Raw genomic sequence first — 44958 nt, forward strand, 5'->3', positions numbered from 1 at the left:
GGAGCGGCCACCCCCTTGACCGTACGCGCCGTCAGTGCACGAGAGCCTTCAGAACGACGAAGACGAGCCCGAAGGATGCGGTTCCGAGGGCGCCGAGGACGCGGACGAAGAAGGGACTCCCCCGGCGGAGGAAGGCGACATAGCCGAGGAAGGCGAGGATCACGACTCCCGACCAGAGCGCGAGGTCGTTCGCGAGCCCGTCGGGGATCACCCGCGTCGTTCCCGCGAGCAGGATGACGGCCGGCACGGTCGCGGAACTGAGCATGCCGAGGGAGTGCTTCACGGACGCGGCGAACGCTGCTCGCACGCCGACCGCTTCCCCCTGCTCACGTTCCGCACGGTCGCTGACCCTCGCCACCGTTCCGGCGTAGACGTGGGCTCCCCAGAACACGAGGACGGTGACCGCGACGGTGAGGAGCACCGCGAACGACGTCTCGCCGTGCGCGGACGACACCGCGACGAGGCCGCTGACCAGAATCGTGCCGTACACGGCCGCTTCGGTCCCGAACCCCGACCTCAACGCTCGGTGGACCCGGAGGATCCCGTCGTCGGCAGCCGATCGCCGCGTCTTCCTCTCGTCTGTCACACCGAACACCCTCTCAACGTTCGGCACGCAGCGGTACCTTCACGTCTCCTCCGGCTTCCTCCGTGATCCGCGCCCCCATCTGCACGAATGTCGGCGCCGAGATGAACCCGCCCGCGAAGAGGGCCTGCCCCTGCACGAACTCCGCGGAGCGCCGGATGGCGTCCTCCGAGGCGAACCCGAACACGTCGGCCAGTTCCGCGAGGTCACGGGGCGCGTTGACACGCATGAGCGCCAGGTTGTCACACTGCGAGAGCACGTTGGGATGGATCTTCGTCGGCCGTTGCGTGGAGAGCAGCAGCCACAGCCCGAACTTCCGCCCCTCGGCGGCGATCTGCACGAGCTGTTCGGTGAGGGCCCGCTCGACCGCGGTCTCAGGGTTGGGTGAGCAGAGGTTGTGCGCCTCGTCGATCACGATCAGCACGGGGCGCCGCTCTTCACGTCGCGCCCAGAGATGTTCGAGCACCGCGAGGGCGGCGACCTTGGGTTCCGCCGGGTGCTCGAAGCCGCCGAGGTCGAGGACCGTGACACGCGGCCTGTCATCGACGACGTCGACGACGGAATTCGCACCGCGAGACCACAGGTTCCATTCGAGTACCTGCAGATTCTCGATACGTTTCGCGAGCCTCACTTTGGCAGGGTCGGCCGACGCGAGCAGGTCCGGCACCATGCCGCGCCCGTCCAAGCTCTCGGCGTCCTGCTCCAGATGGATCAGGGCGTTGTACTCGTCCGCGTCCGCGATCGGGTCCATCTGCAGCACCGCCGCCTTCGAGGCTGCCGAGAGATCGACGAACCGCGCGTGCAGTCGTTCCCCCTCCCCTGCCCCGGAACGGAACACACGGATGTCCGATGCCGCGACTCTGGCCGCATCCGCCTCGTTCGCCGTGAGGCGCGTCTCCTGCAACCGGGTGAAGTCCCCGTTCGGGTCGAAGACGATCATCGGCAGCTCGGTCTCCAGAAGGAGCTGCTCGAGCACCACGCCGAGCGCGTAGGTCTTGCCGCTTCCGCTCTGACCGACCCAGAACGTGTGGCGGTTGAAACGCCTCGCGTCCAGCGCGACTTTGGCGTCGGGATCGCCGAGAGCAGTTCCGATCGTGAGGGTGGTCATCGTTCCGGTAGGCCTTTCGTTCGAGATGCTGTGGCGATCCGATCGGATGCGATCGCTTCACCGAGGCGGTGATCGACATCTTCCTTGATCGAGCGCCCGTTCACCAGTGCAGAGGTGCTCTCACGCCATCGCGAAACCCGGCGCCCAGGCCACCACCGCGTATGACACGAACGGCGCGGACGCGAGGAGGACCACTCCGACGACGAGCACACCGCGCGCGCGACGGAGCAGCGCCGGGAGGAGGGCGAGGAGGTAGACGGCGATGACGATCACGGTCATCACCAGCGCGCTCCCTTGACGGTGAGACAGGAAGCAGTTGCTCGTCGGCGGATCCACCGCAGCGCAGACGAGGGGCCCCACGGGCACGGCCACGAGCCAGATGAACGCGACGGTTCCGAGGGCGAGCACCGTCGCGAGAAGCATCAGCACCCACGGAAGCCGCCGGCGCACCGGGCGCTGCACAACGGAGGCGGACGTCGTCATGAGCCCAGCGTACGGAAATCGCCGCGGTGCCGTGCACCTCGCCGGGAGCTACAGGGATCGGAGGCCGCGGCGGATGATCCTCGCGGTGCTCGTCTCCACGCTCTCGGCCGTCCAGCGCTCTCCGAGGGCGGTCGCCCAGTCCGGTCGGGTCTTGGCGGCGTCGTTGATCCAGTTCGCGACCGAGTCCTGCACGTAGCGCGAGGGATCGGCTCGCAACGGTTCGAGAATCGCCTCTCCGAGTTGCGGATCGGCTTTCAACGCGGGGATGTGCTTCGCCCACACGCCTCGGGGCCGCAACGTCTCACAGGCGAACCTCCGAACCCGCTCCGACGCATGGTCGGTGAGCGCCGCGAGTGCCGGGATACTCGCGGCGAGATCTGCCGCGAGCGGGACGCGTACCGTCATCCAGGCCCACTCGCGCACACCGAAATGCGGGTCGTGGGCAGCCGGCAGCACGAGTCCGATCAGGTCCGCCGGTGCCTGCGCGCTCGGTGCGGCGGTGAGCGCGAACCAGCCCCAACCGCGCACGGTGTCAGAGACGTGCTCGGTCAGTGCGGTGCACGCCTCTGCGCCGAGCTGCGCATGAAGGGCCACGCCGATGGCCTGCATCCGGGCGAGGATGCCGAGCGGTTGCGCCTCTCGCACCGCCGCGCGCAACGCCTCGGGCGCAGCGGGCAGCACATGATCGAGCAGCTCGCCGTGATCGATGGCGAGGATCTCGGCGAGCGTGCGCGACTCCGCACGGCCGGACTGCACGGCGTGGGCGTTCGCGGCCCCGCGGCTGGCGACGGTCACGGGGTTTCGTCCAGGCGCCGCTGGATCGCGGCGAGAGCAGCCGACGTCGCACGCTCCTGATCCGCAGAGACATCCACCGCGATGACCGTCAGCCAGTCACGGTAGATGGGGCTGAGTTCGGCCACGAGCGCTTCGCCGGCCGAGGTGGTCCGGAGGCTGAGTGAGCGGCGGTCCCCGCTCACGGCCGACCGTTCCAGCAGGGCGGATTTCTCCAGGGCATCGGTGAGGCCGGTGACGGTGGCCCTGGTCACCCCCAGTTGTTCCGCCACCTGCCCGGGCGCGATGCCGGGAGTATCGCTCACTGCCAGGAGCACCGCGAGGCGACCCTCCGACAGCCCGTACCGGGCAAGGATCTCCGCACAGGCGGCGTCGATCTTGCGTGCCGTGGTCAACAGCCCCAAGATGAGCTCCGCGCCAGGCCCGCTGTCCGCCCGTGATCGCAGAAGCTCGTGTTTCAGATCGAGAATCTCATTCATTAGCCGCCATATTATCAGGCGCCTACATTGCAGCGGCCGGCCCCCCACCGAGCGAGGGCCGGCCGCGGCCCGATCAGGCGCCGTGTGCGGGCTGCACGTCGATCACCCAGGTCACGCCGAAACGGTCGGTGAGCATTCCGAAGCCCGGGCTCCACGGCGACACGGCGAGGGGCTCGACGACGTCCGCGCCGGCTGCCAGCGCGTTCCAGATCGCGGTGACCTCGTCGAGCGTCTCGCCGCGCACAGACTGGAAGAACGTGCGATCGGTCACCGTGACGCCGTTCTCACGACGTGTGCTCCCGGCGGTGCGCGACGTGTCAGTGGTGTCCTGTCCAGGGATGTCGTAGGCCATGACGCGGAACCCGTGGTCGTTCTCGACCTGGCCGAAGACGATCTTGTCCGCACCGGGGGCATCGGCCGGCATGCCGAGGTCACCGTAGGTCGCCGCGACGACGGTGCCCCCGAACACGGACTGATAGAAGTCGAGCGCCTGCCGCGCCGTACCGGGGAAGTTGAGGTGAGTGGTGGTGATGATGCTCATCTGCGTGTCCTTCTTCTGCGTTGGTCACGGCGGGATGCCGTGACCCCACACTGCAAGACGTAGAGGACAGGATGAGTCCTCTACTTCGCGGATACTGGAATCATGTCGGGAACGTCTTCACGCATGCTCGCGCTGCTCTCGTTGCTGCAGTCGCGCCGGGACTGGCCGGGACACGTGCTCGCGGAGCGGCTGGAGGTGACGACGCGCACCGTCCGCCGAGACGTCGACCGGCTACGGGAACTCGGATATTCGATCGCCGCGATCAAGGGGCCTGACGGTGGCTACCGGCTCGCGGCAGGAGCAGAACTTCCACCGCTGCTGTTCGACGATGAGCAAGCGGTGGCGATCGCGGTGGCTCTGCAGAGTTCCCCGTCCACCGGAGTCGATCTCGACGAGGCCGCGGCGCGGGCCCTGGCTACCGTGCGACAGGTGATGCCGTCGAGGTTGCGTCACCGGATCGACGGCATCCGCTTCACCGACACCGCAGCCGAGTCGCGGGTCGACCCGCAGGTGCTCGAAGCGGTCAGCGCTGCCGTCCAGGAGCAGAGGACTCTCCGCTTCGACTACGGTGAGTCGACCGATCGCCCGCCTCGTCGCGTGGAGCCTCACTCGGTGCTGGCGCGGAACGGTCGCTGGTACCTCATCGCCTGGGACCTCGACGTGTCCGACTGGCGCATCTTCCGGCTCGACAGGATGGTCCCGAAGTCCGCCGGCGGAACACGCTTCACACCACGCGCTCTGCCGACCGGAGACGCTCGCACCTTCCTGGCAGCGCGCTCCAAAGGCTCGGTCAGCGAAGACGTCTGGCCCTGCCACGGCGAGCTCCTCCTGCACCTCCCCGCCGCCGACGTAGCGCCCTGGCTCGGCGACGCCGAGATGGAACAGGTCTCCTCCTCCGAGTGCCGCATCCGGGTCGGCTCCTGGTCCTGGGCAGGACTGCTCTCGTGGATCCTACGATTCGACGCCCCTTTCACCATCCTCGGACCCGAAGAGTTCCTCGATGCCGCCGACGGACTCGCCGCCCGCATCACCGGCTCGATACCGTCAGTGCGGCGCTGACCCTCAGTCGATGCCGAGGATCCCCTTCGCCACGCCGACGGCCGCGGGCCCGTCGAGGGCAGGGCGGTCTCCCCACTGTCCACCGGTGATGTCGATGTTGATGCCGGGCACGCGGACGGATGTGACGGTGACCGCGGCCACAGCCGTTTCACCGTCGAGACCGTGGGCGATGCCTCCCGCCGCGTCGAGCGCACCGTCGGGGATGAGCGTCAAACCGGCCTGCTCGATGATGTCGGGATCTTCCACCTCACTGGTCTCGCTGGGAACGACCATGACCTCGACGGACGCGAGATCTCCGAGGTCGGCGAGGTCTTCGGGGGCTTCCCACTGACAGTACGCACCGTATTCGTCCACCGCGTTGGAATCCAACGGCACAAGACCTTCGATGTACGGGGCGACATGGGTCGCGACCGTGTCGCAGCTGCCGATCCGGTCGAAGACGTCGGCGACATCGGGGCCACCGTCGACGCTGATCGTCTCGTCCCCCATAGTCGTATCTTCTCCGGGCGGTTCCGGATCCTGCGCAGAGCAGGCGCTCAGGAGAAGAGCGGAGGTGAGCACGAACGGGATCAAGACCGAAGAGCGATTCACCCGAAACACCGTAGCAACGCCGACCACCCGGAGCGCAAGCGCTACGAAGCCACGGCCTTCAGACTCATCGACACGTAGGCGGAGAACCCGGCACGTCCGGCGAACCGCACTCGACGGCTGCTCGACTCCGTGAAGCCGAACTTTCGATAGAGCCCGAGCGCGGGCGCATTCGTGTCTTTGATGTCGCGGAGCACGAACTCGTCGTAGGGCAACTGCAACAGGTGACCCATCAGGGCCGTGGCGACTCCCTTGCCCTGGTGCTGCGGCGCGGTGGTCACGAAGCCGATCTCCGCCAGGCCGGGGCGTGCACCCTCGTACGCGCCGAGGAACTGGCTCCGGACGATGAAGGAGCACACGAGGCCGCGCAGTCCACCGAGCGTGCGCTGGATCTCTCGACGGTCAGGGTCGAAGCACTCCTGCTGCCCCTCGGTGACCGAGGCGATCGCGGCGGGCTCTCCGTCGACCAGCGCCACGAAGAAGCGGTCGAGGAGGATCATGTGCGCGAACGCATCCGCGAGGACCCGTGGATCCTTCGAGAAGAACTCGAAGTCCTCGGCGAACCCCTGGACGAGGACCTCGGTGATGCGCCGGCGATACGCCTCCCCCAGCGTGTCACCGCGTTCGACTGTGATCGTCATGAAGCGTCCTTTCTCATCAACAGACGGAGCACCAGGTCGATGCCCGCCTCGGTCATCGCAGTCGGGATGACCGTTCGCATGCCGGCGATGCCCGAGAGCATCGCGAAGTAGTAGGCGGTCAGCTGCGCCGGATCGCCGTCATCGAACTGTCCAGCCGCCTGCCCCCGACGTACGACGGCTTCGAAGGCATCCCAGAGCGGCCGCTGGGTGCGTGCCAGTCGTTCCGCAGTACCGGCCGGGGTGTCGGAGATGAATCCCTGGTTGATGACCAGGAAGAACTCGGCCTCGCCGTTCCCGTTCATCAGATCGGTCACGAACACGCGGGTGAACTCACGTACCAGGACGACGGGGTCGGCATCGGCGGAGAGCATCGCGGACGCTGCGACCAGACCGGATGACGCCTGCTCGAGCAAGGCGTCGAACAGCGCCTCTTTGCTGGCGTAGTGGCGATAGATCGAGCCGGCGCTGAGGCCGGCCTCGTCGGCGATGTCTTTGATGCTCGATGCGGCGAACCCGCGCCTCGCGAAGACGCGCACGGCTGCGGTCTCGATCCGCTCGCGTGTGGCCACGCGCAGCGCGGCGTTCTGCTCCGGCGATCTCACCATGGTCACCCCTTTGAAATGAATTTATCTTCATTATATGGGGTGCGGTGAGAAGATCGCGCTCGATCCGGTATCGCGCGTGCCGCGACTGGCTCGGCGACGGAGATCTATCCCGGCCAGCGCCAGTCGGCGATCGCCGGCTCGTCCTCGCCGTGTTCGCGGGTGTAGGCGCGCGCCTCGACCCGTCGGTTGTGCAGCTCCTGGCGGAGAGTCGCGTGGCGCTCGGCCGCGCCCGGCACCCGGTCGAGTACGTCGATCACCAGCTGGAAGCGATCGAGATCGTTGAGCAGCACCATGTCGAAGGGTGTCGTCGTGGTGCCTTTCTCCTTGTAGCCACGCACGTGAAGGTTCGCATGGTTGTTCCGCTTGTAGGTCAGCCTGTGGATGAGCCACGGATAGCCGTGGAAGGCGAAGATGATCGGCCGGTCAGTCGTGAACAGCCCGTCGAAGTCGGCATCCGAGAGCCCGTGCGGGTGAGCGTCCTCGGACTGCAGCCGCATCAGATCGACGACGTTGATGACGCGGGTCGCGATCTCGGGCGCCCGCTCGCGCAGGATCGCCGTGGCGGCGAGCATCTCCTCGGTCGGCACGTCCCCCGCCGCCGCGAGGACGACGTCGGGCTCCTCACCGTCCGATTCGGTGCCTGCCCACGGGAGGGTGCCGAGTCCGCGGGAACAGTGCAGGATCGCTTCGTCCATCGTCATCCACTGCGGGCTGTCCTGCTTGCCTGCCACGACGACATTGACGTAGTCGACGCTGCGCAGGCAGTGGTCGTAAGTGCTCAACAGCGTGTTCGCGTCGAAGGGAAGGTATACCCGGACGATGTCGGAGCTCTTGTTGACGACGAGGTCCAGGAATCCGGGGTCCTGGTGCGTGAAGCCATTGTGGTCCTGTCGCCACACGTGGCTCGACAGCAGATAGTTGAGCGAGGCGATCGACGCGCGCCACGGCACCTGCGCCGACGCCTCGAGCCACTTCGCGTGTTGATTGAACATCGAGTCGACGATGTGGATGAACGCCTCATAGCTGTTGAACAGGCCGTGCCTTCCCGTGAGCAGGTAGCCCTCCAGCCAGCCCTGGCACTGATGCTCGCTGAGCACCTCCATCACCCGGCCCGCACGCGCAAGGTGCTCGTCGAGGTCGAGGATCTGCGCGTTCCACTGCTTGTCGGTCGCTTCGTAGACCGCGGGTGCCAGCCGATTGGACGCGGTCTCGTCCGGACCGAACAGCCGGAACGTGCGTGGGTTGCGCCGGATCACCTCGGCCAGGTAGCGGCCGAGAACCGCGGTGGCCTGCGCGTCCGCTGCGCCGGGCGACTCGACCTCGACCGCGAACCCGCGGAAGTCCGGGAGGTCGAGGTCCTGCCGGAGCAGACCACCGTTCGCATGAGGCGTCGCTGACATGCGGTGATCACCGTCCGGGGCGAGAGCGACGGTGTCGGGCAGCGGTGCACCCAAGTCGTCGAACAGCTCGTCGGGCCGATACGACCGCAGCCAATCCTCGAGTTGCCGCAGGTGCTCCTCGCTGTCCCGCGCGGAGGGTACCGGAACCTGGTGTGCGCGCCACGTGCCCTCGACGGGCAGCCCGTCGACCTCCACCGGACCGGTCCACCCCTTGGGGGATCGCAGGACGAGCATCGGCCAGACGGGGCGGTCGGCCGTAGCCCCGTCGCGAGCTGTCCGTTGAATCGCGGCGATGCGATCCAACGCGGTCTCGAGTGCGTCGCCGAACCGACGGTGCACATCCTCTGCCGCATCCGTCGCCTCGAAGGACACGATGATCGGGTCATGGCCGTATCCGCGCATCAGATTGACGAGTTCCTCTTCGGGGATGCGCGCCAGCAGCGTGGGATTGGCGATCTTCCAGCCGTTCAGGTGCAGGATCGGTAGCACTGCACCGTCCGAAACCGGGTTGAGGAATTTGTTCCCGTGCCACCCGGTGGCGAGCGGACCCGTCTCGGCTTCACCGTCGCCGACGACGCAGAAGACCGTCAGGTCGGGGTTGTCGAAGGCGGCGCCGTACGCGTGGCTGAGCGAGTAGCCGAGTTCGCCGCCCTCATGGATCGACCCGGGCGTCTCGGGTGCCGCGTGGCTCGGGATGCCTCCGGGCGCGGAGAACTGGCGGAAGAGTCGGGTCATCCCGGTCACGTCACGGGTCACGGAGGGATAGCGCTCGGTGTATGTCCCGTCGAGCCAGGCGTTGGCGACCATCCCCGGGCCTCCGTGGCCCGGTCCTGCGATGTACAGGGCGGAGAGATCGCGCTCGCGGATCAGCCGATTCGCGTGGGCATAGATCAGATTGAGCCCGGGAACGGTCCCGAAATGGCCGAGCAGGCGTGGCTTGACATCGTCGACCGCGAGCTCGCGGCGGAGCAGCGGGTTGTCACGAAGATAGATCTGTCCCACGCTGAGATAGTTGGCAGCACGCCACCACGCGTCGAGCTGCCGTATCTGTTGTTCTCGCATACGGGGTTGCCTCCCTTTCTCGGGCTCGCGCCCGGGCGAGTGCGGATGGAGACCTGCCTCGGTCAGTCCTTCTCGTCGATGAGCGCGAGAAGGGACTTCAGCGCATCTCTGATCTCAGTGTGGTCATACTGGCCCGCTCGGCTCTCCGCCGAGATCACGCCCGAGCGGTGGACTCGTCGGAAGTCGCCGAACGGGAAGCTGTAGGCCTGCTTCGTCTCGGAGTTCTCGGTCTTGTCGACGCCGAGGTGCCAGTGCGAGAACTCCGTCCAGCCGTTCTCCTCGATGAAGGCGTTCTCCTCATCCGCCGAGGGCGCCGCTTCCGACCAGTCGTCTCGCTCGTCTCGGACGACCTTTCCGGCCCGAACGAGTTGGCGGGCGTGGCGCAGTGCGGGGTTGTTCAGTTCGATCGCCATGACGCCACGGTACGAAGCGCGCCCTCGCACCGCGAAGGGGGTTGACAGCGGTCGGGCGGCGCCTGCGGCTGCGGCGCGCACTGTCATCAGCGATGCCGCGTCACCGACTGAGCGGCTTTCCGGCTTCCAACCACTGATCGCTCGTCACCTCGGGGTGGTCGAGCCAGTAGTCGGCGTAGTAGTCCACGAGCGGAGCGTACTCGTCGAAGATGCGGCGCAGCTCGTGGATCGAGTCCGCACCATCGGGCGCGATGTCGACCCGCAGGTCCAGTCGAGCGCGCCGCGCACCGCGCGTGGTCGTGATGATCGCCGACGAGAGATGTCGCCTGCCCTCGCCACCCGCCGCGAGCCCCGCCTCCAACGACCGCATCAGCCGCTCCTCGAAAGGCAGACCGGGCGACGACTCGAACTGCGCGGCCATGGCGTCGAGCACGCCAGCGCCCACCACGCCGTTGCCGAGTGCGGCGTAGCCGTCGCCGACGACATGGCCGGCGTACAGATCGCCCTCGACGAAATCTCCGGTGTGGGCCGCGACGCGGCCGTCGTCGATCACGATGCCGACCTGCCGGTAGCGGAAGTGCGGGTCCGCGGTCTCCAGCGCCGCGATGATCGATCGCGGTTCCATCCCTGTCTGCCCGAGATCCCACGCGCGCTGACCGAGACGCCAGTCGGAGTGCCATTGGCTGGTGACCGCGACGCTGCCCGCCACCTGCGGGCAGCGCGACGCGATCGCGATCGACCCGGTGCCCTGGCACACGCCCACCATGCCGGTGGCCGGGTCGGTGGCGATGATACTGAAAGTCATGTCGTCCCTCTCGTCGAATGGGGCGGACCCTCCTGCCGCCCCCGCAGGTGGCGCTCAGCGCGCCGTGATCTCCCAGCGGACGACGATCTTCCGCAGCACCCGCACCGCCAGATTGAGCAGGATTCCGAGCACGGACAGGATGATCAGCAGTGCGAAAACGGCTGCCGTCTCCATCCGTCCCTGCGCCTGCAGGATCAGCACGCCGAGCCCTTTCTGCGCCCCGACGAACTCCGCCACGATCGCGCCGATCATCGAGTTGGCCACGGCCAGCTCGAGCCCGGAGAAGATCTGCGGGAGCGCGGCGGGCAGCATGAGCCTGGTCTGGATCTGCAGCGGCTTCGCGCCGTTGACCCGGAACAGATCCAGCTGGTCACGGTCGACGCCACGGAATCCGTGCAGCGAGTTCACGAGCATCGGGAAGAACGCCAGCAGCACCACGACGACGACCTTCGACGGCATCCCGAACCCGAACCAGATGATGAACAGCGGGGCGACCGCCACCTTCGGAATCGACTCGATCGCGACGATGTATGGGAACACCACGGCGTAGGCGGTGGGCGACTGCGCCAGCGCGATGGCCAGCACCAGCCCCGCCACGACTCCGATGACGAGGCCGAGCAGCACGATCGACATGGTCGAGCCGGCGTTCTCCATGTACCGCGGGAAGGCTGCCGGATCCAGCAGGGCCGCCAGGACATCGCTCAACGGCGGAACGACGTACTCAGGCGTGTGCGTCCATCCGGGAACGAACTGCCACACGAGCAGCAGCGCCGCCAACACGCCCAAGGAGGCGAGAGTGCGCTTCATGGGGGTATTCACGAGCGGCCGTCTGGCCGCCACAGTCTGCATAGGTGCGGTCTGCGCGGGCGCGGTCATGCTGCCACCTCGAAGTGTCGACGGATGTGTGCGGTGAGTGCGGCGAATTCGGGGTCGCCGAGCAACTCCGGGGTGCGGGTCTTTCCGAAGGGGACGTCGATGATCTCCGCGATCCTCCCCGGGCGGGCGGTCATCACCACGACGCGTTCGGCGAGGAACACGGCTTCGCTGATGCTGTGAGTGATGAGCACCGCGGTGGTCGTCGTCTCGCGCCAGATGCGGTTGAGCTCGACGTTCAGCGCGTCGCGGGTCATCGCGTCCAGGGCACCGAATGGCTCATCCATCAACAGCACAGCCGGATCGTGCACGAGCGCCCGGCAGATCGCGGCACGTTGCTGCATGCCGCCCGACAGCTCATGCGGATGCTTGGACACGAACTCCGCGAGCCCCACCATCGTCAACAGACTCGTGGCATGGATACGGTCGTCCGCCGTGATGCGCCGTTTCAGGCTCAGCGGCAGCAGCACATTGTCGAGGATGTTCAGCCATGGCAGCAGCGTCGCCTTCTGGAACACCATCCCTGCCTCCCCGCGCGGGGCTCCGATCGGTACGCCGGAGATCGTCGCCGCTCCGGCCGTGTGCTGCTCCAGTCCCGCGAGGATCCGCAGCAGTGTCGTCTTACCGCACCCACTGGGCCCGAGGATCGAGACGAACTCGCCTTCACCGATCCCCAGATCCACATGCGAGAGCGCGGTCACATCCCCGGTCCGGGTCTGATACACCTTCGACAGGTCTTCGATCTCGATCAGCTCGCTCACAACGCCTCCAACCCATAGACACGGCAGAGATTGCCGTTCATCACACGACCGGCCAGCCACTCCGCCTGCGTCGTCGTCCACAACCGGTCCGCCACACCGGATCCGAGGACCCGATCCAGCAGCAGGCGTCCGCGGGCCACCGAGGCGACGTGGAACTCCGGTTGCCCGGTGTCTGTCCCGAACATGACCTTGTCCGCCGGCAGCAGCTCGAGCCATTCCTGCAGCATCCGCTCCAGTGCGTGGTGATGCAGATACGGCATCCAGGAGAAGTCGAGGTACACGTTCCCGTGCGCCTGACTGAGAGCGGCGAGGTGCGACGTGTACGGGAACCCGCCGTGGATGAGGATCACCCGCAGGCGGTTCAGCGCCCGATCTGACAGCAGCGGCTCCAGCAGGCGGGGGTCGGCACCTGACAGCAGCAGTCCCGGCTCGGAGTGACCCATGCCGGTGTGGATCTGCACCGGCAACTCCCGCTCGACCGCCAGTTCGGCGATCGCGAACACGAGGTAGTCCGCGAGAGCTTTGTACGCCGGGGTCTCCAGCGCGCCCTCATCTCGCAACTGCGCGTACGCCGCCTCGGCCTCCTCACGCGAGCGTCGCGTGAAGTCGAGTGAACGCACATAAGCCGAGGCGATCTTCAGACCGACGAACCCGCTCTCCTGTCGGCGGATGATCGAGCCACGCACGAACTCGACGTAGGCACCGAGTGTCGCTGGCGGCTGGGTGACACCTTCGGCATCGAGAAGGTCCCGCAGGATCGAGGAGAAGACCCGGCGGAATCGCGGAGTATCCGAGCCACGGCGCTCGAACGCCGGATGACCGAACGGATACAGGTAGGGGTCGATGCGTGCGACCGGCTTGTACCGTTCCGGCGACCAGGAACGCGCATCGATCGCGGGGATGTCGGTCAGCACGAAGGCCGTGTCAGACAGTTGCAGCGCCCGGTCGTACAGGCCGGGGAAGTCGTCCTCTCGCTGCTGAGCGCTCACCCGAACGGCTTCCTCGTGATCGAGCTCCCCGTACAGCGCACGGGTGCCCTCCGCGAGTGAGACGCCGTAGACCGAGGTCGACTGGAAGATGCTGCTCTCGTCGAAGAGCGCCCGGATGCCGTGCTGGGTGTCCAGCCGGTGGAGCTCGCCAGTGTCTCCGGCGGCCCGCGCCGCGACGAACGCATCGAACACGTCGACGGGAAGATTCGCCTCGAGGTACCCCATCGCGTTCTCACGTTGGAGGGAGTCGATTCCCTCCAACCGCTCGCCGGGGCGTATGTACCCGGCATGGGAGTGGTGGTCGACCGCCGGGATGCCGTCGGTGAAGGTCAGGGTGCTCATTCGGCGCTCCAGTTCTCTGCCTCGGCGACGACAGCGTCGGCGTCGAAGTCGTTGTACGCGTCGACGAAGGTGTTCGGTGCCGCGGCGACGGTGTCGACAGCGGAGTCGATGATGCCGGCATCCAGCGCGAACGTGCCCCAGGCTTTCAGCGCGGACTCGTCGTATGCGCCCCACGACTGCGTTGCCTGAGGGTCGCCGGCGGTCAGCAGCGCGATCCGCGCATTGAGGGCGACCAGGTCGACCTTCAGCTGATCGTCGATCGAGTTGCCGGCCACGAGGGTGTCGGGGTACTCGTCGTACATGATGCGCAGCGCCGCCTCGGGATTGGTCGCCGTGAACAAGGTCGCCTTGGCCATGGCGCGCCCGAATCCCTCGATCACCTCCGGGGTGTCCGCTGCAAAGTCGGCATTGGAGAAGTACGTCGTGGAGAACAGGGACGCGACCTCGTCTGTCGTGAAGTAGCGCAGAGGCGTGCCCTGAGCCTCGAACGCCGCATACTCGGTGTCCCACAGCGACAGCGCATCGACTTGGCCGGTCGTCAGCGCCTGCAGCGCGGCGGCGCCCGTGCCCACGGCCAGATGCGTGTAGTCGACATCGGGCTCCAGTCCCGCCGAGGCGAGGATCCCCTCCGACAGCAGCATGTTCGAGGTGCCGAGGCTGTATTGGCCGATCACAGCGCCCTCGAAGTCCTCGAGCGACGTGATCGGGCTGTCTTCGAGCACAGCGAGCGAACCGGTCTGCTTGCGGATGTAGTTGTAGACGAGCTGCAGATCGCTGCCCTTCGTCATCGCCTGCCAGATGGGCTCGGGGGGTGTGCTGCCGATGTTCAAGGAGCCGGAGTCGATGCCCTGCACGATCGAGGTCGAGTCTCCCGTGACGACGATGTCGACGCTCAGCCCTTCGTCCTGGAAGTAGCCCAGCGCCTCGGCTACGGCCATCGGCGAGTTGTTGGCGCCCATGTTCGTGGGCAGACCGAACTCGACCGTCGTCAGGGCGTCGGTCGAGTCGTCAGCGCTGCCTGAGTCGGTCGAGCAGCCAGCGAGAGTAGCGATCATCGCGGCAGCGGTGAACGCTGCCGCGGTGGTCCGGATGGTCTTCATGGTGTCTCCTTGCGCATAGTCGGGGTGGTGCGGTTCGGGTGGAGCGGTAGTGAAGGTGGAACGTTTTCGGGATCGCCGAACACCGCTGCCGTCGAACGACGAAGCGGGGCGTGCAGGGGTGCGGCATCGGTGCCGCATCCGGGATCAGGTGGTGACGGGCGGGGCCGCGGAGGGTGGGGTCACCACCCAGAGCGCTTCGCCGACGGAGTCGCCGACGTTCACGATGCTGTGCGGGGTCGACGTGCGGTAGTCGATACTGTCCCCGGGTTCGAGGATGAACTCCTGGTTGCCGAGATTGAAGCGGAAGCTTCCTCGCAGGATCACGCAGACCTCCTGCGAGTCGCCGTGCGTGTAGTTCTCGCCCCCTTCACCGTGGCCGGGCTCGTATTCCGAGGTCAGCACCTCGACGTTGCCTAGCGGCGGTTGCGTGATGCGGAAGTGTCGAACGGAATTGCCCGATGCGAGCATCGGACGCTCGCCACGCCGCAGGACCGTACCCACCGCGGGCTGGGCGCTGAACAACTCGGTCCACGGAATGCCGAAGGCCGCGGCAATGCGACGCACGACATCCAGGCTGGTGTTGGCCTGGCCGTTCTCGATCTGGCTGACATACCCCGCGCTGATGGACGCTCGGCGGGCGAGTTCGCGCGTGGACATCTGTCGTAACGTGCGCAGTTCCCGCACACGAGCGCCGAGATTGCTGTCGTCCATCAGGCTGTGCCTCTCTCCTGGTAATCAGGTCGATTACCTCCAGTAATCACACTGTAAACTGGGCGGCGCGCGCTGACAAGACGTTTCTGTTACGGACCCGTAAACTCTCGCGGAGACCGGCCGAGCGGGTCCCGGCTCTGGCAGTAGCGCCTGCCGGTTGGTCCCGAGCAACTGCATAGCGCCGGGACAACCACAGCACGGCGGCGGATACGACAGAGGCTCGGAACCTCGCGACGTCCGCGCGATTCCGAGCCTCTCATTGGTCGGGCTGACAGGATTTGAACCTGCGACCCCTTGAGTCGAAGAAGGGTTCTCCCTCCGTCACGCTTGATAGCCGTAGATCCCTTGCGGGAGTAGGCAAGTCGGGAGATCCCACAACCCGTCAGATCCCGTCAAAACCGGCAAAAGCCCGGAGCTTGCGGGTACATTTGCGGGTACATGGATTTTGGGCTTGAGCGCTCCACAAGGAGCTGGCACGTACTGGTAGCACCGATTGTTGCTGAGTCGCGTATTCATCAGATGTCGACTGCTGTTTCGCCTTGTGGCGGAGGCTGATGCATCCGGCGATTGATCAGCCTGTGCTGTATAGTTCAGTGCATGCTGACTATTGCTTCTCGACTCGACGTCATGAACCGGCTCGGCCGGGCCATGGCGGATCCGACGCGTTCCCGGATCCTGATGACCCTGCTCGAGGGACCGAGCTACCCGGCGGTGCTCTCGCGTGAGCTGGAGCTGACTCGCTCGAACGTGTCGAACCACCTCACCTGCCTGCGCGACTGCGGCATCGTGGTCGCTGAGCCGGAGGGTCGCCAGACTAGGTATGAGATCGCTGATCCGCACCTCGCGGCCGCTCTCATCGCGCTGGTGGATGTGACTCTGGCTGTCGACGAGCACGCTCCGTGCGTGGACTCGTCGTGCACCGTTCCGGGTTGCTGCGGAGCGGGAGCAGACGCGTGAGCGCGGCATGCGGCTGCGAGCACGAGCCGACGACCACGGCAGTCGATGAGAGCGAGGAGAAGGAGCGGCCCTGGTGGAGGGACCGCGGGATCATGGTGCCGGTCTTCTCCGGTGTCGCGTTCCTCGCTGGTCTGATCCTTGAGTGGTCCGGCATGGAGATCCCGGCACTGGTGCTGTTCTGGGTCGGCTTGCTGCTGGGCGCGTCGACGTTCACGCCGGGCGCGATCCGGAAGCTGTTCAAGGGCAAGCTGGGCATCGGGCTGCTGATGACGATCAGCGCGGTCGGCGCAGTCGTCCTCGGCTACGTCGAAGAGGCTGCGGCGCTGGCGTTCCTCTACTCGATCGCAGAGGCGCTGGAGGACAAGGCGATGGACCGCGCCCGCGGCGGGCTGCGAGCGCTGCTGAAGCTGGTCCCCGACACCGCGACCGTGCGCCGCGACGGCGCTTCGGTGGAGATTGCGGCGAAGGACCTCGCGGTCGGGCAGGTCATGGTGGTTCGTCCCGGCGAGCGGATCGCGACCGACGGAGTCGTCCGTGCGGGGCGCTCCAGCCTGGACACCTCGGCGATCACGGGCGAGTCGATCCCGGTCGAGGTCGAGCCCGGCGACGCCGTGTCGGCCGGCGCGATCAACAGCGCCGGTGCGCTGGAGGTCGAGACGACGGCGGCGGGCACCGACAACTCGCTCACGACCATCGTGGAGCTGGTGGAGCAGGCGCAGGCGGAGAAGGGCGAGCGAGCGCGCCTCGCGGACCGGATCGCGCGCCCGCTGGTCCCGGGCGTGCTGGTCCTCGCGGCCCTGGTCGCCCTGGTCGGCTCGCTGTTCGGGGACCCGGAGCTGTGGATCACCCGAGCCCTCGTCGTCCTCGTCGCCGCCTCCCCGTGCGCGCTGGCGATCTCGGTGCCGCTGACGGTGGTCGCGGCGATCGGCGCGGCGAGCAAGTTCGGCGTGATCATCAAGTCCGGCGCGGTGTTCGAGCGCTTCGGCACGGTCCGCCACGTCGCCGTCGACAAGACCGGCACCCTCACCCGCAACGAGCCCGCCGTCACCGCGGTCCTCGCCGCGGACGGCGTGACCGACGCCCAGGCGCTGGCCTGGGCGGCTGCGCTGGAGCAGCACAGCACGCACCCGCTGGCCGCGGCGATCACCGCCGCAGCCCCCGGAGCCCAGGCTGCGGAGGGCGTGACCGAGCAGGCCGGGCACGGCATCGAGGGCAAGATCGACGGGACTCGGATCACCGTCGGCAGCCCCCGCTGGCTCGACGCCGGGGTGCTCGGCGACCAGGTCGCGGGCCTGGAGGAGCAGGGCATGACCGTTGTGATCGTGCACCGCGACGGGGCCCCTGTCGCCGCGATCGGCGTCCGCGACGAGCTGCGTCCCGAGGTCCCCGAAGTGGTGCGGACTCTCGCGGCGCAGGGCGTCGGGGTGACGATGCTCACCGGCGACAACGCCCGCACGGCACGGGCGCTGGCAGCGCAGGCCGGTATCAGCGACGTGCGCGCGGAACTGCGTCCCGAAGACAAAGCGACCGCGATCGGGGAGCTGTCAAAGGCTGGGTCGGTTGCAATGATCGGCGACGGCATCAACGACGCCCCCGCTCTGGCCGCCGCGGACATCGGCATCGCGATGGGCGCGACCGGCTCGGACGCGGCGATCGAGTCCGCCGACGTCGCGTTCACCGGCCACGACCTCCGCCTCATCCCGCGCGCGTTCGACCACGCCCGCCGCGGACGCCGCATCATCAACCAGAACATCGTCCTGTCGCTGCTGATCATCACCGCGCTGCTGCCGCTCGCGCTGTTCGGCGTCCTCGGACTCGCCGCTGTGGTGCTGGTCCACGAGATCGCCGAGGTCGTCGTGATCCTCAACGGACTCCGCGCCGCCCGCACGCGTACCCCACGGCTGGAGAGCTGATGCTTGCGACCATCGGCTCAGCGATCGGCTTGTTTGCTGCGACCAACATCGATGACATCGTCGTGCTGACCGTGCTGTTCCTGGCCTCCAGCCGAGGGAAGCCGCGACCGTGGCAGATCGTCGCAGGCCAGTACCTCGGGTTCATCACCCTCGTCGTGATCAGCGTGATCGCCGCGCTCGGCCTGACCATCGTCCCCGACGAATGGGTGGGCTTCCTCGGCCTGATCCCGCTCGGCATCGGCATCTGGACCCTCGTGCGGGGCCTGCGACGCAACGGTGACGACGATGACGACGACGAGAAGATCACCGCGGTCGGGCTGTGGGGCGTCGCCGGGATCACGATCGCCAACGGGGCCGACAACATCTCCCTCTACACGCCGATCTTCCGCACCAGTTCGCCCGGCGACGTCGTCGTCATGATCGCGGTGTTCCTCGTCCTCGTCGCCGTCTGGTGCGCTGCTGGACGCCTGATCGGAACCCACAAGGCCGTCACCGAAACGCTTGAACGCGTCGAGCACTGGCTCGTACCCGTCGTGTTCATCGGCCTGGGCCTGTTCATCCTGATCGATTCCGGCGTCATCGTCCGCCTCGTCGAGGTCCTCGCATGACCCCGGACGCGGCTGCCGATGCTGAGCTGACGTCGGGAGAGCGGCAGCAGAGGGGGCGTTGGCGGCTCACGGCGGGGGCACTCGCGCTCGGCGGGCTCGTCCTCCTGATCGATCAGGGGACGAAGGCATGGGCGGAGGCCACGCTCACAGTAAGTGAGCGCCTCCCGCTGATCGGCGACCTGCTGGGCCTGCAACTCGCTTACAACCCCGGCGCGGCGTTCTCCTTCGGTGAGGGTTCCACCTGGGTGTTCGCGCTGGTGGCCGTCGCGGCCACCGTCACCGCGATCGTGTTCGCGTTCCGTGTCCGACACCCCGGGTGGGCGATCGTGATCGGCGCGCTTGGCGGGGCCGCCGCCTCCCACGCCGGCGACAGGCTTTTCCGTGCTCCAGGGTTCGCCCAGGGGCACGTCGTGGACTTCCTCGCCTACGGGAACTGGTTCATCGGGAACGTCGCCGACGTCGTGATCGTCACCGCCGCGATCGCCGGAGCGCTTCTGATGATCCGCGGCAACGAGAACTGAGAGGACCATCATGGAGATCATCCTGCAGTATTTCAACGGCTGCCCCAACTGGGAGGTGCTCGACCAGCGGCTCGCTGAAGTAGTCAACGACCGATCCGATGTCAGGGTCATACGTCAGCTGGTCGAGACCCCCGAGGACGCCGTGCGCCTCGGGTTCCACGGCTCCCCAACCGTGCTCGTCGACGGCATCGACCCGTTCGCCGACGAGCGTACCCACGTCGGGCTCGCCTGCCGGATGTTCCGCACGCCAGCTGGGATCGCCGGGTCGCCGACCGTCGAGCAGTTGCGCGAAGCGATTTCCGGCCCGGGCGCTGACGTGTGATGCTCGTTCAGGCGTGGTCGGAACGGAGTGCCGGATAGTCGGACCAGTCACCGCCGGCGAGACGCGACCATGCGGCGGCGGACGAGGTCGTGATGCCGAGGAGATCCGAGACGATCAGGGGATGCATTTGCCGGGTGAGCTCGATGAGCGCTGTGGTGCGTGCGCTTCCCGCGAGCAGGCCTTCGGCGCGAAGACGACGGCTCAGCGGGCCCGGGGTGAGGTGATTGCCTGGGTTCCGGCCGGGGAACAGCCATCCTTCAGGATGGTGCTTCGCGGCGTCGGCGAGATCGCTGATGGCGTCGCCAAGGATCTCGGGGAGCCCGATCGGCTCGGCCCCGACGGTCAGCGTGACGGGCCGCGAGCTCGTATCGATCTGTGTCCGGGTGATCGTGACGATGCGGGTCAGCTGGATGCCGTAGAGCAGTACGAGGAGCCCGGCTGCCCGGGTCTTCGGGTCCATGCCGGCATCCGACAGGAACTTGCGAGCCATCTGCCATCGGTGGTCGGAGGCGTAGCTTCGCCCTTCGAGGCGATGGGCTCGGAACTCGACTCGGAGGGTGCTCATCCGGTGCCGTCGTAGCCAGCGAGTGAATGGTGCCAGCGCGTCACGCTGGCTCGGTGAATCAGTCAGATATGCGTCGAGCCGGCGCTGCGGGTAGGTTGCCAGCGTCTCTTGCTGTGACCGAATCTCTCGAAGAAGCGCGGCGCAGTACTTCAGCGCGGCCCGTTGCCTTTGGAAGCCAGCGGCTGGACTCGATGTACTGCGGGGTACCGCTCGGAAAGCCCGGGTGGACCGGAGGAGCTCCCAGGTGCAGTACCGGCGCAGGACCAGCCGGTCCTCGGCATGTTCGATGCCCGCCAACCATCCATCGAGCCAGTGGTCGAAGCGCGTGCCTTCGACATCGATCTCCGGAAGCACTCCTGAGCGGACCAGAAGCGAGAGGAGGAACGCTACCGACTGTCCCGACCGGGCTCGGGTGATGATCGCCTCGGCGGTGAGTGGCAGGGTTCCGTCCGCGATCTCGCGGAGCACCATCGCGCACTTGCTCTTGTGCATCCAGCGTTCGAACGATGCGGCTTTGCTGTGGTGCGTGAGCAGATAGTCCGCAAGGGGGTGGAGGTCCGCGCGGATCTCTCCCGCGTCGTCGGCGAGCAACTGCTGGATCGCGACGGGCCGGCGGCACTCGACGCAGAGATGATGCTTGCGGATCTCCTCGATCGAGCCACACCCAGGGCAGGCCATCGTCACCGGAGCGCCCGCGCAGTCGGCGCAGACCTTCTGACCGTTCATGAAACCGGTCAAGAACACCCTGCGCCCGCACTCGGGACAGGGCTGCGGTCTACGCATCGCGTAATAGCAGCGTGCGCATACCCGTCGCCCGTCAAGGTGGGAGGCGACCCGGCCAGGTTCTCCGCAGAGACCGCAGGTCTTGATCGGTGCGGTATAACAGGCCAGGCAGACGAGTTCCGGGCGGCGGACGATGATGGTCGCGTGCTGCCTGCACCGCGAGCAGTCACCGAACGATCGAGGGTCGGCTCGCCAGCATTCGCGGCAGAAGCGCTGTCCGTCGATCGTGCGCTGCACGGGTCGGACCCGGCCACAGGAAGCGCAGGAGACGGACCTGGCGTTCCGCTCGCAACGAGAGCAGTGCCGACCACCGCTCGGCGTCTTGTGGGGCATTCTCACCGAGCGGCCGCAGGACTCGCACGTCGGCAGCACTACCCGGTCTGCTCCTTCTTCTACCAGCGCGCGGGCCAGATCCTGGACGGTCACCGGCACATTCGCATGCCGCCCCTCGAGGACCCCAGGCTGCTTGATCAGCGCGAGCTCAAGAAGCCGCTGCGTGAGGGGCACTGGCGCAACCGAATGCACGATCTCAGCGAGACGCTCGGGCAAGATCTCGGGAACGAGGGGACGCACGAGGTCGATAACTTCCGTGACTCTCGGCTGCTGCGGAGGCTTGGCCACCGTGGCTACTTCGTACGCGGACGGCGGATGGTTGCGCGGACAGGACGGAGATCACCGATCGACCCGCGCGTCGCTTCCTCGCCCACGGCCACCGGGGTCGATGCCTCTCGGCGAGCGATTGTCACGAGATCGTCGAGTGAGCACTCCAGCGCATCGCACAACGCCGCCAACACGTCGAGACGCACCCGCTGAGGCGGTTGCGTCACCAGCCGATACACCTGCTCCCTGGACAGGTCGATCCCGCGTTCCTCGAGCAGTGGCTTCAGCTTGGAGGTCTGGAAGATCCCGCGCGAAGCCATCACTCTGCGGAGATTCCGTCCGGTGTCGAGCTCAACGGTCATCAGCTTCTCCTTCGATGAGGGCCTTCAGTGCTTCCGCGAGCACCCGGTTCTTGTAGTCCGAACTGACGGAGGCGTAGATCGAGGTCGTCGAGGCGTGCATGTGCCCGACCTGCTCCTGGACGAATCGATCGGCATAGCCGAACTCCAGCAAATGCGTGACGTAGGAATGCCGGAGGCTGTGCAGCGTCAGATCCTTCGACAGGCCAGCCTCGTCCCGCAGCTCCGCGAACCTCCGGTCGAGATACCCGGCGGACAGACGCGTGCGACGCTCGGTCACCCAGAGCGCGTCAAGGTCAACTCCGGGCGCGAAGCGTTCCCGGGCCTGCTCGAGCCATTGCTGCATGCCCGGCACCCACCAGTCGAACTCCGGCACCAGCAGCACCGTCCGCCGCCGCGGCGCACCACCTCCTGCAGCCTTCGCCCACCGCACGTGTATCGCGCCGTAACGCCCCCACTGGCGCATCTTTGCGTTGTGGTGCAGGTCGACGGTGTCGAGCATCACCGCCTCCGTGCGGCGCAACCCGAACGCGTAGACCGTCTTCAGCAGTTGTGCGTCACGCAACGCCCCGAGAGCGCCCTTCCGGCCCGACGCCACGAGCAGCTCGACGCGAGCGTCGGCGGTGTCGAACAGGCGCTCGATCTCGTCGTACGTGAACGGGCGGCGTTTCCCGTCCCCCTCGAACTCAAACCGGTGCGCGACCGTGTTCCACGGCAGACACACCTGGGACGGGACCTCACCGAACTCCCGGTCGCAGATCTCCATCCAGTCGTACAACGGGTTCGTGAGGTAGTCGCAGAATCCCCGGATGGACCCGTGATTGGCGCGCATCGTCGACAGCGTGCGAGTGCGTCCGCCCGATTCCGCGGTGAACTCATCCACATCGGCGACCGTCCACCTCCACGGGGGCTTGTCCACGAAATCACGGAACCGCGACACCGTCGCCGTCCGATTTCGAATCGTTTGCTCGCGGAGCCCGCGTGACAACTGCTGGTTCCGCCAGCCCTCGATCATCGCGTTGAAGACCTGTTCCTCCGGGTTCGCCAATGCGACGTTCGACGCTGACGTGAGCAGCCGAAGCGCCGCTGCTGTCAGCAACCACGAGGATGTCGTGTGGCAACTGAAGGAGCAGGCTGGTTCGATCAGCGTGCAGACGGTCATGGGGATCCTCGGTTCGATGTCCGGCGACTTCGCCGGATTCGCAGGGGCTGCGGGTCAGGCGTTCGAGGTTGGCAATACGCAGTCCTTGAGAGCCGTTGTAGACCGGCTGAAGCTCGCCGGCGTCATCAAGCTGCAGCAGGGTGGACAGCCCAGAGATCGCTGGAAGCTGCGCATCGCTTAACCCCCTGCTACGGTCGCCACTACAAAGCTCGTCCTCGCTCTAGGCTCAGGTTCATGGAGCGGACCACATCGAGGGTCCGGATGGAGATCAAGATACGTCGGGATCTCTCGGGATCGCGCAGGGCTTCGCAGGACGTCGGTCGGGATCATTCAGGATCTGACGGGATCTCTCGGGATACGACTACGTGTCGGACGCGCGCTGCCTAGGCAGTATGACAAGTATTCACTCGAGGTGGGCTATGCCCACCTGACAAGGACCGTCATGCCTAGCGATTGGATGTAAACCTGAGGTTCTGCGCCGTGGTTAGACGTCATTCGATAGGCCAGTCGCCGGGCAATCCAGTACTACAGCGAGCAGATAAACCCCAGAATCACGAGGGTCTTCGCCTCACCTGCCTTGCGAGCGCGCCACGTACAGGCTTGGAGTGTCGGGATAGTTCGCAAAAAACCTTGCGGGTACATTTGCGGGTACATTGGCCATTTTGGCCCACTGTTCACACGACAAAGCCCTGATGAAAATTGCTTCTCATCAGGGCTTTTCGGTCGGGCTGACAGGATTTGAACCTGCGACCCCTTGACCCCCAGTCAAGTGCGCTACCAAGCTGCGCCACAGCCCGTTGTTCTGCACTCTCGCGCAGGCAACTCCCCTATCTTAGCCGCATCTCGACCGCCTCCGCGAACCGAGGCGTTGCGGGTGTCGGAGGTCGCGCGTACCGTCACGTGCATGGCGACGATCACGACCGAACTGGCGACCGCTCCCCGCTGGAACGATGTCCAGCACGCGCTCACGGGCGGCGGCGACGGGGCGAGCTGCCAGTGCATCTGGTCGGTGCTGACCAACAAGGAGTGGAACGCGACGACGACGCCGCAGCGCACCGAGATGTTCCGCGCCGAGATCGACGAAGGACCACCGCCGGGCATCGTCGCGTACATCGACGGCGAGGCTGCCGGATGGATCCGGATCGGCCCCCGCACCCGCCAAGCACGGATCCCCCGCACCCGCATCATCGCCGCCGCGACGACCGAGCCCTTCGACGACGAGTCGGTCTGGGCGGTCACGTGCTTCGTCGTCCGGCGAGAGCATCGCGGAGCCGGACTCAACCGCATCCTGCTGGACGCCGCCGTCGAGTATGCACGCGGATCCGGCGCTCGCGTGATCGAGGGCTACCCGGTCGACACCGGGGGCGAGAAGCAGCGCCCCAACGACCTGTTCCACGGCACGCTCGGCACATTCCTGGCCGCCGGCTTCACCGAGAGGGCGGAACTCAAGCCGGGGCGCACTCTCGTCGCGCTCGACCTCGCCGCATGAGCGTGCAGCGGGCTCGCCAGCCACTAGCGTGAAAGCATGACCGATGCGCACCCGACCATCGACGACCCCGAGCTCGGCGCCTTCACCCGGGCAACGTCCGAACTCATCGATGGCTCCGTACTCACCCATGATTGGTTCGTCGGGACGGTCTCGGTCGCAGGCACGGACCTCGACCTCATGCTCGAAGGAACGACTGTCGATGAGGTGACGCCTCTCCTCCCCCGTCTGCGCGAGGTCATCGCGCGGCTCGATGTGTTGCGACGGCTCGCGACAGACGCCGTGGTCACGAACTTCAGCACCGGTGAGCCCGAGCCACACGAACTCGATGATGCCTTCGCCGACCTCGCACTCGAGACGATCGAGGCCTCCTCCGACGGAACCGTGGTCCTGCACCTGACGGACACCTGCGGCGAACACTTCCCCGAGGGCTACTGGCCCGCTGCACACCTGGGCGTCGACGACACCGTCGATCAGGTCACCGTCGAATCCTGAGTGTCCGCGTGAAGAACACGGCGCCTACGGCCGCAACGCCGCGACCCTACGATGGGGAGATGCAGCGGCGGACGCCTTCCTCATCGATCGTGTGGGCGTTCCTCCCGTACGCCGCGGTCTCGCTGTTGCATGTCGTGCTCCTCGCGGTGGACAGTCCGCTCGCCAGCCCGACCAAACTCTTCCTGATGCCGCTGCTGGCGGTTCCGGTGGCACTGTCCGCGCGCTGGCTGAAGCCTCCGGCGACACTGATCCTGCTCCTCGCAGCGGTCCTGTTCTCCTGGCTCGGCGACAGTGCGGGAGCCCTCTTCCCCGGCGCACCGGAGCTGCCGCTGATGCTGCTCTTCTTCGGTATCGCGCACCTGGCATACATCCTGTTGTTCGCTCGCCACCTCGCACGCCGGCGGATGCCGTGGTGGGCGTTGGTCTACGTCGGCTGGTGGATCGCGATGATTGCGGTCGTGGGCCCGCACACGGGCGGGCTGCTGATCGCGGTCGCCGTCTACGGACTCGTGCTCGGCGGCACGGCAGCATTCTCGGCCCGCTGCCACCCGCTCATCGCGGTCGGCGGAGCGTTCTTCCTCGCCAGCGACACGCTCCTCGCATTTCGACTGTTCCTCCCCTCGGGGCTCCCGGCTTGGAGCAGCCCCGCTGTGATGCTCACCTACACCCTCGGCCAGGGCCTCATCGTCGCCGGCGCCCTGATCGCGTTGCAGAAGCGGACCAGGTGATGGACGCCGCACGCGTCGACAGCTGGCTCTGGGCGATCCGCGTCTACAAGACGCGGTCGGCGGCGACCACCGCATGCCGTGCGGGGCATGTACGAGTGAACGGCGACAAGGTGAAGGCGGCGCAGCAGATCAGGGTGGGCGACGAACTGCGCATCCGCATCGCCGGATTCGACCGGATCCTCATCGTCCGCCAGCTCCTGGTCAAGCGCGTCGGGGCGCCTCTCGCGGCTCTTGCTTATGAGGACAAGACACCCGAACGCGAGCCACAGGCCGCCCTCGGCCTTCGGGATCGCGGCGCGGGGCGCCCGACCAAACGCGAACGCCGCGACATCGACAAGCTACGCGGTCGCCACGACGACCGTCTGAACTGATATCCCGGCATGCGTCGTCTCCGACACCTCGACTCCTTCGAACATACGTTCTAAACTGGAGGCATGGCGAACACGACCGATCTCGACCTCGACGAGAGGCGTCGCATCGTGGATGCGTGGGTCGCGACGAGGCGTCGGATCGCCACGCTCGAAGCCGAAGCAGCAGAGTTGCTCGTCGAGCAGATCGCCCTCCACGACGCCGATGTCGCCGCAAGTCCGTTCCATCGCGAAGCGATCTACCGCTCTATGGTCGCGGAGTTCTCCGCGGCCGGCCATCTCTCGAAGGGTTCGGTGGAATTCGCCTTTGCCGATGCGCAGGCGTTGCAGGCCCATCTCCCCGCCGTCCGAGCCTCCTTCGCGAGTGGGGCCGTCAGCGTCCAACATGTGCGTGAGATCGCGAGGGCGGGTGCCGTCGTCGCCGAAGCCATCCGCAACCGCAAGGTCGATGCCACTGTCATGGAGCTCTTCGAGGCCGCGGTTCTCGTTGTCGCCGAACAAGACACAGCTGCGCGCACGAAAGCGCATGCACGTCAGGTCGCTGCCGCCCTCGTCGGCGAGACGCTGGTTGAAAGACACCGACGCGCCGCCGAAGAACGATGCGTGACGGTGAAGTCGCTCGACGACGGGTTGGCGCTGCTCACCGCCGTACTCCCCGAGTGGATCGCCACCGCGATCGCCGACAGGCTGAACCGCATGACTCGCGCGGTCGTACGCGCCCGAGACAACCGCGAAGTCACGCCTCTCCCCTGGTGGTTCGACGACGACGGCGAAGGTATCGATCCCGGAGATCTCTCGCTCGACGACCCAGCGTTCGACCCGTACGACAGCAGGGTGATCCAAAGCGCCGACGGTGACATGTTCGCGACCGACCCCACGGTCGAGCATCTCCTTGTCGACACGCGGACGTGGGCGCAGACGGAAGCCGATCTCTTCACCGATCTTCTCCTGACCGCAGACCCCAGCGCCGCGCACGGAGACGGCCTCGACGGCATTCACGCTCGAGTGCAGGTCACGGTCTCGGCGACCACGCTCACTGGTGCGGACGACAACCCCGCCGAACTCGACGGCCACGGACCGCTGCATCCCGACATCGCCCGCGACCTCGCGGGTCGTAACACCGGCTGGACCCGGCTCTTCCTCGACCCGTCCGGCATGGTGATCGAGACCGACACCTACACGCCCACCGAGGGGATGCGCCGGTTCCTCCGCGCGCGCGACCGTCATTGCCGGTTCCCGGGGTGCCGCATGCCAGCCCACCGGTGCGAGATCGACCACAACCATGATCACGCCAAGGGCGGAAAGACCAGCCTCGACAACCTCGGCCACTTCTGCCGCAGCCATCACACCCTCAAGCATCCGGACATCCCCGACACGCATCGCTGGAACGCCCAGCAGGAGAAGGACGGCAGCGTCACCTGGCACAGTCCGCTGGGGCGTGACTACGTCGACCCGCCACCCCGACGCGTGATGTTCGTCTGAATGACGATGACGGAGAAGCTGGAGCAGAAGTCAGCCGTGCGCCGCGAGGAGTTGGAGCAGCCACCCGGCAGATCGGACCTTCACGGCACCGGCGCGCTCAGCTCGTTCGCTGAGCTCCCGGTCGCTGGTGACCACGACGACTGTGCGCACATCAGCGACGCGGCGCTCGACTTCGGCGACGATCGCGTCGTCACCCGCGCCCTCGGCTCGAACCACGGCGACCGTGCTCGCTTCGTCATCGATGTCCCGTGCCTGACCCTCGACCACCATCGAGACCTCGGGGAACCACTCGTCTCCGCCGAGATCCAGATCCTCCGCGGGGACCACCAGCGCCTCCAGCCGGAGACGAAGGCGCGCCGCCGCTCCCGCACGGTCCTTCCACCAGCCGTCGGGCACGGACCCCACGACATTCGCGGCATCGACCACGACCACCGGCCGCACCTCGAGCAGCGCCCGCAGCATCGGCCATGCCGAGGCGAACCCGGGGTGCAACGGTCGCTCGTCGACCTCATCGATGGGCACCCACTCGAGGGCCACGCTCTCCGGGTCGCTGATCACCGGGTCAAAGGGCACCTGCACATCGGCGATGACCGTCGTGTACGACCAGATGCCCAGATCGAGCACGCTGGTGAACCGAGGACGGACCGCCCCATCAGGCACGCCCGCTTCCTCCTGCGCCTCACGGATCGCCCCGACGATCGCGCTCTCGCCCTCGTGCAGCGCCCCACCGGGAAGCCCCCAGGTGCCACCGAAGTGGCTCCAAGAGACGCGATGCTGCAGCAGGATGCCCCGGGCCGGGTGAAAGGCGAGAAGACCGGCAGCGCCGAAACGCCCCCAGTATTTCTCGCCCGACGCCGCGATCACCCAGGCATCACCCGGGTTCCGCGGCCCGTCCGGGCGACGCGGCTCACCAGAGGCAGGAGGTACGACCGTCACCCCTTCAGCCTTTCACAGCATCGGGGTCGTGGCGCCACGGCGCGACACGCGTCGGAACAGATCAGCGCTGACGCTTCTCGCGCACCCGCATGTTGATCACGATGGGCGTGCCCTCGAAGGAGTACAGCTCACGCAGGCGGCGCTGGATGAACCGGCGGTACCCCGGGTCGAGGAACCCGGTGGTGAACAGCACGAACGTCGGCGGGCGGGTCGATGCCTGCGTCCCGAACAGGATGCGCGGCTGCTTGCCGCCGCGCAGCGGGTGCGGGTGCTCGGCGACGAGCTCGGCGAGGAACGCGTTGAACTTGCCGGTCGGGATGCGCCGGTCCCAGTTCTCCAGCGAGGTCTCCAGCGCGGGGACGAGCTTGTCGAGGTGACGCCCCGTCTTCGCCGAGATGTTCACGCGCGGCGCCCAGGCGACGTGTGCGAGGTCCTGCTCGATCTCACGCTCCAGGTAGCGGCGACGATCGGCGTTCTCGAGGTCATCGTCGTTCAGGCGATCCCACTTGTTGAACGCGAGGACGAGCGCACGGCCCGACTCGAGGACGAGGTCGATGATGCGCACGTCCTGCTCGCTGATCGTCTCCGAGACGTCGAGCACGACGACGGCGACCTCCGCCTTCTCCAGCGCGGCCGAGGTGCGCAGCGAGGCGTAGAAGTCCGCGCCCTGAGCCATGTGCACGCGGCGGCGGATGCCGGCTGTGTCGACCAGGCGCCACATCTTCCCGCCGAGCTCCACGACCTCGTCCACCGGGTCGCGGGTCGTGCCGGCGAGGTCGTTGACGACGACGCGCTCTTCACCGGCGGCCTTGTTCAGCAGCGACGACTTCCCCACATTCGGGCGACCGAGGATCGCCACTCGACGCGGGCCGCCGATCTCCTGCTTCGCGACGGCCGAGACCTCGGGAAGCTTCTTCAGCACGGCATCCAGCAGGTCGGCGACACCACGCCCGTGGATGGCCGAGACGGGATACGGCTCGCCGAGCCCGAGGCTCCACAGCGGTGCCGTCTCCGGCTCCTGCCGGGCGTCATCGATCTTGTTGGCGACGAGGAACACCGGCTTGCCGCTCTTGCGCAGCAGCTTCACGACGTGCTCGTCGGTCGACGTGGCTCCGACCATCGCGTCGACCACGAACAACACCATGTCGGCCAGGTCGATCGCGACCTCCGCCTGCATCGCGACCGAGCGGTCGATGCCACGCGCATCAGGCTCCCAGCCGCCGGTGTCGACCAGCGAGAAGCGACGGTCGCCCCACTCGGCCTTGTAGGTCACGCGGTCGCGGGTCACGCCAGGTGTGTCCTCCACGACGGCCTCACGGCGTCCGAGGATGCGGTTCACGAGCGCGGACTTGCCGACGTTCGGGCGTCCGACGATCGCCACCACGGGCAGAGCCGGGCTGTAGTGGATGCCGTCCTCGCCGAGCGTGACACCCGCGAGGAGCGCGGCGTCCTCGTCGTCCAGCTCGTAGTCGGAGAGGCCGGCGCGCAGGGTCTCCGCGCGCTGCTCGGCGAGATTCTCGTCGAGCTGGTCCATCTTCTCGGCGAGCTGGTCGGGGCCGCCTTCGTATTCGTCGTCAGCCACGGTGTGCTCCTTGGATTCGCTCGATCACCGTGAGCACGGCGTCGATGGTCTGGGGGAAATCGAGTTCCGTCGAGTCGACGACCTCGACGCCGTCCGCGGCGTTGAGGAAGTCGACGACGGCACTGTCGGAGGCATCGCGTTTGTGGAGCGCCGCGGCGACAGCAGCCGCGTTCTCGCCGGCGAGTTCGCCGGCGCGTCGAGCGGCACGCACTTCGGGTGCCGCGGTGAGCAGGATCCGCACGGGCGCATCCGGAGCGACGACGGTCGTGATGTCACGGCCTTCGACCACCACGGCGGGGTAGGCGGATTCAGCGACCAGTGCGCGGAACAGCTCGTTGACCTGCGCGCGCACCTCGGGCACGCGCGCCACGCCGCTCACCGCGGCGGAAACCCGAGAATCACGGATGGCCTCGGTGATGTCGGTGTCGCCGACGCGAACCGTGCGGTCGTCGGGGTCGAGTCCCAGACGCACCGGGAAGTCGGATGCCGCCGCGCGAACCGCCTCGGGGTCCGAGGTGTCGGCGCCGCGATCGAGCACGTGCCAGGCGAGTGCGCGGTAGGCGGAGCCGGTGTCGAGGTATCCGAAGCCGAGCATGCGCGCGACGGCCTTCGACACGCTGGACTTGCCCGAACCGGCCGGTCCGTCGATCGCGATGAACTTCGTCGCATCGGCCACGTGTGCGGGCGCCGTGGATGCGTTCGAGGTGTCAGTCATTGGTCTTCCCTGCAATCCGCCAGCCGCGTTCCTGGAGTCCGGTGATCGCCCCGTGCAGCGCGGCCGGGTCGACGCTGATCTCGGCGAGGCCGAACTGGGCCCCTGGCGAGTGCTCGAGTCGGAGGTCTTCGACGTTGACGCCCAGTTCGCCGAGCTCGCCGAACAGGCGACCCAGTTGACCGGCGGTGTCGTCGACCATGACGACGAGCGACTCGAAGCGCTGGTTCTGGCCGTGCTTTCCGGGGAGGCGGTCGACGCCGTCGTTGCCCTGGCGGATCGTCTCGGCGACCACGCGCCGCGCTCCGGGCGCGCTCGGCTCCCGCAATGCGGCCGCCACTTCTCCGAGATCGGCGGCGAGAGCATCGAGGATCTCGACGACGGGGCCGGCGTTGGCGCCGAGGATCTGCACCCACAGCTCGGGAGCCGAGGCCGCGATGCGCGTCGTGTCACGAACGCCCTGGCCTGCAAGACGGAGCGCACCCTCCTCCGCCTCCGCGAGGCGGGCGGCGAGCAGGCTCGCGACGACCTGAGGCACGTGCGACGTGAGCGCGACCGAACGGTCATGCTCCTCCGGCGTCATCTCGAGCGGCATCGCCCCGACGTCGAGCGCGAGCGCTTCGACCAGGGCGAGATCCGTCGCCTTCGTGTCCTCGTCGCGGCACACGACCCACGGTCGCCCGACGAACAGATCGGCGCGGGCGGAGATGGCCCCACCGCGCTCACGGCCGGCAAGCGGATGCGATCCGATGTATCGGGTGAGGTCGACGCCCCGCGACTGCAGGGTGCGGAACGGCTCCAGCTTCACACTCGCCACGTCGGTCACCACGGCGTCCGGGAAGCGCTGGAGTTCGGCTTGGATGACGTCCGCGGTCACATCCGGCGGCACGGCGACGACGATGAGCGAGGGGGTGTCGTCGTCGGTGGCGAGGCGGCCGGCCCCGTAGTCGACGGCGAGGCGCAGCTGTGCGGGCGACGCATCCGTCAGAACCACGTCGATGCCCTTCGACCGGAGTGCGTGGCCGACGCTCGCCCCGAGCAGACCGGCGCCGACGACGCGGACGGTCCCGGAGAGACGAGGCGCGACGGCGCCTACCCTCCGCGCCGTGGGCGCACTCGTCGTATCGGTCATTCGTTCTCCTGCTCGCCTGGCGCCTCGGCGACACCGGAATCACGGCGCGACAAGGTCAAAAGCGCGCCGAGTTCGATTTTAGTCAGTTCCCGCGTCTTCCCGGCCGGGAGGGTTCCCAGGTGGAGCGGCCCGAACTGCCGGCGCACGAGTTCCGTGACCGGATGACCGACCGCGGCGAGCATCCGACGGACGATCCGGTTGCGTCCGGAGTGCAGGGTCAGCTCGACCAGGCTCGACCCGCGCGAGGTGTCCAGCAGCCGCGCCTTGTCCGCAGCGATGGGGCCGTCTTCGAGTTCGATGCCCTTGGTGAGTTTCGAGATGGTCTGGGGCAGCACCGTCCCCTCGACCTTCGCGATGTACACCTTCGTCACGCCGAACGAGGGGTGAGCGAGCACGTGGGCGAGAGCCCCGTCATTCGTGAGGATCAAGAGACCACTCGTCTCGGCGTCGAGGCGTCCGACGTTGTACAGGCGCTCCTCGAACTGCTCCGTGAAGCGGCGAAGGTCGGGCCTGCCGTTTTCGTCCTTCATGCTGCTGACGACACCGGTCGGCTTGTTCAGCATGACGTACCGCTTGGAGACGTCGAGTTGCACCGCGGTGCCATCGACGTCCACGAGGTCGCGCTCGGGGTCGATCCGGCGTCCGAGCTCCGTGACGACGACGCCGTTGACGCGGATGCGCCCTTCCGTGATGTACTGCTCCACCACTCGGCGCGATGCCACACCCGCGCCGGCGAGGACCTTCTGGAGGCGCACACCCTCGGGCGCACCCTCGAATCCTGCGGATGCCTCGAAACCGGTCATCGGATGGTCCCTTCGTCGAAGCCGTCTGCGCCGTCATCGAGCAGAGGGGAGATCGGGGGCAGCTCGTCGAGCGAGTTGATGCCCAGGTGCTGCAGGAGCGCGTCGGTCGTGCCGTAGTTGATCGCACCGGTCTCGGAGTCGGCGAAGAGTTCGGTGATCAGGCCGCGGGCGAGCAGCGTGCGCACGACGGAATCGACGTTCACTGCACGGATGGAGGCGACCTGGCTGCGGGTGACGGGCTGCTTGTAGGCGATCACGGCCAGCGTCTCGAGCGCGGCCTGCGAAAGCCGCGCGGGCGCCTGTCCGCCGACGAACGCCGCCACGAGCGGGTCGAGCTCCTCGCGGACGTACAATCGCCAGCCGCCGCCGACCTCGCGCAGCTCGAATCCGCGCCGCGGTCCCGTGCCGTTGCCGTCGTAGTCGTCGACGAGCGTCTCGAGCGTCTGCCGCACCGCCGGCACCGGCGAACCGACGGCGGCGGCGAGAGCCACCAGCCCCAGCGGCTCGTCGACGATCAACAGGATGGCCTCGATGCGCTCGGAGAGCGGGATCTCGGTGGACACGCCGACCCCGCTGTCCGACGTCTCAGCGTCGAGCTCGGTCTCCGCCTCGAGCTCGGTCCCAGCGTCGTCCCCCGTCTCGGTCTCGGTCTCGGTCAGGTCATCGGTCATAGTCGGCCCCCAGGCTCGCGAGTGTCTCGTCCGACCAGGAGTCGGCTGCCCAGCGCAGCGTGAGCTCGCCGAGCGGTTCCAGTTGTTCGAAGGTCAGCGCCGCGTGCCGGTACAGCTCCAACACCGAGATGAAACGCGCCACCACGATGCCCGGCTCGCTCACGCCCGCGACGAGTTCGCGGAAGCTCAGCGACTCGGTGCCGCGCAGGAGGGTGACGACGATCGCCGCCTGCTCACGGATGCTGACCAGCGGTGCGTGCAGATGGTCGAGTCCGACATGCGGGATCTCTTTGGGCGCGAAGGCCAGCAGCGCCAGCGCCGCGAAGTCGTCCACGGTGAGCGACCACACGAGCTCGGGTGTCTGCGAGCGGTGCTTCTCATCGAGGCGTGCCGCGCGGACGTGCCGCTTGTCTTCGCGTTGCAGGCAACGGGAGAACCACGCCGACACCTCTTTGAAGGCCCGGTACTGCAGCAACCGGGCGAACAGCAGGTCGCGTGCCTCCAAGAGCGCGACGGCCTCAGCGTCCACGAGCTCGCCCTGCGGGAGGAGTCCGGCGACCTTCATGTCGAGCAGGGTCGCCGCGACCACGAGGAACTCGGAGGCCTGATCGAGTTCCTCATCGTTCTCGAGCTCGCCCAGGTAGGCGATGAACTCGTTCGTGACCGCGCTCAACGAGACCTCGGTGATGTCCATCTCATGCTTCGAGATGAGGTTCAGGAGCAGGTCGAACGGTCCGTCGAAATTCGACAGGGAGACCCGGAAGCCCGGTTCGATCGCCGCGGATCCGACGGGCTCGTCCGATCCGCTGCTCACGTCTTCGGCGCGCTCGATGGCCGAAGGGTCGACGGACTCTCCGCTAGGCGACAGCGCCACGGGCGACCAGCTCCCGCGCCAGCCGCAGGTATGCCTGAGCGGCCGCGTGCTCCGGGGCGAACTCGGTGATGGGCACGCCCGACACCGAGGCGTCGGGGAACTTCACGGTGCGGCCGATCACGGTCTCGAGCACGTCGTCTCCGAATGCTTCGACGACACGCTCGAGCACCTCGCGCGAGTGCAGGGTGCGCGGGTCGTACATCGTGGCCAGCAGGCCGTCCATCGTGATGGACGGATTCAACCTGTCGCGGACCTTGTCGATCGTCTCGATGAGCAGTGCCACGCCGCGCAGCGCGAAGAACTCGCACTCGAGCGGGATGATCACACCGTGCGCCGCCGTCAGCGCGTTGACCGTGAGGATCCCGAGGGAGGGCTGGCAGTCGACGAGGATGACGTCGTACTCCCCCGCGACCTGGCGCAGCACCCGGGCGAGGATCGTCTCCCGTGCGACCTCGTTGACCAGGTGCACCTCGGCGGCCGACAGATCGATGTTCGCCGGCATGACGTCGAGACCTTCGACGCTCGACTTCACGATCGCATCGTGGGCGTCGCGCTTGGTGTCGAGCAGGAGGTCGTAGATCGTCGGCACATCGTGGGTCGGGATGCCGAGCCCCGCGGACAGGGCGCCCTGCGGGTCGAAATCGACCGCGAGCACCTTGCGGCCGTACTCGGCGAGCGCCGCGGCCAGGTTGATGGACGTGGTCGTCTTGCCGACGCCGCCCTTCTGGTTGCACAGCGCGATGATGCGCGCGGGCCCGTGGGACTTCAACGGTTCGGGGGTCGGGAACCCGTGATACGGACGGCCCGTGGGTCCCATGGGGGTCTCGTCGGCCTTCTGCGCCTTCGCCCTGGACTTCGCCACTTTCTCAGCCACCGATTCTCCTGCTCCGTTCGTGCTTGGTCGATTGTACCGGGCGGCCCGTTCCACAGCCGCCTCGGCACGCGGCAGGGGGCTCTCCCGGATGGGCGGTGTCAGCGGGCGCGGGGATGCGAGGTCGCGTAGATGTCACGCAACGTATCGACAGAGACGTGGGTGTAGATCTGGGTCGTCGCGACCGAGGAATGTCCGAGCAGCTCCTGCACGACACGGACGTCGGCTCCCCCCTGCAGCAGGTGCGTGGCGAACGAGTGACGCAGGGTGTGCGGCGACACCTCCGACGTGATCTGCGCCTTCTCCGCCGCCGCTCGGATCACCAGCCAGGCGCTCTGTCGTGACAGGGGCGCGCCACGGGCGCCGAGGAACAGCCGCGCCGATGCCCGCCCTTTCGCCGCGAGCGCGGGCCGCACCCTCGTGAGATAGGCGTCGACCGCTTCTCGTGCATAGGAGCCGATCGGCACGATGCGCTCCTTCGAGCCCTTCCCGCGCAGCCGCAGTACATCGCCGTGGGCGAGGTCGTCGACGTCGAGCCCGGTCGCCTCCGAGACGCGGGCGCCGGTGGCATAGAGGAGCTCCAGGAGAGCGCGATCCCGCACCCCGATCGGGTCCTCGGGCGACGGTGCGGCGAGCAGTCTCTCGACCTGGTCGATCGTCAGCGCTTTGGGGAGCCGACGAGGAGCCTTGGGCGGACGCAGTCTCCCGCTCGGATCGTCGACCTCGATGCCCTCACGGGCCAGGAACCGGTGCCAACCCCGCACGGACGACTGCAGGCGCGCCAGCGAGGTGGAGGCCGGAGCAGGGTCTGCCGACGCACGCTCCGTGACGAAGCGGTCGATCACGGCCGGCGTCACCTCCGACGTGTCGGCGATCCCCTCCCCGGCCAGCCACTCGCAGTAGCCACCGAGGTCACGCCGGTAGGCCGCGATCGTGTGCTCGCTCAGACCGCGCTCGATCGTGACGTGACGCAGGTAGGCGTCGAGAGCGCGCTCCAGCAGCATGCGTCAGCCCCGGTCGCGCAGCCTCTGCGCCGCAGCCAGCACACCGATCGAGAGGATGCCGTTGTGCATCCGTCCGCCGAGGACGGCGTCCACCGCGTCCGCCAACGGCACCCACTCGACGCGGATGTCCGCCTCTTCGTCCTCCCGATCGTATGCCGAAGACGCCGCGGCGACTCCGGTGGCCAAGAAGATGTGGATCATCTCGTTGTTGCCACCCGGGGTGGTCCACGAGGAGACCAGCGGCTCCCAGCGCGCGGCGACGAGGTCAGCCTCCTCGGCGAGCTCGCGACGGGCGGCGTCGAGCGGCGCCTCTCCGTCCATGTCGAGCAGACCGGCGGGCAACTCCCAGTCGCGGTGACGGATCGGGTGGCGGTACTGCTGGATCAGCAGCACGCGGTCCTCGTCGTCGAGCGCGAGGATCGCCACGGCGCCGGTGTGCGCGACATACTCGCGCACGATCTCCCCGTCGCCGTAGCGCACCCGGTCGGAGCGCACGTCCCAGACCCAGCCCTTGTAGACGCGGTCGCTCTGGAGGACCTCCGGCTCGAAAGGCTCGTCGCGGAGGTACTCCGCCGACTCAGTCATCGGCACTGACGTCGAACAGCTCGCTCGCGCGGTGACGCTCGATCGCGGCGCCGACCAGCCCGCGGAACAGCGGGTGCGGGGCGGTCGGACGCGAACGCAGCTCCGGGTGCGCCTGCGTGGCGATGTAGTACGGGTGCACGTCACGCGACAGCTCGACGTACTCGACCAGGTCGAGTTCCGGGTTGAGCCCGGAGAACACCAGACCGGCGTCGGTGAGACGATCGCGGTAGGAGTTGTTGACCTCGTAGCGGTGACGGTGCCGTTCCGCGGCCTCCGGCGCCCCGTAGAGCTCGCGCGCGAGGGATCCCTCGGCGAGTGCTGCCTGGTACAGGCCGAGACGCATGGTGCCGCCGAGGTCGCCGCCGTCGAGGATGTCCACCTGCTCCGCCATCGTCGCGATCACGGGCTCGGCGGTCTCCGGGTCGAACTCACTGGAAGACGCGCCCGCGATGCCGGCGACGTCCCGCGCGTACTCGATGACCATGCACTGCAGGCCCAAGCACAGCCCGAGGGTCGGGATGCCCTGCTCTCGTGCGAACTTGAGCGCACCGAGCTTGCCCTCGATGCCGCGGATGCCGAAGCCGCCGGGCACGCAGATGCCATCGAGCTCGGCCAGCTGCTCCTGGGCACCCTCCGGCGTCTCGCACAGATCGGAGGGGATCCAGCGGATGTTCACCTTGGTCTCCTGTGCGAAGCCACCCGCCTTGAGCGCTTCGGTCACCGAGAGGTAGGCGTCGGGAAGATCGATGTACTTGCCGACCAGGCCGATCGTCACCTCGTGCTTGGGGTTGTGTACGGCGTGCAGCACCTTGTTCCAGCGCGTCCAGTCGACGTCGGTCGCCTTCTGGTCGAGACCGAGCCGACGCACGATGTACGAATCGAGGCCCTGCTCGTTCAGCGTGGAGGGGATGTCGTAGATGCTCGGCAGGTCGACCGTGTTGATGACGCCTTCCACGTCGACATCGCACATGAGGGCGATCTTGTTCCGGTTGCTCGCGCTCACCGGACGGTCGCTGCGGAGCACGAGCGCGTCGGGCTGGATGCCCACCTGACGGAGAGCCGCGACGGAGTGCTGGGTGGGCTTGGTCTTCTGCTCCCCCGAGGCGCCCATGAACGGCACCAAAGAGACGTGGACGAAGAACACGCTGTCCCGTCCGAGCTCATGACGGAGCTGGCGCGCGGATTCGAGGAACGGCTGCGACTCGATGTCTCCGACCGTGCCACCGACCTCGGTGATGATCACATCGGGACGCGGGTCCTCGCTCGCCTGCAGACGCATGCGACGCTTGATCTCGTCGGTGATGTGCGGGATGACCTGCACGGTGTCGCCGAGGTACTCGCCGCGACGCTCGCGCGCGATCACCTGCGAGTAGATCTGGCCGGTCGTCACATTGGCGGCCTCGGACAGATTGATGTCGAGGAAGCGCTCGTAGTGGCCGATGTCGAGATCGGTCTCCGCGCCGTCGTCCGTGACGAAGACCTCACCGTGCTGGAACGGGTTCATCGTGCCGGGATCGACGTTCAGGTACGGGTCGAGCTTCTGCATCACGACGCGCAGACCGCGGGCGGTGAGGAGGTTGCCGAGACTGGCCGCCGTCAGTCCCTTGCCCAAAGACGAAACGACACCACCAGTCACGAAGATGTGCTTGGTCGTGTCGTTCTTGGGTCCCGCGGAAGAAGAGTTCATCACGGGCTTCGATCCTATCAGGCGGCGGGGGCGCGGAGGCTGAGAAGTTCGCGCGCGTGGGTGAGAGCAGCGTCGGAATCGGCGAGTCCCGAGAGCAGTCGGGCCATCTCCGCTTCTCGCTCACCGCCTTCCAGACGCCGGACGCTGGAGGCGGTGACCGCGCCGTCATTGGCTTTGACGACGGAGAGGTGGTTGTTCGCGAAGGCCGCGACCTGCGCGAGGTGGGTGACGGCGATGACCTGCGACTTCTCGGCGAGTCGGGCGAGTCGCCGTCCGACCTCGATCGCGGCGGCGCCTCCGATGCCCGCATCGACCTCGTCGAAGACGAAGGTCGGCACGGGGTCGGTCGCGGCGATGACGACCTCGATGGCCAGCATGACCCGGGACAACTCGCCACCGGAGGCCCCCTTCGAGACCGATCGCGGCTCGGCGCCCGGATGCGGAGCGAGGAGGATCGCGACGTCATCGCGACCGTGGGTGCTCTCCGCGCCCTCGGAGACCGCGACCTCGAGTCGCGCATCGGGCATCGCGAGGGCGTGGAGCTCTGCAGTCACCGCCTCGCCGAGGCGGACGGCGGCATCGGTACGTGTCGCCGTCAGCGTCGCCGCGTCGGCGTCCAGCTCGGCTCGTGCCGCATCGCGCTCAGCGATGAGCCGCTCGAGGCGGTCGCCGTCGTCATCGAGTTCCGCGAGCCGCGTGGAGCCCGTCTGCCAGAGCGCCAATGCCTCGTCGAGGGAGCCGTGAGCGCGCACGAGGGTACCCAGCGCCGCGCGACGTTCTTCCACGGCGGCGAGTTCATGAGGGCCGGACTCGTCGAGGTCCGCGAGGTAGGCGGACAGGAGTCCCGCAGCGTCCGCGATCCGGTAGCCGATGTCCGCGAGGCTCTCCCCGATCTCGGTCAGCTTGGCGTCGGACGCACGCTCGATCACGCGACGGGCCTCCGCGACGAGGGCGGAGGCGTCAGGTTCGCCGTCCTCGTTGGAGAGCGCTCCGTGCGCGAGGGATGCGGCGACACGAAGTTCTTCGGCATTCGCGAGACGTTCGGCCCGATCTGCGAGTTCCTGGTCCTCGCCCGGCTCCGGTGCGGTCGCCTCGATCAGTGCCAGGTCTTCACGGAGGCGGGAGGCCTCCTCGGCACGACGGTCCCGGTTCTCGGTGATCTCGGAGATCTCGGAGTCCAGTGCCCGCCAGCGGCCGAAGGACTCCGTGTACTTCGCGAGCGCGTCCGTGATCGGCGTCCCACCGAAGCGGTCGAGCGCGTCGCGCTGTGCCGCGGCGGAGCGCAGACGCAGCTGCTCGGACTGTCCGTGCACCACGACGAGCTCTTCCGCCAGCGACGAGAGCACCCCTGCGGGCGCCGCCCGGCCTCCGACGCTCGCCCTGCTGCGTCCTTCGGCGCTGAGCGTGCGCGAGACGTACAACTCCGCGGTTCCCGCTCCTGCGGGCTCCAACTCGCCGCCGGCCTCCTCGACGATCTCGGCGACGTCTCCGCCCTCCGGAACGATCCAGACACCCGCCACCGATGCCTGTGCGGCACCGGCCCTGACAGCCCCGGAGTCGGCGCGCTGGCCCAGCAGCAGCCCCAGTCCGGTGACGACCATGGTCTTCCCCGCGCCCGTCTCTCCGGTGATCGCGGTGAATCCCGGGCCCAGAGGCAGCACCGCATCGGCGATGACGCCGAGCCCCTGCATGCGCATCTCCTCGATCATGACGGCGTCCCCAGGGTTTGGCCGCGCCATCCTTCGACGGGCAGCTGGAACTTGCGCACGAGCCTGTCGGTGAAGGCCGTGGGGTGCAGACGCGCGAGCCGCACGGGGCGCGACGACCGGCGGACGACGACCCGAGCGCCGGGCGGGAGATCGTGGGAGCGACGCCCGTCGCACCAGAGGATCCCCGACCCGTCGGTGCGCTCGAGCATCTCGATCGCGACCGCGGCGCCGGGGCTGACGACGAGCGGTTTGGCGAACAGCGCGTGCGCCGACAGCGGCACCACCGCGATCGCCTCGACGCTGGGCCAGATGACCGGTCCCCCGGCCGAGAAGTTGTAGGCGGTCGAGCCGGTGGGAGTGGAGATGACCATGCCGTCGCATCCGAAGCTCGACAACGGCCTGCCGTCGATCTCCAGGACGACCTCGATCATCCGCTCCCGGCTGGCCTTCTCGACGGTGGCCTCGTTCAGTGCCCAGGTCTCGTACACGACCGCCCCGGCGGCGTCCTTCACGCGCACCGACAGGGCGAGTCGCTCCTCGACCTCGTAGTCGCGGTCGATCACCCGGCGCACGGCCTTGTCCATGTCGTCTCGATCGATCTCGGCGAGGAAGCCGACATGGCCCATGTTGATGCCGAGCACGGGCGCTCCCGTGTCGCGGACCAGCTCGGCCGCGCGCAGGATCGTGCCGTCTCCGCCCAGCACGATCGCGAGCTCGAGGTCCGCCGGATCGACGGAGCGGCCCAGAACATCGGTGCCGGCGAAGAAGGCGTCCACCGCCGTGAGGGCCTCGTGGTCGTCGGAGGCCAGGACCGGTCGTGCTCCTGCTTCCCGCAGGGCATCGATCACGCGTCGCGCCGCGTCGACGGTGTCGACCCGGCCGGCATGGGCGACGACCAGGATGTTGCGCTCGTTCATCGTCCTCCTGCCAGTCGATTGATGGTGTCCAACCATTCTGTCGGATTGCTGCCGCGCCCCGGCGCGAGGTGCACGAGATATTCCGCGTTGCCGTGCGTTCCCAGAAGTGGTGAGGGAAGGATGCCGAGCATCCCCAAGCCGATGTCCCAGGCGCTCCACACCGTGCGCGCGACTGCATCGGCACGGGTGGCGGGATCGGTGACCAGTCCCCCGCGCACCGCCGTCCGTCCGACCTCGAACTGCGGTTTCACGAGCAGCAGAATGTCGGACTCCGCGGTCGCAACCGCCGCGACGGCCGGAAGCACGAGTTCGAGGGAGATGAAGGAGAGGTCGCCGACCGCGAGGTCGGGGAGCTCCGTGACACCGGTGGCCTCGGCGAGATTCTCGCGCGTCATGTGTCGGACGTTGAAGCCCTCCACGGTGATCACCCCGGGGTCGGCGGCGATGGACGGAGCCATCTGGCCGTGCCCGACGTCGACAGCGAGCACGGTTCGGGCGCCCCGCTCGCGCAGCACCTGCGTGAAACCTCCCGTGGACGCCCCCATGTCGAGCACGAGTCGTCCCTCCACCGGGATGCCGAACCCGTCGAGTCCGGCGATGAGCTTGTGGGCCGCGCGGCCGACGTAGTGGTCGGAGCCCGCGACCGTGATCTCGGCCTCATCGTCCACGGCGGTCGACGCCTTCACGACCTGGCGGCCGGCGACGCTCACGAGGCCTTCGGCGATGAGAGTCGCCGCATGGCTGCGCGAACGGGCGAGTCCTCGGGCGGCGAGGGCAGCGTCGAGTCGCGTCATCGGGATCCCGAAGTCTCCCGAGGATCGAGCTTCGCGCCGCTCTCGAGGCGGCGGGAGAGCTCATCGTGCACGGCCGCGTAGGCGGCGGCGCGCACGGGAAGCGGCTGCCCCTCGATCAGGCGCAGACGGCTCCACAGGCCGTCGGTCGGCTCGCTCGTCGTCTCTTCACTCACGGTTCCACTGTACGCGGCCCCTCCGACGCGCGAAGGAGCCACGCGAGATCGCTCAGGGGCGGTGGAAGGGATCGTCGTAGAGGCGCTCGGGAACACGAAGGACGAACACCGGGGTACCGGACGCCCAGATGGCGGCGGCGCCGGCGCGCAGCAGATCGATCTGCGACCCGGACTCCGACACGATCTCGACGTCAGCCCCGGAGACCCGTACGGCGGCACCGTTCACGGCAAAGACACCGTCTCGCTCCGTCACCTCGGGATAAGGCTCGTGCAGTTCGCGGAGGTCGCCGAGGATGTACGTCGGACGCGAGCCTTCCGGTGCCGCGAGGACGTGCTTGGGGCGGTCGATCCCTGTCAGCACCAGCGCCGAGTCGATGCCGACACGGCTCGCGCCCATGATGTCGGTGTCGAGGCGGTCGCCGATGAACAGCGCCTTCTCGGCACCGAAACGGGCGAGCGCCTCTTCGAAGATGGGCGCCTCCGGCTTGCCTGCGACGGTCGCCAGCCGACCGATGGCTGTGTGGACGGCAGAGACGAGGGTTCCGTTGCCCGGAGCGACTCCCCGTTCACGAGGAATCGTCCAGTCCGTGTTCGTCGCGATCCAGGGGATGCCGCCCTCTTCTTCGGGAAGCTTGAGTGCGAACGCCGCCTCGGCGAGATCGGTCCAGGCGACCTCAGGAGCGAATCCCTGCACCACTGCACTCGGCGCGTCGTCCGCGCTGCGCGTCACCGTGTAGCCGGCCTTCTGCACCTCATCGACGAGACCGTCACCGCCCACGACCAGGATCGTCGCCGGTGCCGGTACGATCGTCGCCATCAGACGCATCGCGGCCTGCGGGCTCGTCACGACCTCGGAGGCCTCGACCTGGAGCCCGAGACTGCTCAGATGCTCCGCGACGGAGACATCGGTCCGTGCCGCGTTGTTCGTGATGTAGCCGAGCTGTGCGGCCTTCGCCGCCTGGTTGAGGCTGTCCACCGCGAACGGCAGCGCGCCGGGTCCGGCGTAGACCACGCCGTCCAGGTCAGCCAGCACGGTGTCGACCCCGTCGAGAGGCGTGCGGAGCGGGCGTCGGCGAGAGAACAGCGCCACTACGCCTCCGGGTCCGTGTCGTCGGCCTCGTCTTCGCCCAGGAGCTCGCGCACCTCGTCCTCGACCGTGGGCTCCGCAGCCTCGGGTTCGCCCGGCGCGGGCTCGGCCGACACAGGCTCAGCACGCACAGGCTCAGCCGGCACAGGCTCGGCCGGCACAGGCTCTACCGGCGCATCGGTATCGTCCTCGTCGAGGTCGATCTCGATCATGCTGTCTTCGATGAAGATCTCTTCGTCACCGGCCTCATCGACTCCCAGAGCTTCAGCGGCGACCTGGGCCCGGTGCGACCAGAACTCGGCTTCCTCGGTGCGGCCGAGGTCTTCGAGCACAGCAGCGCGCGCTGCGAACAGCGCGGGGCTCCACTCGAACGCACGATCCGGATCCAGCTCCGGGATCTCCAGCTCGCCGAGGGCGAGTTCAAGGTCGCCCTGATCCAGGCGCGCACCCGACATCGCGATCGCCAACGCGACGCGGACGGGCGTGTCCAGCGTCGAACGATCGACGGCCCTGCCGGTCTCGAGCGCACGATCGGACCGGCCGATGCCACGCTCACTGTCCACCATCAGAGCGATCTGGTCGTCCTTGCCCGAGATCCGTCGATAGGTCCGCAGCTCACGCAGTGCGAGGGCGAAGTCCTCAGTGGCATAGGCGGTGATGCCGAGAGTCTCACGGACGATCGCGATACGGCCGGCACGGCGCGATGCGGCCAGCGCGTGCTGGTGGGCGAGCGCGGGGTCCTCGTCGATGAGGCGGGAGGCCATCGCGAGGTGACGCGCGACGTGCTCGGCATTCTCCTTGCTCAGCGTCTTCAGCTCATTACGAGCCGCGCCGTTGAGATCACGAGCGGTGACGTCGTCCGGGATCTGCGGCTCATCGAACCGCGGACGCTCGTTCGCCGCCTGCGCGGGACGTTCGCGTCCGGCTCCCCCACGTTGGGGGTAGGAGCGCGAACGATCCCGGTCGCCACCCTCGCGACGCGGGGCGGCGCCATCACGCTTGTACCCGCCACCTTCGCGGCGAGGGGCAGCGCCATCACGCTTGTACCCGCCACCCTCACGACGAGGAGCAGCACCATCACGCTTGTACCCGCCCTCACGACGAGGAGCAGCACCGTCACGCTTGTACCCGCCGCCCTCACGACGAGGGGCGGCACCATCACGGTTGTACCCGCCACCTTCGCGACGGGGAGCGGCACCGTCGCGGTTGTAACCGCCCTCACGACGAGGGGCGCCGCCGTCGCGGCTGTACCCGCCACCCTCACGACGGGGGGCAGCGCCATCACGGTTGTACCCGCCACCCTCACGACGGGGGGCAGCGCCATCACGGTTGTACCCGCCACCCTCACGACGGGGGGCAGCGCCATCACGGTTGTACCCGCCACCCTCACGACGAGGAGCAGCACCATCACGCTTGTACCCGCCACCCTCACGACGAGGAGCAGCACCATCACGCTTGTAACCACCGCCCTCACTACGGGGGGCAGCGCCATCACGACTGCGATCAGAACCTTTGCCGGAAGGGCGATTGCTGCGCGATCCCTTGTCGTCGTTGCGACGCGGACGGCGCTCTTCCTCTTCCGGCATGATGATCCCTGTTCTCTTCGTGTAAACGCAAAATGGCCACCCAGCGTTGGGTGGCCATTTTGTTTAAAAGGAGTCCGGCGGTGTCCTACTCTCCCACAGGGTCCCCCCTGCAGTACCATCGGCGCTGTGAGGCTTAGCTTCCGGGTTCGGA

Annotated in this window: 50 protein-coding genes, 1 tRNA gene and 1 rRNA gene; 12 read left to right on the forward strand and 40 right to left on the reverse strand. The window is 67.7% G+C overall.

Annotation, left to right across the window (positions count from 1 at the left end; genetic code table 11):
* Positions 1–31: 31 nt before the first annotated feature.
* The 6 genes from E0W80_RS03555 to E0W80_RS03580 form a co-directional block, all read right to left on the reverse strand.
* Positions 32–586 (reverse strand): hypothetical protein, encoded by a 555-nt coding sequence (locus tag E0W80_RS03555; RefSeq protein ID WP_227991692.1) that lies wholly within the window; start codon positions 584–586, stop codon positions 32–34.
* Positions 587–599: 13 nt separating this feature from the next.
* Positions 600–1691 carry an ATP-binding protein gene (locus E0W80_RS03560; protein ID WP_131491311.1) on the reverse strand — a complete coding sequence of 364 codons (1092 nt, stop codon included), beginning with the start codon at positions 1689–1691 and terminating at the stop codon, positions 600–602.
* Between the two features lie 120 nt (positions 1692–1811).
* Positions 1812–2174, reverse strand: a complete 363-nt coding sequence (locus tag E0W80_RS03565) for a hypothetical protein (protein WP_131491312.1) — start codon at positions 2172–2174, stop codon at positions 1812–1814.
* Between the two features lie 48 nt (positions 2175–2222).
* Positions 2223–2969 (reverse strand): DNA alkylation repair protein, encoded by a 747-nt coding sequence (locus E0W80_RS03570; RefSeq protein ID WP_131491313.1) that lies wholly within the window; start codon positions 2967–2969, stop codon positions 2223–2225.
* Positions 2966–3361, reverse strand: coding sequence for a MarR family transcriptional regulator (locus E0W80_RS03575; protein WP_165875379.1), 396 nt, complete (start codon positions 3359–3361; stop codon positions 2966–2968). Before E0W80_RS03575 ends, E0W80_RS03570 begins: the two co-directional genes overlap by 4 nt.
* 157 nt (positions 3362–3518) lie before the next feature.
* Positions 3519–3986: a VOC family protein gene (locus tag E0W80_RS03580; protein WP_131491315.1), complete on the reverse strand. Its 468-nt coding sequence runs from the start codon at positions 3984–3986 to the stop codon at positions 3519–3521.
* A 102-nt stretch (positions 3987–4088) separates the two neighbouring features.
* Here E0W80_RS03580 and E0W80_RS03585 point away from each other — a divergent pair, with 102 nt between their 5' ends.
* Positions 4089–5045 carry a WYL domain-containing protein gene (locus E0W80_RS03585; RefSeq protein ID WP_131491316.1) on the forward strand — a complete coding sequence of 319 codons (957 nt, stop codon included), beginning with the start codon at positions 4089–4091 and terminating at the stop codon, positions 5043–5045.
* A 3-nt stretch (positions 5046–5048) separates the two neighbouring features.
* On the opposite strand, the gene E0W80_RS03590 is transcribed toward E0W80_RS03585, so the two are convergent.
* The 11 genes from E0W80_RS03590 to E0W80_RS03640 all read right to left on the reverse strand — a co-directional run bounded on the left by E0W80_RS03590 (position 5049) and on the right by E0W80_RS03640 (position 15335).
* Positions 5049–5534, reverse strand: coding sequence for a hypothetical protein (locus tag E0W80_RS03590; protein ID WP_131491317.1), 486 nt, complete (start codon positions 5532–5534; stop codon positions 5049–5051).
* Positions 5535–5677: 143 nt separating this feature from the next.
* Positions 5678–6274, reverse strand: a complete 597-nt coding sequence (locus E0W80_RS03595; RefSeq protein ID WP_131491318.1) for a GNAT family N-acetyltransferase — start codon at positions 6272–6274, stop codon at positions 5678–5680.
* The gene (locus E0W80_RS03600) at positions 6271–6879 is read right to left on the reverse strand and encodes a TetR/AcrR family transcriptional regulator (RefSeq protein WP_131491319.1); all 609 of its coding nucleotides are present in this window, start codon (positions 6877–6879) and stop codon (positions 6271–6273) included. Before E0W80_RS03600 ends, E0W80_RS03595 begins: the two co-directional genes overlap by 4 nt.
* Before the next feature lie 104 nt (positions 6880–6983).
* Positions 6984–9341, reverse strand: coding sequence for a phosphoketolase family protein (locus tag E0W80_RS03605; RefSeq protein ID WP_131491320.1), 2358 nt, complete (start codon positions 9339–9341; stop codon positions 6984–6986).
* Between the two features lie 62 nt (positions 9342–9403).
* Positions 9404–9754, reverse strand: coding sequence for a hypothetical protein (locus E0W80_RS03610; protein WP_131491321.1), 351 nt, complete (start codon positions 9752–9754; stop codon positions 9404–9406).
* A 100-nt stretch (positions 9755–9854) separates the two neighbouring features.
* The gene (locus E0W80_RS03615) at positions 9855–10559 is read right to left on the reverse strand and encodes a DUF1028 domain-containing protein (protein WP_131491322.1); all 705 of its coding nucleotides are present in this window, start codon (positions 10557–10559) and stop codon (positions 9855–9857) included.
* A 54-nt stretch (positions 10560–10613) separates the two neighbouring features.
* Positions 10614–11366 (reverse strand): ABC transporter permease, encoded by a 753-nt coding sequence (locus tag E0W80_RS03620; protein WP_165875380.1) that lies wholly within the window; start codon positions 11364–11366, stop codon positions 10614–10616.
* 65 nt (positions 11367–11431) lie between these two features.
* The gene (locus E0W80_RS03625; RefSeq protein WP_205802294.1) at positions 11432–12193 is read right to left on the reverse strand and encodes an ABC transporter ATP-binding protein; all 762 of its coding nucleotides are present in this window, start codon (positions 12191–12193) and stop codon (positions 11432–11434) included.
* Positions 12190–13524 (reverse strand): amidohydrolase family protein, encoded by a 1335-nt coding sequence (locus tag E0W80_RS19300; protein ID WP_131491325.1) that lies wholly within the window; start codon positions 13522–13524, stop codon positions 12190–12192. Before E0W80_RS19300 ends, E0W80_RS03625 begins: the two co-directional genes overlap by 4 nt.
* Positions 13521–14624, reverse strand: coding sequence for an ABC transporter substrate-binding protein (locus E0W80_RS03635; RefSeq protein WP_165875381.1), 1104 nt, complete (start codon positions 14622–14624; stop codon positions 13521–13523). Before E0W80_RS03635 ends, E0W80_RS19300 begins: the two co-directional genes overlap by 4 nt.
* A gap of 144 nt (positions 14625–14768) precedes the next feature.
* Complete coding sequence (locus E0W80_RS03640; RefSeq protein WP_131491327.1) at positions 14769–15335, reverse strand: XRE family transcriptional regulator; 567 nt, start codon at positions 15333–15335, stop codon at positions 14769–14771.
* Between the two features lie 597 nt (positions 15336–15932).
* On the opposite strand from E0W80_RS03640, the gene E0W80_RS03645 reads away from it, so the two are divergent.
* Genes E0W80_RS03645 through E0W80_RS03665 form a run of 5 tightly spaced genes read left to right on the forward strand, consistent with a single transcriptional unit; the run spans position 15933 to position 19656 of the window.
* A complete protein-coding gene (locus E0W80_RS03645; protein WP_026936347.1) occupies positions 15933–16292 on the forward strand; it encodes a metalloregulator ArsR/SmtB family transcription factor in 360 nt (119 codons plus the stop codon).
* On the forward strand, positions 16289–18205 hold the full coding sequence (locus tag E0W80_RS03650) for a cation-translocating P-type ATPase (RefSeq protein WP_028707591.1): 1917 nt from the start codon (positions 16289–16291) through the stop codon (positions 18203–18205). The genes E0W80_RS03645 and E0W80_RS03650 overlap by 4 nt, the downstream gene beginning before the upstream one ends.
* Positions 18205–18813 (forward strand): cadmium resistance transporter, encoded by a 609-nt coding sequence (locus E0W80_RS03655; RefSeq protein ID WP_026936349.1) that lies wholly within the window; start codon positions 18205–18207, stop codon positions 18811–18813. Before E0W80_RS03650 ends, E0W80_RS03655 begins: the two co-directional genes overlap by 1 nt.
* Positions 18810–19334 (forward strand): signal peptidase II, encoded by a 525-nt coding sequence (locus E0W80_RS03660; protein ID WP_026936350.1) that lies wholly within the window; start codon positions 18810–18812, stop codon positions 19332–19334. The genes E0W80_RS03655 and E0W80_RS03660 overlap by 4 nt, the downstream gene beginning before the upstream one ends.
* 10 nt (positions 19335–19344) lie before the next feature.
* Entirely contained in the window at positions 19345–19656 is a 312-nt protein-coding gene (locus E0W80_RS03665) for a hypothetical protein (protein WP_026936351.1), read from the forward strand.
* 7 nt (positions 19657–19663) lie between these two features.
* On the opposite strand, the gene E0W80_RS03670 is transcribed toward E0W80_RS03665, so the two are convergent.
* From E0W80_RS03670 to E0W80_RS03680, 3 genes are all read right to left on the reverse strand, one after another.
* On the reverse strand, positions 19664–21553 hold the full coding sequence (locus E0W80_RS03670; protein ID WP_240740450.1) for a hypothetical protein: 1890 nt from the start codon (positions 21551–21553) through the stop codon (positions 19664–19666).
* Between the two features lie 77 nt (positions 21554–21630).
* The gene (locus tag E0W80_RS03675) at positions 21631–21966 is read right to left on the reverse strand and encodes a helix-turn-helix transcriptional regulator (protein ID WP_131491328.1); all 336 of its coding nucleotides are present in this window, start codon (positions 21964–21966) and stop codon (positions 21631–21633) included.
* Positions 21956–22795: a tyrosine-type recombinase/integrase gene (locus E0W80_RS03680; protein WP_276320525.1), complete on the reverse strand. Its 840-nt coding sequence runs from the start codon at positions 22793–22795 to the stop codon at positions 21956–21958. The genes E0W80_RS03675 and E0W80_RS03680 overlap by 11 nt, the downstream gene beginning before the upstream one ends.
* Between E0W80_RS03680 and E0W80_RS19465 the strand changes: the two genes are divergently transcribed.
* Positions 22785–23306 carry a hypothetical protein gene (locus E0W80_RS19465; protein WP_276320526.1) on the forward strand — a complete coding sequence of 174 codons (522 nt, stop codon included), beginning with the start codon at positions 22785–22787 and terminating at the stop codon, positions 23304–23306. The two genes, E0W80_RS03680 and E0W80_RS19465, sit on opposite strands and share 11 nt — an antisense overlap.
* Positions 23307–23848: 542 nt before the next feature.
* Here the strand turns inward: E0W80_RS19465 and E0W80_RS03690 are convergent.
* Positions 23849–23922 (reverse strand) — tRNA-Pro (locus E0W80_RS03690).
* 107 nt (positions 23923–24029) lie between these two features.
* On the opposite strand from E0W80_RS03690, the gene E0W80_RS03695 reads away from it, so the two are divergent.
* From E0W80_RS03695 to E0W80_RS03715, 5 genes are all read left to right on the forward strand, one after another.
* On the forward strand, positions 24030–24614 hold the full coding sequence (locus E0W80_RS03695) for a GNAT family N-acetyltransferase (protein ID WP_131491330.1): 585 nt from the start codon (positions 24030–24032) through the stop codon (positions 24612–24614).
* A gap of 36 nt (positions 24615–24650) precedes the next feature.
* Positions 24651–25106, forward strand: coding sequence for a hypothetical protein (locus tag E0W80_RS03700; protein WP_131491331.1), 456 nt, complete (start codon positions 24651–24653; stop codon positions 25104–25106).
* A 59-nt stretch (positions 25107–25165) separates the two neighbouring features.
* A complete protein-coding gene (locus E0W80_RS03705; protein ID WP_131491332.1) occupies positions 25166–25834 on the forward strand; it encodes a lysoplasmalogenase in 669 nt (222 codons plus the stop codon).
* Complete coding sequence (locus E0W80_RS03710; protein WP_194239265.1) at positions 25834–26205, forward strand: RNA-binding S4 domain-containing protein; 372 nt, start codon at positions 25834–25836, stop codon at positions 26203–26205. The genes E0W80_RS03705 and E0W80_RS03710 overlap by 1 nt, the downstream gene beginning before the upstream one ends.
* A gap of 63 nt (positions 26206–26268) precedes the next feature.
* On the forward strand, positions 26269–27684 hold the full coding sequence (locus tag E0W80_RS03715; protein WP_131491333.1) for an HNH endonuclease signature motif containing protein: 1416 nt from the start codon (positions 26269–26271) through the stop codon (positions 27682–27684).
* A gap of 30 nt (positions 27685–27714) precedes the next feature.
* Here E0W80_RS03715 and E0W80_RS03720 read toward each other — a convergent pair whose 3' ends face one another.
* The 19 genes from E0W80_RS03720 to rrf form a co-directional block, all read right to left on the reverse strand.
* Entirely contained in the window at positions 27715–28620 is a 906-nt protein-coding gene (locus E0W80_RS03720; RefSeq protein WP_131491334.1) for an NUDIX hydrolase, read from the reverse strand.
* A 61-nt stretch (positions 28621–28681) separates the two neighbouring features.
* The gene (gene der / locus E0W80_RS03725; RefSeq protein ID WP_231555022.1) at positions 28682–30154 is read right to left on the reverse strand and encodes a ribosome biogenesis GTPase Der; all 1473 of its coding nucleotides are present in this window, start codon (positions 30152–30154) and stop codon (positions 28682–28684) included.
* Positions 30155–30194: 40 nt separating this feature from the next.
* On the reverse strand, positions 30195–30917 hold the full coding sequence (gene cmk, locus E0W80_RS03730) for a (d)CMP kinase (protein WP_131491335.1): 723 nt from the start codon (positions 30915–30917) through the stop codon (positions 30195–30197).
* Positions 30910–32046 carry a prephenate dehydrogenase gene (locus tag E0W80_RS03735; protein WP_131491336.1) on the reverse strand — a complete coding sequence of 379 codons (1137 nt, stop codon included), beginning with the start codon at positions 32044–32046 and terminating at the stop codon, positions 30910–30912. The genes cmk and E0W80_RS03735 overlap by 8 nt, the downstream gene beginning before the upstream one ends.
* A complete protein-coding gene (locus tag E0W80_RS03740; RefSeq protein ID WP_047521831.1) occupies positions 32043–32849 on the reverse strand; it encodes a pseudouridine synthase in 807 nt (268 codons plus the stop codon). The genes E0W80_RS03735 and E0W80_RS03740 overlap by 4 nt, the downstream gene beginning before the upstream one ends.
* Positions 32846–33520, reverse strand: coding sequence for an SMC-Scp complex subunit ScpB (scpB, locus tag E0W80_RS03745; RefSeq protein ID WP_240740451.1), 675 nt, complete (start codon positions 33518–33520; stop codon positions 32846–32848). The genes E0W80_RS03740 and scpB overlap by 4 nt, the downstream gene beginning before the upstream one ends.
* Positions 33510–34334 carry a ScpA family protein gene (locus tag E0W80_RS03750; protein ID WP_194239374.1) on the reverse strand — a complete coding sequence of 275 codons (825 nt, stop codon included), beginning with the start codon at positions 34332–34334 and terminating at the stop codon, positions 33510–33512. Before E0W80_RS03750 ends, scpB begins: the two co-directional genes overlap by 11 nt.
* Positions 34335–34377: 43 nt before the next feature.
* Complete coding sequence (locus E0W80_RS03755; protein WP_194239375.1) at positions 34378–35211, reverse strand: ParA family protein; 834 nt, start codon at positions 35209–35211, stop codon at positions 34378–34380.
* A 155-nt stretch (positions 35212–35366) separates the two neighbouring features.
* Positions 35367–36269: a site-specific tyrosine recombinase XerD gene (gene xerD / locus E0W80_RS03760; RefSeq protein WP_131491337.1), complete on the reverse strand. Its 903-nt coding sequence runs from the start codon at positions 36267–36269 to the stop codon at positions 35367–35369.
* Positions 36270–36272: 3 nt separating this feature from the next.
* The gene (locus E0W80_RS03765; protein ID WP_131491338.1) at positions 36273–36854 is read right to left on the reverse strand and encodes an NUDIX hydrolase; all 582 of its coding nucleotides are present in this window, start codon (positions 36852–36854) and stop codon (positions 36273–36275) included.
* The gene (locus E0W80_RS03770; protein WP_131491339.1) at positions 36847–38541 is read right to left on the reverse strand and encodes a CTP synthase; all 1695 of its coding nucleotides are present in this window, start codon (positions 38539–38541) and stop codon (positions 36847–36849) included. Before E0W80_RS03770 ends, E0W80_RS03765 begins: the two co-directional genes overlap by 8 nt.
* 17 nt (positions 38542–38558) lie before the next feature.
* Complete coding sequence (gene recN / locus E0W80_RS03775; RefSeq protein ID WP_131491340.1) at positions 38559–40250, reverse strand: DNA repair protein RecN; 1692 nt, start codon at positions 40248–40250, stop codon at positions 38559–38561.
* Positions 40247–41167 (reverse strand): NAD kinase, encoded by a 921-nt coding sequence (locus E0W80_RS03780; protein WP_131491341.1) that lies wholly within the window; start codon positions 41165–41167, stop codon positions 40247–40249. Before E0W80_RS03780 ends, recN begins: the two co-directional genes overlap by 4 nt.
* Complete coding sequence (locus E0W80_RS03785; protein ID WP_131491342.1) at positions 41164–41961, reverse strand: TlyA family RNA methyltransferase; 798 nt, start codon at positions 41959–41961, stop codon at positions 41164–41166. Before E0W80_RS03785 ends, E0W80_RS03780 begins: the two co-directional genes overlap by 4 nt.
* On the reverse strand, positions 41958–42134 hold the full coding sequence (locus E0W80_RS19080) for a hypothetical protein (protein ID WP_165875382.1): 177 nt from the start codon (positions 42132–42134) through the stop codon (positions 41958–41960). The genes E0W80_RS03785 and E0W80_RS19080 overlap by 4 nt, the downstream gene beginning before the upstream one ends.
* A 52-nt stretch (positions 42135–42186) precedes the next feature.
* Complete coding sequence (locus E0W80_RS03790; RefSeq protein WP_131491343.1) at positions 42187–43224, reverse strand: HAD-IIA family hydrolase; 1038 nt, start codon at positions 43222–43224, stop codon at positions 42187–42189.
* Positions 43224–43985 carry a hypothetical protein gene (locus E0W80_RS03795; protein ID WP_131491344.1) on the reverse strand — a complete coding sequence of 254 codons (762 nt, stop codon included), beginning with the start codon at positions 43983–43985 and terminating at the stop codon, positions 43224–43226. Before E0W80_RS03795 ends, E0W80_RS03790 begins: the two co-directional genes overlap by 1 nt.
* A 47-nt stretch (positions 43986–44032) precedes the next feature.
* Positions 44033–44674: a hypothetical protein gene (locus tag E0W80_RS03800; protein WP_165875383.1), complete on the reverse strand. Its 642-nt coding sequence runs from the start codon at positions 44672–44674 to the stop codon at positions 44033–44035.
* Between the two features lie 205 nt (positions 44675–44879).
* Positions 44880–44958 (reverse strand): 5S ribosomal RNA (gene rrf, locus E0W80_RS03805); the annotation flags it as partial.

The organism is Microbacterium sp. PI-1 (assembly GCF_004337555.1).
GTDB lineage: Bacteria > Actinomycetota > Actinomycetes > Actinomycetales > Microbacteriaceae > Microbacterium > Microbacterium aurugineum.

Excerpts from the sequence above, each read along its gene's own strand:
- E0W80_RS03560 (WP_131491311.1), bottom strand. The coding sequence starts at position 1,691 with ATGACCACCCTCACGATCGGAACTGCTCTCGGCGATCCCGACGCCAAA.
- E0W80_RS03565 (WP_131491312.1), bottom strand. The coding sequence starts at position 2,174 with ATGACGACGTCCGCCTCCGTTGTGCAGCGCCCGGTGCGCCGGCGGCTT.
- E0W80_RS03580 (WP_131491315.1), bottom strand. The coding sequence starts at position 3,986 with ATGAGCATCATCACCACCACTCACCTCAACTTCCCCGGTACGGCGCGG.
- E0W80_RS03585 (WP_131491316.1), top strand. The coding sequence starts at position 4,089 with ATGTCGGGAACGTCTTCACGCATGCTCGCGCTGCTCTCGTTGCTGCAG.
- E0W80_RS03590 (WP_131491317.1), bottom strand. The coding sequence starts at position 5,534 with ATGGGGGACGAGACGATCAGCGTCGACGGTGGCCCCGATGTCGCCGAC.
- E0W80_RS03595 (WP_131491318.1), bottom strand. The coding sequence starts at position 6,274 with ATGACGATCACAGTCGAACGCGGTGACACGCTGGGGGAGGCGTATCGC.
- E0W80_RS03600 (WP_131491319.1), bottom strand. The coding sequence starts at position 6,879 with ATGGTGAGATCGCCGGAGCAGAACGCCGCGCTGCGCGTGGCCACACGC.
- E0W80_RS03605 (WP_131491320.1), bottom strand. The coding sequence starts at position 9,341 with ATGCGAGAACAACAGATACGGCAGCTCGACGCGTGGTGGCGTGCTGCC.
- E0W80_RS03610 (WP_131491321.1), bottom strand. The coding sequence starts at position 9,754 with ATGGCGATCGAACTGAACAACCCCGCACTGCGCCACGCCCGCCAACTC.
- E0W80_RS03615 (WP_131491322.1), bottom strand. The coding sequence starts at position 10,559 with ATGACTTTCAGTATCATCGCCACCGACCCGGCCACCGGCATGGTGGGC.
- E0W80_RS03620 (WP_165875380.1), bottom strand. The coding sequence starts at position 11,366 with ATGAAGCGCACTCTCGCCTCCTTGGGCGTGTTGGCGGCGCTGCTGCTC.
- E0W80_RS19300 (WP_131491325.1), bottom strand. The coding sequence starts at position 13,524 with ATGAGCACCCTGACCTTCACCGACGGCATCCCGGCGGTCGACCACCAC.
- E0W80_RS03635 (WP_165875381.1), bottom strand. The coding sequence starts at position 14,624 with ATGAAGACCATCCGGACCACCGCGGCAGCGTTCACCGCTGCCGCGATG.
- E0W80_RS03640 (WP_131491327.1), bottom strand. The coding sequence starts at position 15,335 with ATGGACGACAGCAATCTCGGCGCTCGTGTGCGGGAACTGCGCACGTTA.
- E0W80_RS03645 (WP_026936347.1), top strand. The coding sequence starts at position 15,933 with ATGCTGACTATTGCTTCTCGACTCGACGTCATGAACCGGCTCGGCCGG.
- E0W80_RS03655 (WP_026936349.1), top strand. The coding sequence starts at position 18,205 with ATGCTTGCGACCATCGGCTCAGCGATCGGCTTGTTTGCTGCGACCAAC.
- E0W80_RS03660 (WP_026936350.1), top strand. The coding sequence starts at position 18,810 with ATGACCCCGGACGCGGCTGCCGATGCTGAGCTGACGTCGGGAGAGCGG.
- E0W80_RS03665 (WP_026936351.1), top strand. The coding sequence starts at position 19,345 with ATGGAGATCATCCTGCAGTATTTCAACGGCTGCCCCAACTGGGAGGTG.
- E0W80_RS03675 (WP_131491328.1), bottom strand. The coding sequence starts at position 21,966 with ATGACCGTTGAGCTCGACACCGGACGGAATCTCCGCAGAGTGATGGCT.
- E0W80_RS03680 (WP_276320525.1), bottom strand. The coding sequence starts at position 22,795 with ATGCGCGCCAATCACGGGTCCATCCGGGGATTCTGCGACTACCTCACG.
- E0W80_RS03695 (WP_131491330.1), top strand. The coding sequence starts at position 24,030 with ATGGCGACGATCACGACCGAACTGGCGACCGCTCCCCGCTGGAACGAT.
- E0W80_RS03700 (WP_131491331.1), top strand. The coding sequence starts at position 24,651 with ATGACCGATGCGCACCCGACCATCGACGACCCCGAGCTCGGCGCCTTC.
- E0W80_RS03705 (WP_131491332.1), top strand. The coding sequence starts at position 25,166 with ATGCAGCGGCGGACGCCTTCCTCATCGATCGTGTGGGCGTTCCTCCCG.
- E0W80_RS03710 (WP_194239265.1), top strand. The coding sequence starts at position 25,834 with ATGGACGCCGCACGCGTCGACAGCTGGCTCTGGGCGATCCGCGTCTAC.
- E0W80_RS03715 (WP_131491333.1), top strand. The coding sequence starts at position 26,269 with ATGGCGAACACGACCGATCTCGACCTCGACGAGAGGCGTCGCATCGTG.
- der (WP_231555022.1), bottom strand. The coding sequence starts at position 30,154 with ATGGACCAGCTCGACGAGAATCTCGCCGAGCAGCGCGCGGAGACCCTG.
- cmk (WP_131491335.1), bottom strand. The coding sequence starts at position 30,917 with ATGACTGACACCTCGAACGCATCCACGGCGCCCGCACACGTGGCCGAT.
- E0W80_RS03735 (WP_131491336.1), bottom strand. The coding sequence starts at position 32,046 with ATGACCGATACGACGAGTGCGCCCACGGCGCGGAGGGTAGGCGCCGTC.
- E0W80_RS03740 (WP_047521831.1), bottom strand. The coding sequence starts at position 32,849 with ATGACCGGTTTCGAGGCATCCGCAGGATTCGAGGGTGCGCCCGAGGGT.
- scpB (WP_240740451.1), bottom strand. The coding sequence starts at position 33,520 with ATGACCGATGACCTGACCGAGACCGAGACCGAGACGGGGGACGACGCT.
- E0W80_RS03755 (WP_194239375.1), bottom strand. The coding sequence starts at position 35,211 with ATGGGACCCACGGGCCGTCCGTATCACGGGTTCCCGACCCCCGAACCG.
- xerD (WP_131491337.1), bottom strand. The coding sequence starts at position 36,269 with ATGCTGCTGGAGCGCGCTCTCGACGCCTACCTGCGTCACGTCACGATC.
- E0W80_RS03765 (WP_131491338.1), bottom strand. The coding sequence starts at position 36,854 with ATGACTGAGTCGGCGGAGTACCTCCGCGACGAGCCTTTCGAGCCGGAG.
- E0W80_RS03770 (WP_131491339.1), bottom strand. The coding sequence starts at position 38,541 with ATGAACTCTTCTTCCGCGGGACCCAAGAACGACACGACCAAGCACATC.
- recN (WP_131491340.1), bottom strand. The coding sequence starts at position 40,250 with ATGATCGAGGAGATGCGCATGCAGGGGCTCGGCGTCATCGCCGATGCG.
- E0W80_RS03780 (WP_131491341.1), bottom strand. The coding sequence starts at position 41,167 with ATGAACGAGCGCAACATCCTGGTCGTCGCCCATGCCGGCCGGGTCGAC.
- E0W80_RS03785 (WP_131491342.1), bottom strand. The coding sequence starts at position 41,961 with ATGACGCGACTCGACGCTGCCCTCGCCGCCCGAGGACTCGCCCGTTCG.
- E0W80_RS03795 (WP_131491344.1), bottom strand. The coding sequence starts at position 43,985 with ATGGCCTCCCGCCTCATCGACGAGGACCCCGCGCTCGCCCACCAGCAC.